At 67.3% G+C, this 55,675-nt stretch carries 50 protein-coding genes, 1 tRNA gene and 1 rRNA gene; 36 read left to right on the forward strand and 16 right to left on the reverse strand.

Features of this window, described 5'->3' with window-relative positions:
• On the forward strand, positions 1-127 hold a 127-nt coding region (locus BKG60_RS17835), incomplete at its 5' end, for an integrase core domain-containing protein (RefSeq protein WP_165617847.1).
• 106 nt (positions 128-233) lie between these two features.
• The gene (locus BKG60_RS17840) at positions 234-968 is read left to right on the forward strand and encodes a FadR/GntR family transcriptional regulator (protein WP_070187140.1); all 735 of its coding nucleotides are present in this window, start codon (positions 234-236) and stop codon (positions 966-968) included.
• A 2-nt stretch (positions 969-970) separates the two neighbouring features.
• Here BKG60_RS17840 and BKG60_RS17845 read toward each other — a convergent pair whose 3' ends face one another.
• Positions 971-1,516: a hypothetical protein gene (locus tag BKG60_RS17845; RefSeq protein WP_070946733.1), complete on the reverse strand. Its 546-nt coding sequence runs from the start codon at positions 1,514-1,516 to the stop codon at positions 971-973.
• Between the two features lie 11 nt (positions 1,517-1,527).
• Positions 1,528-2,034: a ribonuclease FAU-1 family protein gene (locus BKG60_RS17850; protein WP_207549616.1), complete on the reverse strand. Its 507-nt coding sequence runs from the start codon at positions 2,032-2,034 to the stop codon at positions 1,528-1,530.
• 67 nt (positions 2,035-2,101) lie between these two features.
• Between BKG60_RS17850 and uvrB the strand changes: the two genes are divergently transcribed.
• The 5 genes from uvrB (at position 2,102) to BKG60_RS17875 (ending at position 7,597) form a co-directional block, all read left to right on the forward strand.
• A complete protein-coding gene (uvrB, locus tag BKG60_RS17855) occupies positions 2,102-4,264 on the forward strand; it encodes an excinuclease ABC subunit UvrB (RefSeq protein WP_075909801.1) in 2,163 nt (720 codons plus the stop codon).
• A 46-nt stretch (positions 4,265-4,310) separates the two neighbouring features.
• Positions 4,311-5,702 carry an MFS transporter gene (locus BKG60_RS17860; protein ID WP_070946735.1) on the forward strand — a complete coding sequence of 464 codons (1,392 nt, stop codon included), beginning with the start codon at positions 4,311-4,313 and terminating at the stop codon, positions 5,700-5,702.
• Between the two features lie 89 nt (positions 5,703-5,791).
• On the forward strand, positions 5,792-6,559 hold the full coding sequence (locus tag BKG60_RS17865) for a DUF899 domain-containing protein (protein WP_070946736.1): 768 nt from the start codon (positions 5,792-5,794) through the stop codon (positions 6,557-6,559).
• Between the two features lie 61 nt (positions 6,560-6,620).
• A tRNA-Cys gene (locus BKG60_RS17870) sits at positions 6,621-6,691 on the forward strand.
• A 57-nt stretch (positions 6,692-6,748) separates the two neighbouring features.
• On the forward strand, positions 6,749-7,597 hold the full coding sequence (locus BKG60_RS17875; protein ID WP_070946737.1) for an acyl-CoA thioesterase: 849 nt from the start codon (positions 6,749-6,751) through the stop codon (positions 7,595-7,597).
• Between the two features lies 1 nt (position 7,598).
• On the opposite strand, the gene BKG60_RS17880 is transcribed toward BKG60_RS17875, so the two are convergent.
• Positions 7,599-9,137, reverse strand: a complete 1,539-nt coding sequence (locus BKG60_RS17880) for a glycosyltransferase family 39 protein (protein WP_070946738.1) — start codon at positions 9,135-9,137, stop codon at positions 7,599-7,601.
• A 347-nt stretch (positions 9,138-9,484) separates the two neighbouring features.
• On the opposite strand from BKG60_RS17880, the gene BKG60_RS17885 reads away from it, so the two are divergent.
• Positions 9,485-9,928: a universal stress protein gene (locus tag BKG60_RS17885; RefSeq protein WP_065458495.1), complete on the forward strand. Its 444-nt coding sequence runs from the start codon at positions 9,485-9,487 to the stop codon at positions 9,926-9,928.
• A gap of 19 nt (positions 9,929-9,947) precedes the next feature.
• Here the strand turns inward: BKG60_RS17885 and BKG60_RS17890 are convergent, their stop codons facing one another.
• Complete coding sequence (locus tag BKG60_RS17890; RefSeq protein ID WP_120764959.1) at positions 9,948-10,631, reverse strand: MBL fold metallo-hydrolase; 684 nt, start codon at positions 10,629-10,631, stop codon at positions 9,948-9,950.
• Positions 10,632-10,704: 73 nt separating this feature from the next.
• Here BKG60_RS17890 and uvrA point away from each other — a divergent pair, with 73 nt between their 5' ends.
• A complete protein-coding gene (uvrA, locus tag BKG60_RS17895; protein WP_070946740.1) occupies positions 10,705-13,599 on the forward strand; it encodes an excinuclease ABC subunit UvrA in 2,895 nt (964 codons plus the stop codon).
• Between the two features lie 2 nt (positions 13,600-13,601).
• Here uvrA and BKG60_RS17900 read toward each other — a convergent pair whose 3' ends face one another.
• Both BKG60_RS17900 and BKG60_RS17905 read right to left on the reverse strand, forming a co-directional pair.
• On the reverse strand, positions 13,602-14,762 hold the full coding sequence (locus tag BKG60_RS17900; RefSeq protein ID WP_070946741.1) for a winged helix DNA-binding domain-containing protein: 1,161 nt from the start codon (positions 14,760-14,762) through the stop codon (positions 13,602-13,604).
• 3 nt (positions 14,763-14,765) lie between these two features.
• Complete coding sequence (locus BKG60_RS17905; RefSeq protein ID WP_070187173.1) at positions 14,766-15,038, reverse strand: hypothetical protein; 273 nt, start codon at positions 15,036-15,038, stop codon at positions 14,766-14,768.
• Positions 15,039-15,216: 178 nt separating this feature from the next.
• Here BKG60_RS17905 and BKG60_RS17910 point away from each other — a divergent pair, with 178 nt between their 5' ends.
• The 3 genes from BKG60_RS17910 to BKG60_RS17920 all read left to right on the forward strand — a co-directional run bounded on the left by BKG60_RS17910 (position 15,217) and on the right by BKG60_RS17920 (position 18,733).
• Positions 15,217-15,720, forward strand: a complete 504-nt coding sequence (locus BKG60_RS17910; RefSeq protein ID WP_070187174.1) for a lipoprotein LpqH — start codon at positions 15,217-15,219, stop codon at positions 15,718-15,720.
• A 71-nt stretch (positions 15,721-15,791) separates the two neighbouring features.
• On the forward strand, positions 15,792-17,540 hold the full coding sequence (locus BKG60_RS17915) for a tetratricopeptide repeat protein (RefSeq protein WP_070187161.1): 1,749 nt from the start codon (positions 15,792-15,794) through the stop codon (positions 17,538-17,540).
• The gene (locus BKG60_RS17920; RefSeq protein ID WP_070187162.1) at positions 17,522-18,733 is read left to right on the forward strand and encodes a CHAT domain-containing protein; all 1,212 of its coding nucleotides are present in this window, start codon (positions 17,522-17,524) and stop codon (positions 18,731-18,733) included. The genes BKG60_RS17915 and BKG60_RS17920 overlap by 19 nt, the downstream gene beginning before the upstream one ends.
• A gap of 1 nt (position 18,734) precedes the next feature.
• On the opposite strand, the gene BKG60_RS17925 is transcribed toward BKG60_RS17920, so the two are convergent.
• Complete coding sequence (locus BKG60_RS17925; protein WP_070187163.1) at positions 18,735-19,178, reverse strand: hypothetical protein; 444 nt, start codon at positions 19,176-19,178, stop codon at positions 18,735-18,737.
• Positions 19,179-19,246: 68 nt separating this feature from the next.
• Here BKG60_RS17925 and BKG60_RS17930 point away from each other — a divergent pair, with 68 nt between their 5' ends.
• Positions 19,247-20,581 (forward strand): hypothetical protein, encoded by a 1,335-nt coding sequence (locus BKG60_RS17930; protein ID WP_207549617.1) that lies wholly within the window; start codon positions 19,247-19,249, stop codon positions 20,579-20,581.
• Positions 20,578-21,669 carry a hypothetical protein gene (locus BKG60_RS17935; RefSeq protein WP_070946742.1) on the forward strand — a complete coding sequence of 364 codons (1,092 nt, stop codon included), beginning with the start codon at positions 20,578-20,580 and terminating at the stop codon, positions 21,667-21,669. Before BKG60_RS17930 ends, BKG60_RS17935 begins: the two co-directional genes overlap by 4 nt.
• Positions 21,670-21,672: 3 nt before the next feature.
• On the opposite strand, the gene BKG60_RS17940 is transcribed toward BKG60_RS17935, so the two are convergent.
• From BKG60_RS17940 to BKG60_RS17950, 3 genes are all read right to left on the reverse strand, one after another.
• The gene (locus tag BKG60_RS17940; RefSeq protein ID WP_070946756.1) at positions 21,673-23,007 is read right to left on the reverse strand and encodes an alpha/beta hydrolase-fold protein; all 1,335 of its coding nucleotides are present in this window, start codon (positions 23,005-23,007) and stop codon (positions 21,673-21,675) included.
• 74 nt (positions 23,008-23,081) lie between these two features.
• Entirely contained in the window at positions 23,082-26,405 is a 3,324-nt protein-coding gene (gene lysX, locus BKG60_RS17945; protein WP_070946743.1) for a bifunctional lysylphosphatidylglycerol synthetase/lysine--tRNA ligase LysX, read from the reverse strand.
• 67 nt (positions 26,406-26,472) lie between these two features.
• Positions 26,473-26,859, reverse strand: a complete 387-nt coding sequence (locus tag BKG60_RS17950; RefSeq protein WP_070187166.1) for a DUF1844 domain-containing protein — start codon at positions 26,857-26,859, stop codon at positions 26,473-26,475.
• Between the two features lie 263 nt (positions 26,860-27,122).
• On the opposite strand from BKG60_RS17950, the gene infC reads away from it, so the two are divergent.
• From infC to BKG60_RS17975, 5 genes are all read left to right on the forward strand, one after another.
• Positions 27,123-27,722: a translation initiation factor IF-3 gene (gene infC, locus BKG60_RS17955; RefSeq protein WP_165617849.1), complete on the forward strand. Its 600-nt coding sequence runs from the start codon at positions 27,123-27,125 to the stop codon at positions 27,720-27,722.
• Between the two features lie 23 nt (positions 27,723-27,745).
• Positions 27,746-27,940: a 50S ribosomal protein L35 gene (rpmI, locus tag BKG60_RS17960; protein WP_070187168.1), complete on the forward strand. Its 195-nt coding sequence runs from the start codon at positions 27,746-27,748 to the stop codon at positions 27,938-27,940.
• A 40-nt stretch (positions 27,941-27,980) separates the two neighbouring features.
• Positions 27,981-28,370 carry a 50S ribosomal protein L20 gene (gene rplT / locus BKG60_RS17965; protein WP_070187169.1) on the forward strand — a complete coding sequence of 130 codons (390 nt, stop codon included), beginning with the start codon at positions 27,981-27,983 and terminating at the stop codon, positions 28,368-28,370.
• Positions 28,371-28,393: 23 nt separating this feature from the next.
• On the forward strand, positions 28,394-29,140 hold the full coding sequence (locus BKG60_RS17970) for a TrmH family RNA methyltransferase (protein WP_070946744.1): 747 nt from the start codon (positions 28,394-28,396) through the stop codon (positions 29,138-29,140).
• 121 nt (positions 29,141-29,261) lie between these two features.
• On the forward strand, positions 29,262-29,711 hold the full coding sequence (locus BKG60_RS17975) for a hemerythrin domain-containing protein (protein WP_083339406.1): 450 nt from the start codon (positions 29,262-29,264) through the stop codon (positions 29,709-29,711).
• On the opposite strand, the gene BKG60_RS17980 is transcribed toward BKG60_RS17975, so the two are convergent.
• Together BKG60_RS17980 and BKG60_RS17985 are read right to left on the reverse strand one after the other, a co-directional pair.
• Positions 29,708-30,958, reverse strand: coding sequence for an acyl-CoA dehydrogenase family protein (locus BKG60_RS17980; RefSeq protein WP_070946746.1), 1,251 nt, complete (start codon positions 30,956-30,958; stop codon positions 29,708-29,710). The two genes, BKG60_RS17975 and BKG60_RS17980, sit on opposite strands and share 4 nt — an antisense overlap.
• Before the next feature lie 27 nt (positions 30,959-30,985).
• A complete protein-coding gene (locus BKG60_RS17985) occupies positions 30,986-32,008 on the reverse strand; it encodes an oxygenase MpaB family protein (RefSeq protein WP_070185654.1) in 1,023 nt (340 codons plus the stop codon).
• Between the two features lie 228 nt (positions 32,009-32,236).
• On the opposite strand from BKG60_RS17985, the gene BKG60_RS17990 reads away from it, so the two are divergent.
• The 11 genes from BKG60_RS17990 to argH all read left to right on the forward strand — a co-directional run bounded on the left by BKG60_RS17990 (position 32,237) and on the right by argH (position 45,218).
• Positions 32,237-33,124, forward strand: coding sequence for an adenylate/guanylate cyclase domain-containing protein (locus BKG60_RS17990; RefSeq protein ID WP_070185655.1), 888 nt, complete (start codon positions 32,237-32,239; stop codon positions 33,122-33,124).
• A gap of 49 nt (positions 33,125-33,173) precedes the next feature.
• The gene (gene pheS, locus BKG60_RS17995; protein WP_070185656.1) at positions 33,174-34,217 is read left to right on the forward strand and encodes a phenylalanine--tRNA ligase subunit alpha; all 1,044 of its coding nucleotides are present in this window, start codon (positions 33,174-33,176) and stop codon (positions 34,215-34,217) included.
• Entirely contained in the window at positions 34,217-36,706 is a 2,490-nt protein-coding gene (gene pheT / locus BKG60_RS18000; protein WP_070946747.1) for a phenylalanine--tRNA ligase subunit beta, read from the forward strand. Before pheS ends, pheT begins: the two co-directional genes overlap by 1 nt.
• A gap of 132 nt (positions 36,707-36,838) precedes the next feature.
• Positions 36,839-37,873 carry an N-acetyl-gamma-glutamyl-phosphate reductase gene (gene argC, locus BKG60_RS18005; RefSeq protein WP_070185659.1) on the forward strand — a complete coding sequence of 345 codons (1,035 nt, stop codon included), beginning with the start codon at positions 36,839-36,841 and terminating at the stop codon, positions 37,871-37,873.
• Positions 37,870-39,096: a bifunctional glutamate N-acetyltransferase/amino-acid acetyltransferase ArgJ gene (gene argJ / locus BKG60_RS18010; RefSeq protein ID WP_070946748.1), complete on the forward strand. Its 1,227-nt coding sequence runs from the start codon at positions 37,870-37,872 to the stop codon at positions 39,094-39,096. The genes argC and argJ overlap by 4 nt, the downstream gene beginning before the upstream one ends.
• Complete coding sequence (gene argB, locus BKG60_RS18015; RefSeq protein ID WP_070946749.1) at positions 39,093-39,971, forward strand: acetylglutamate kinase; 879 nt, start codon at positions 39,093-39,095, stop codon at positions 39,969-39,971. Before argJ ends, argB begins: the two co-directional genes overlap by 4 nt.
• A gap of 26 nt (positions 39,972-39,997) precedes the next feature.
• Entirely contained in the window at positions 39,998-41,143 is a 1,146-nt protein-coding gene (locus tag BKG60_RS18020; protein WP_239253201.1) for an acetylornithine transaminase, read from the forward strand.
• Positions 41,140-42,075: an ornithine carbamoyltransferase gene (gene argF, locus BKG60_RS18025; protein WP_070946750.1), complete on the forward strand. Its 936-nt coding sequence runs from the start codon at positions 41,140-41,142 to the stop codon at positions 42,073-42,075. The genes BKG60_RS18020 and argF overlap by 4 nt, the downstream gene beginning before the upstream one ends.
• A gap of 1 nt (position 42,076) precedes the next feature.
• Positions 42,077-42,553, forward strand: a complete 477-nt coding sequence (locus BKG60_RS18030) for an arginine repressor (protein ID WP_070185664.1) — start codon at positions 42,077-42,079, stop codon at positions 42,551-42,553.
• 23 nt (positions 42,554-42,576) lie between these two features.
• Positions 42,577-43,776 carry an argininosuccinate synthase gene (locus tag BKG60_RS18035; RefSeq protein ID WP_070185665.1) on the forward strand — a complete coding sequence of 400 codons (1,200 nt, stop codon included), beginning with the start codon at positions 42,577-42,579 and terminating at the stop codon, positions 43,774-43,776.
• A 5-nt stretch (positions 43,777-43,781) separates the two neighbouring features.
• Complete coding sequence (argH, locus tag BKG60_RS18040; protein ID WP_070946751.1) at positions 43,782-45,218, forward strand: argininosuccinate lyase; 1,437 nt, start codon at positions 43,782-43,784, stop codon at positions 45,216-45,218.
• A 2-nt stretch (positions 45,219-45,220) separates the two neighbouring features.
• Here argH and BKG60_RS18045 read toward each other — a convergent pair whose 3' ends face one another.
• Entirely contained in the window at positions 45,221-47,011 is a 1,791-nt protein-coding gene (locus BKG60_RS18045) for an ABC-F family ATP-binding cassette domain-containing protein (protein WP_070946752.1), read from the reverse strand.
• A gap of 151 nt (positions 47,012-47,162) precedes the next feature.
• Here BKG60_RS18045 and BKG60_RS18050 point away from each other — a divergent pair, with 151 nt between their 5' ends.
• The 3 genes from BKG60_RS18050 (at position 47,163) to BKG60_RS18060 (ending at position 50,975) form a co-directional block, all read left to right on the forward strand.
• A complete protein-coding gene (locus BKG60_RS18050) occupies positions 47,163-50,159 on the forward strand; it encodes an acyl-CoA synthetase (RefSeq protein ID WP_070946757.1) in 2,997 nt (998 codons plus the stop codon).
• 75 nt (positions 50,160-50,234) lie between these two features.
• Positions 50,235-50,747 (forward strand): hypothetical protein, encoded by a 513-nt coding sequence (locus tag BKG60_RS18055; protein WP_070185668.1) that lies wholly within the window; start codon positions 50,235-50,237, stop codon positions 50,745-50,747.
• Between the two features lie 9 nt (positions 50,748-50,756).
• Positions 50,757-50,975 (forward strand): Trm112 family protein, encoded by a 219-nt coding sequence (locus tag BKG60_RS18060; protein ID WP_070185675.1) that lies wholly within the window; start codon positions 50,757-50,759, stop codon positions 50,973-50,975.
• Here the strand turns inward: BKG60_RS18060 and BKG60_RS18065 are convergent.
• From BKG60_RS18065 to BKG60_RS18075, 3 genes are read right to left on the reverse strand one after another with little or no spacing between them, the layout of a single operon-like run.
• A complete protein-coding gene (locus tag BKG60_RS18065) occupies positions 50,958-51,584 on the reverse strand; it encodes a TetR/AcrR family transcriptional regulator (RefSeq protein ID WP_070185669.1) in 627 nt (208 codons plus the stop codon). The two genes, BKG60_RS18060 and BKG60_RS18065, sit on opposite strands and share 18 nt — an antisense overlap.
• Before the next feature lie 6 nt (positions 51,585-51,590).
• On the reverse strand, positions 51,591-52,418 hold the full coding sequence (locus BKG60_RS18070) for an ABC transporter permease (RefSeq protein ID WP_075909803.1): 828 nt from the start codon (positions 52,416-52,418) through the stop codon (positions 51,591-51,593).
• Positions 52,343-53,128, reverse strand: coding sequence for an ABC transporter ATP-binding protein (locus BKG60_RS18075; RefSeq protein WP_070946753.1), 786 nt, complete (start codon positions 53,126-53,128; stop codon positions 52,343-52,345). Before BKG60_RS18075 ends, BKG60_RS18070 begins: the two co-directional genes overlap by 76 nt.
• Before the next feature lie 81 nt (positions 53,129-53,209).
• On the opposite strand from BKG60_RS18075, the gene BKG60_RS18080 reads away from it, so the two are divergent.
• The 3 genes from BKG60_RS18080 to BKG60_RS18090 all read left to right on the forward strand — a co-directional run.
• A complete protein-coding gene (locus tag BKG60_RS18080) occupies positions 53,210-53,821 on the forward strand; it encodes a DNA-3-methyladenine glycosylase (protein WP_070946758.1) in 612 nt (203 codons plus the stop codon).
• Between the two features lie 27 nt (positions 53,822-53,848).
• Positions 53,849-55,135 (forward strand): tyrosine--tRNA ligase, encoded by a 1,287-nt coding sequence (gene tyrS / locus BKG60_RS18085; RefSeq protein ID WP_165617848.1) that lies wholly within the window; start codon positions 53,849-53,851, stop codon positions 55,133-55,135.
• A gap of 419 nt (positions 55,136-55,554) precedes the next feature.
• A 16S ribosomal RNA gene (locus BKG60_RS18090) occupies positions 55,555-55,675 on the forward strand; the annotation flags it as partial.

Raw genomic sequence — 55,675 nt, forward strand, 5'->3', positions numbered from 1 at the left:
GGCCCGTGCAGCGACCTACCCGGACTGGCTGCATCACTACAATCACCACCGACCCCACACCGGCATCGGCGGCAAGACACCCATCGAACGCCTACGCGTTCACAACCTGTGTGGGAATTACACCTAGGCCGCTGGCCTGCACCAGGTTTCGCGCACAACCACCGGACGGCCAGATGTCTGGACCGCGGGGGTCGGCCGTGCGGTAGCGTTTGGGGCGTCCGAAGGGGGGACGCGTGTCAACAGCCAAGCCGACACTGGTACCGGTCCGCCAGATCGCGGCGCATGAGCTGGTGGTCGACCAAATGCGGCGGGCACTTGAACTCGGTCAGTTCCGGCCCGGTGACCGGCTGCCCACCGAACGCGAATTGTCCGACATGCTCGACGTTTCCCGGACCACGGTGCGCGCTGCCGTGGGAGTTCTGGAAGGCGAGGGGCTGATCACGGTGCGACGCGGCCGTGGCGGTGGATTCACCGTGCAGGCGCCTCAGTACGACCCGGCCGAGATGCGCCGCGAGTTGCGCCGCAACAAACGGGCGATCCGCGATGCCTTCGACTACCGCGTCATCGTCGAAACCGGAGCTACCCGGCTGGCCGCGGAGCGACGCCGTGCCGGCGATGTGACCGAACTGCGCAGGCTGCTCAGAGGCATGGACGCGGCGCTGCAGGTCGGGATGGATGAGCCCTCGGCTCGGCATACCACGGATTTCCAGACCCTGGACTCGGCGTTTCACCTGGGCATCGCCCAGGCCGCGCAGAACGACCGGTTACTGGAGGCAGTGGCTGACGCCCGACGGCGGATGTGGTTACCGGTGGGCGCGATCTTCGGACATCTGGAGCCCAACGCCAATGACTATCACGAGGCGATCCTCGAAGCGATCGAGAGTCGTGATCCCGAGTTGGCCGCCGCGCAGATGGCTGCGCACATCGACGACACCCGGCACACGGTCGAGTCCTGGATGAAGCGCTGACGCTAGGTTGCCGGAGGCTCGGGTTCCGCGGGCGCCGCGGGATCGGCGACCGACGGAACGGCGTCGGTGATGGTGCCCGGCACCGGATTGTTCAGCGTCGCCCCGCAGGGCAGGCTTCCGTAGTTCGGATCATCCTTGGGCCGGGTCAGCCGAGGACCGACGAAGGTGTCGGCCTGGGCGACGATCTGGTCGTCCACGAGGATCTCGCAGTGCAGGTTGGCCGAGTACGGCCAGTCGATGCGAACCGTCATCCCGGCCGCCTCGGGATTCGACACCACGCCGGTGGCTTCGAACACCCGTCCGGGCAGCATGGAGGGGTCGGCGGTGTTGATGTTGTCGTCGTCGATCTTGTAGGCGATCGTTGCATTGCGTGATACGCCGTCGATCCTCGCGCGGTAGGTGACGTTGTGTAGTTTCTGGTCGGGTAACGGCTCGACCTGAGGCGGCGCCTCCGGGTCAGCCTGTGCCGTGGCGGGTAGCAACAGTGCGCCGGTGAGCAATCCTGCCAGCGCGGGGAGGGCTCCCCAGGCGTACTTAGCTGAGCTCATGAATCCTGACCTTACGCGTCACGCCACGTGAGGGCCATTCCGTTGTCGGACATCCACTGGTCCAGCCGATAGCCGCAGCCGGCCAGACCCTCGATCGCGCCGGCGGCGGTCTGCACCGCCTGCTCGCCGACCTCTGGGCTCAGCAGACCGTGCCGCACCGCGGTCAGCAGTTCGTCGACATCGCACAACTCGACGCCGCGACCGGTGCGGATCACCAGGTCCAGGTAGTGATCTTCGGAATGCCAGGTGGTCGGGCCCGCGCTGTAGCGGCCGATGTCGAGGTAGAAGTCCTGATCACGCTCGTGGCCGGGGTTGAAATGGAACACACTGGCCCGCAGCCCGAGCGAAGGCAGGAGCCAGGATTCCAGGTAGTGGAACTGGGCCCGGCCCGGCGTCGGCCGGGCCATGTAGAGGCCCCAGGGCTCGACGGTATAGACGTCGACCGCCCGCACGATGCCTTTGGGATCGGTGTTCGTGCGGGCGAGCAGGTCGAATGTCTCGTGTTTGGGCGGGTGGATGGGCCAAGCCTACGCGTGCAGCGAACGCGGGCGGAAGTTGTCGGTATGCAGTTCTACGCTGGTGAGCATGGCCTTCGCGACCGAACACCCCGTGCTGGCGCATTCGGAGTACCGGGCTGTCGATGAGATCGTCCGTACCGGTGCCCGGTTCGAGGTGGTCAGTGAGTATGACCCTGCCGGTGACCAGCCGGCCGCCATCGACGAACTGGAGCGCCGGATCAAAGCCGGCGAGCGCGACGTCGTGCTGTTGGGTGCCACCGGTACCGGCAAGTCGGCCACCACGGCGTGGCTGATCGAGCGGTTGCAGCGGCCCACCCTGGTCATGGCGCCGAACAAGACCCTGGCCGCACAGCTTGCCAACGAGTTGCGGGAGATGTTGCCGCACAACGCCGTCGAGTATTTCGTCTCGTACTACGACTATTACCAGCCCGAGGCGTACATCGCCCAGACTGACACCTACATCGAGAAGGACAGCTCGATCAACGACGATGTCGAGCGGTTGCGGCACTCGGCGACCTCGAGCCTGCTGTCGCGGCGTGACGTGGTCGTGGTGGCCTCGGTGTCGTGCATCTACGGTCTGGGCACGCCGCAGTCCTATCTCGATCGCTCGGTGGAGCTGGCCGTCGGCCAGGAGGTGCCGCGCGACGGCCTGCTGCGGTTGTTGGTGGATGTCCAGTACAACCGCAACGACATGGCGTTCACCCGGGGCACGTTCCGGGTGCGCGGTGACACCGTCGAGATCATCCCGTCCTACGAGGAGCTCGCGGTGCGGATCGAGTTCTTCGGCGACGAGATCGAGGCGTTGTACTACCTGCACCCGCTGACCGGTGACATCGTGCGGCAGGTCGACTCGCTGCGGATCTTCCCGGCCACCCACTATGTGGCAGGCCCGGAGCGGATGGCGCACGCCATTTCGACCATCGAGCAGGAACTCGAAGCGCGGCTGACCGAGCTGGAGGGGCAGGGCAAGCTGCTGGAGGCTCAGCGGCTGAGGATGCGCACCAACTACGACGTCGAGATGATGAAGCAGGTCGGGTTCTGCTCGGGCATCGAGAACTACTCGCGCCACATCGACGGCCGGCCTGCGGGTTCGGCACCGGCGACACTGCTGGACTACTTCCCCGAGGACTTCCTGCTCGTCATCGACGAGTCCCACGTCACGGTGCCGCAGATCGGCGGCATGTACGAGGGGGACATGTCCCGCAAGCGCAATCTGGTGGATTTCGGCTTCCGGCTGCCCTCGGCCGTGGACAACCGGCCGCTGACGTGGGAGGAATTCGCCGACCGCATCGGGCAGACGGTGTACCTCTCGGCCACCCCGGGGGCCTACGAGATCAGCCAGGCCGGTGGCGAGTTCGTCGAGCAGGTCATCCGCCCGACCGGTCTGATCGACCCGAAGGTGGTGGTGAAGCCGACGAAGGGTCAGATCGACGATCTGATCGGCGAGATCCGCTCCCGCACCGAGCGCGACGAGCGAGTCCTGGTCACCACGCTGACCAAGAAGATGGCCGAGGATCTCACCGACTACCTGCTGGAACTCGGCATCAAGGTCCGGTACCTGCACTCCGAGGTCGATACGTTGCGCCGCGTCGAGCTTCTGCGACAGCTGCGCCTCGGCGAGTACGACGTGCTGGTCGGTATCAACCTGCTGCGGGAGGGGCTGGACCTTCCCGAGGTGTCGCTGGTCGCGATTCTCGACGCCGACAAGGAGGGCTTCCTGCGCTCCACCCGCAGCCTCATCCAGACCATCGGTCGCGCGGCCCGCAACGTGTCCGGCGAAGTACACATGTACGCCGACAAGATCACCGACTCGATGCGGGAGGCAATCGACGAGACCGAGCGTCGCCGGGCCAAGCAGATCGCCTTCAACGAGGCCAACGGGATCGATCCCAAGCCGCTGCGGAAGAAGATCGCCGACATTCTCGACCAGGTGTACCGCGAGGCCGACGACTCGGAGTCGGTCGAGGTGGGTGGCTCGGGACGCAACGCCTCCCGCGGCCGGCGGGCCCAGGGCGAGCCGGGCCGGGCGGTCAGCGCCGGGGTCCGGGCCCCCGGTACAGACCCCACGAACATGCCGCGCGCCGAATTGGCCGATCTCATCAAGGATCTGACCGAGCAGATGATGACGGCCGCCCGCGATCTGCAGTTCGAATTGGCGGCCCGGATCCGCGACGAGATCCAGGACCTCAAGAAGGAGTTGCGGGGGATGGACGCGGCCGGTCTGAAGTAAGCCGGTCGTTGACCTCAACAGCGGTTCAGCTTCTAGCGTCGTCGGTGTGACCGACACCGTGACGCCCGATACCGGGACCTGGCGGCAATTGTTGGGTGCCCGGTATCTGGGTGCGTCCACTGTCCTGGCCGGTGGCGTGCTGCTGTATGCCACCAACGAATTCCTCACCATCAGCCTGTTGCCTGACGCGGTGTCCGACATCGGCGGCCGGCGGTTCTACGCCTGGGTGACGACGGTGTACCTGGTTGCCTCGGTGATCGCGGCCACCACAGTCCATGCGTTGCTGATGCGGTTGGGGCCGCGGCGGGCGTATCTGTTGGGGCTCACGGTATTCGGTGCCGGAAGCCTGGGTTGTGCGCTTGCCCCGAGCATGGAGGTGCTGCTCGCCGGCCGGACCGTGCAGGGTTTCGCCGGGGGGATACTCGCCGGCCTGGGATACGCCGTGATCAACACCGCGTTGCCGAATGCGTTGTGGACCAAGGCTTCTGCGCTGGTATCGGCGATGTGGGGGGTCGGCACGGTGATCGGCCCGGCCTCGGGCGGCCTGTTCGCACAGTTCGGGCACTGGCGGTGGGCCTTTGGCGTGCTGGTGGTACTGACGGGTGCGATGGCCGCGCTGGTTCCGGTCGCGCTGCCGGCTCGCGGGAGGGCATCGGCACCGGCCCCCGGCATTCCGGTGCGGTCGCTGGCCGTGCTCGGCGCGGCGGCCATGGCGGTCAGTGTGGCCGGTATCCCGCGCGACTGGCGGGCCACGGCCGCCCTCCTCGTCCTCGGGGTGGCGCTGGTGGTCGCGTTCCTGATCCTCGACCGCCGCGCCGGCGCATCGGTGTTGCCGCCCAGCACATTCGGACCCGGGCCCCTCAAATGGATCTACCTGAGTTTGGGCGTGCTGATGGCCGCCACCATGGTCGACATGTACGTGCCGCTGTTCGGCCAACGGCTGGCACACCTGCCACCGGTGATGGCCGGGTTCTTCGCGGCCGTGTTGTCGGTCGGCTGGACCGCGGGGGAGATCGTCAGCGCATCCCTGCGGAACCGGCGCGTGGTCGTGCGCACGGTCGCGTGCGCGCCGATTGTCATGGCGGCCGGGCTCGCGGCCGGTGCGGTGCTGATTCGGGACGGGATAGCGCCGTGGCTGGTGGTGCTGTGGGGGCTCGCGCTCGCGGTCACCGGGGCCGGTATCGGTATCGCCTGGCCGCATTTGTCCGCATGGGCGATGCGAAGCGTGGACGATCCAGTCGAGGGGCCGGCCGCCGCGGCGGCGATCAACACCGTGCAACTGATCTGCGGCGCGTTCGGAGCGGGTTTGGCCGGCGTCGTGGTCAACCTTCGCGACACCGGGGATGCGGGTGCGGCACGCTGGCTGTTCGGGGTTTTCGCGGTGCTCGCAGTGCTCGGAGCCTTCGCCTCGTTCCGGTCCGGCCGGCGGGCCGGGTAGCCCGGTCACCTGTGCGCACGATTGCGCACGATGAGTTTCGCCGACGGCGTGAGTCTCACCCGTATAAGACCACTACGAGGAGTGATTCGATGCCCCTGACACTGAATGCCTACCCAGATGTCGTCGATCGGGACGAGTGGCTGGAGGCGCGCAAGAAACTGCTGGCCGCCGAACGTGAGGTGACGCACCTGCGCGACGAGGTCAACGCCCAACGACGGCGGCTACCCATGGTGAGAGTGGAGAAGGACTACACGTTCGAAGGGCCCGATGGTGAAGTGCGACTCGCCGACCTGTTCGAGGGCCGTAGCCAGCTCTACATCCATCACTTCATGTGGATCGACGCGATCGATCGGGGTTGCCCCAGCTGCACCGCCGCAGCCGACCTGACCTTCACCGCGCAGGACCGAGAGTTGTTGCACTGCAAGGACGTCACGTTCGCCTGCGTGTCCCGGGCGCCGTACGCCAGCATCGCCGCGTACCGGGACGAGCACGGTTGGACGTTCCCGTGGTACTCGTCGCGCGACAGCGACTTCACCTACGACTATCACGTGACGCTCGACCCGGCCCGCGCGCCGATCGAATACAACTACAAGTCCGCCGATGAACTGCGTGCCGACGGGTTCAGCGACGACGATCTACGAGGAGACTGGCCAGGGGCAAGCGTCTTCCTGCGCCGCCGTGACGAGGTTTTCCACACCTACTCGACCTTCGCGCGCGGGCTCGACCACTCCGCAGTCGGGTATCCGTTCCTCGATCTCACCCCGTACGGACGTCAGGAGCCGTGGGAGAACTCGCCGGCCGGCTGGCCCCAGGGCGGGGCAGCGGCCGGCAGGCCGGTGGGGGACGACGAGGGCTAGCGATCGTCGCGATCGAAACCATGGGCGGGCACCTGCGCGGCTGGCACAGTAGCCAGTCGATGCGGGTGTGGCTGAGTGGTTAGGCACCGGCCTGCAAAGCCGTTTACACGGGTTCGAATCCCGTCACTCGCTCGATGGTGAGCCCCCGCCCGGTTGCGGGCGGGGGCCACGGATAATGCTGCGGTGCCCATGTTGCCCCTCGCCGAAGTCCTGTCCACGCTCGAACTGACGGAGTCGGGTGACGGCACGTTCGTCGCCGAACAGCGGGACAACGCCAGCCATCACATCGTGGGTGGCCATATCGCCGCGCAGGCCCTGATGGCCGCCAGCCGCACCGTTCCGGGCCGGCTGCCGCACAGCCTGCACGTCTACCTGCTGCGGGCCGGTGACGCCCGGTACCCGGTGCAGATGGAGGTGACCAACCTGCGCGACGGCGGGTCGCTGTCCACCCGCCGGGTGATCGGGCGCCAGGGCGGTGAAGTGTTGCTGGAAGCCCTCGTCTCATTCAGCGTCGCGATGGAGGCCGCGGATTATCAGCAACCCCGCCCCGAGGTGCCTGACCCCGAAACGCTGCCGCCGGTCGAGGAACAGCTGCAGGCGTTCGCCGACGAGGCCCACGGGTACTGGGTGCGCCCGCAGTGGATCGAGCGGCGTTACATCGATCCGCCGCCACGGCTGGCGATCGATCTGCCCGAACCGCCGGCGCGTACCCGGATGTGGTGGCGCCCTGCCGAACCTGTCACCGACGATCCCGTCGTCAACAGCGCTCTGCTGACGTACTTTTCCGGAACCTCGTCGCTGGACTCCACGGTGTCGATGCGGCGAACCACCCAGGTCACTGTGTTCTCCGCGTTGATCGACCTCGCGGTCTGGTTCCACCGGCCCGCGGATCTGACGGATTGGGTGTTGTCCGACCAGGTTTCACCCAGCGGTATCAACGGTCGCGGACTGGCCAACGCCACCGTCTACAACCGGGCCGGACAGCTTGTGTGCTCGACGACTCAGGAGATGTACTTCGGCCGGGCGCGGCGCGACTGATTCACCGATTCGACTTCACCACCTGGGCGAAGTTGAACTGCCAGCGTTCGACGATACGGAAGCCCATGCTCTCGGGCACCTGGTAGGCCGGCGCACGGTCGAGTCGCGGCCCTGGCGGAAGCCCTGAACCGCTCTGCCGGCTGGGCACCTTGGCGTCGCGTTCGGAGACGGTCCACAACACGGTGCACTTCCGTATCTCGTCGGCGACACCCCAGATCCCCAGGTGTGCATCCCACAACCGATTCCGCTGCCAGGCCGGCCTGCCCCGGCCGGGGTCGATGAGGTGCGCGTACGCGGCGGGACGGGCGGCGGTGATGGGGCGGATCGGGCCCGGCTTCCATGACGTGGTGTTGTCGAAGACGATGCAGTCACCGGGGGACGAGTGCGCCGTGATGACGTCTGCGACCTGGCTGAAGTCCATGCCCTCTTTGGCGTACGGGCCGCGCTGCCCTGTGATGTAGTTCGGTGTCGCGGCCAGGGCGAGCACCGCCAGGGCCGCGGTGATCCGTTCCCGGCTCCGGGCCAGGGCCACCACACACACGGCGAGCAGCAGCGCCATCGCCGGCGTGGTGAAGCAGAGGTAGCGCGGGTAGTAAAGCGGTTGGGCGACAGCTGAATACACCACCAGCACTGCGGTGGGGCCCAGAACCCATACCCCGGCTATGGCCACGAGGCGCCGGGTGCTGTCATCGGTGGGCCGTAACCGGCGAACCAGCAACGGAGCACTCAGTGCCGCGCCTGCCAGTACCGCGAAGGCCACGCTGTGGTCGAAGTACTGCTCCAGCAGGATTTCCACGACCGTGTGCAGACCCGGCGGCGAGATCCAGCCGACCTGAAAGCTCTGCGAACGACACCACAAGACGAACGGAACCACGATCAACACGGCAGCCGCGGTGGCTGCGGCCCATCTGGTTCGAGTACTCCGGCGGTCGCTGAGCAGCGCCACGGCAACGGCGTGCGGAACCACCATCAGTACCACGAAGACGTTCAGCACCGTCGAAAACATCAGCAGCGCACCGTATGCGGCCCACTGCGCGGCGCGGCCGCGCCGGATCGCCACCACGAGCAGAACCGTCAGCCACACCGCCGCCAGCGTCGACCACGCATAGGAACGGGCTTCGATGCCGGCCCAGGTGATCCTGGGTAGCATGGCGAAAATAATTGCGGCACAGACCGATAGCGTCCGGTTGCCGAACTGTCGGCCGAGTATCGCGACTCCACCGGCGGCGCCACCGACTGCCAGGCAGCTGGAGAAGCGGGACCAGAACTCGGTTGCCGGTAACACAGCGAACCAGCCGTGCATGCCGAAGTAGTAAAGCCCGTGTACGGCGTCGATATGACCGATCAGGTCCCACAGCTGAGGAACCGTGCGGGTCGCCGCCGATATGGTGGCCGCCTCGTCGAACCACAGCGACGGCCGGGCCGCCCCCAAGGCACACAGCACCATGGCGAATGCGGCCACCGCCAAGGCGTCGAATCGGGTTTCTCGATCGACCCGGCGGTCCGTGCCATCGGCACGGTCATTCAGCGATAGATCCACGTCAGCGACCGTGTCACCCCCCTCAACCGAGGCAAAGGTTAGCCTGGGGCGCTCGACTCGCTCTCTCCGACAGTGTGATTGCCGACCGTGGCAGATAGATGAGCTGGATCACTACCGGTGGCGAATCGTCCTGACGGCAACCCTGATTCGGTGGACGTCGACTACGTCACGCTCGGCACCGATTTTGCGGTGCCGAGGGTTAATATCAGTGCCGAATCGCCGTTTCGGGACGCCAGTATCGGGTCCAGTTGTCGGTTGTCCGTGTGGGTGTGGTGATTTGCGCCCCTGGCCAGCGGCGACGGGTTACTGTCTCGGGTGGCGTTGCAACTGACAGTGGGAGGGTATTGATGAGCGCGTATCGAACCGTGGTGGTCGGCACGGACGGATCTGATTCGTCGTTGCGTGCAGTCGACCGCGCCGGTCAGATTGCCGCCGGCTCGAATGCCAAACTGATCGTGGCAACCGCGTACTTCCCCCAGAGCGAAGACCAGCGTGCCGCCGATGTGCTCAAGGACGAGGGCTACAAGATGGCAGGCAATGCGCCGATCTACGCCATCCTGCGTGAGGCGACCGACCGGGCCAAGGCCGCCGGGGCCACCGACATCGAGGAGCGGCCGGTTGTCGGCGCCCCGGTCGATGCGCTGGTCGAGCTGGCAGAGGACGTCTCGGCAGACCTGCTGGTGGTCGGCAACGTCGGCCTGAGCACGATCGCCGGCCGGCTGCTGGGCTCGGTGCCCGCGAACGTGGCACGCCGGTCCAAGACCGACGTGCTCATCGTCCATACCAGCTGAACCCGTACGGGCTGACCGACTACCAACCGCGCTCGCGCCACTCCCCGAGGTGGGGACGTTCGGCGCCGAGCGTGGTGTCGTCTCCATGCCCGGGGTACACAACCGTGCGGTCGTCGTAGACATCGAACACCTTGGTGCTCACATCGCCCAGGAGTCGCTCGAAGTCACCGGGTTGCCAGGTCTTGCCGACCCCGCCGGGAAACAGACAGTCACCGGTGAACAGGTGTGTGACGCCGTCGGGTGACTTGAGCGCCAGCGCTACGGAACCCTCGGTGTGACCCTGCAGGTGGATCACGTCGAACGTCAGGTCGCCGACCGTGATGGTGTCGCCGTCGGCCAGGATCCGGTCGGGCGTCACCGGCAAAGGATCGGCGTCCAGGGCGTGCGCGGCCGTCGGAGCCCCGGTGGCCTCCGCCACAGTTTTCAGTGCCTGCCAGTGGTCGAAATGCTGGTGGCTGGTGACGATCAGCGACAGTTTGGGTGTCTGCTGTCTGATGACGTCCAGGAGGACTTCGGCGTCGTTGGCGGCGTCGATGAGCAGCGTTTCACCGGTGGAATTGCAGGTCACCAGGTAGGCGTTGTTGTCCATGGGGCCGACCGAGATCTTGATGACCGAGGCGTTGGGCAGGGTTCGGCGGGCAGCAGTGCCCGGCTCCTGGTGCCCGGTGTAGGTGTCGGTAACCGCGATGTTGGGGCTGGTCATAGCGCCACCGTAGCGGGCTTGTCGGTGGCCGCACATAGCATGGGCGTGAAGTCTGTCGTCGGAAAGGAAACGCGTGGCTGACCGCCTGATCGTGAAGGGTGCGCGCGAGCACAATCTGCGAGGAGTCGACCTCGATCTGCCCCGTGATGCGCTGATTGTGTTCACCGGCCTGTCCGGGTCCGGCAAATCCTCGCTGGCCTTCGACACCATCTTCGCCGAGGGGCAGCGCCGCTATGTCGAGTCGCTGTCGGCATACGCGCGCCAATTCCTGGGGCAGATGGACAAGCCCGATGTCGACTTCATCGAGGGCCTGTCGCCCGCGGTGTCGATCGACCAGAAATCGACCAACCGCAACCCGCGGTCGACCGTCGGCACCATCACCGAGGTCTACGACTATCTGCGTCTGCTGTACGCCCGCGCAGGCACCCCGCACTGCCCGGTGTGTGGTGAACGCATCGCCCGGCAGACCCCGCAGCAGATCGTGGACCAGGTGCTGGCCATGGACGAGGGGCTGCGTTTCCAGGTGCTGGCCCCGGTGGTCCGCACCCGCAAGGGCGAGTTCGTCGACTTGTTCGAGAAGCTCAACACCCAGGGCTACAGCCGGGTGCGGGTGGACGGCGTGGTGCATCCGCTGACCGATCCGCCCAAGCTCAAGAAGCAGGAAAAACACGACATCGAGGTGGTTGTCGACCGGCTGACGGTCAAGGCCAGTTCCAAGCAGCGGCTCACCGACTCGATCGAGACCGCGCTGAACCTGGCCGACGGCATCGTGGTGCTGGAGTTCGTGGACCGCGAGGACGACCATCCGCACCGCGAGCAACGCTTTTCCGAGAAGCTGGCCTGCCCCAACGGCCACCCGCTGGCCGTGGATGATCTTGAACCCCGGTCGTTCTCGTTCAACTCGCCGTATGGCGCCTGTCCGGAGTGCACCGGTCTGGGCATCCGCAAAGAGGTCGACCCCGAACTGGTGGTGCCGGACCCGGAACTGACCCTGGCCGGCGGGGCGATCGCGCCGTGGGCCGTGGGGCAGAGCGCCGAGTACTTCACCCGGATGCTGTCCGGGCTGGGCGATGCACTGGGCTTCGACATCGATACCCCGTGGAAGAAGCTGCCCGCCAAGGCGCGCAAGGCGATCCTGGAAGGCTCTGATCACCAGGTCCACGTCCGGTACAAGAACCGATACGGGCGCACCCGCTCCTACTACGCCGACTTCGAGGGCGTGATGGCGTTCCTGCAGCGCCGCATGGAGCAGACCGACTCGGAGCAGATGAAAGAGCGCTACGAGGGTTTCATGCGCGACATCCCGTGCCCCGAATGCAACGGCACGCGGCTCAAGCCCGAGATCCTCGCGGTGACGATGTCCGCGGGGGAGTTCGGCGCGAAGTCCATCGCCGAGGTCGCCGAGCTGTCGATTGCCGACTGCGCGGAGTTCTTGAATGCGCTGACCCTGGGGATGCGCGAGCAGGCGATCGCCGGGCAGGTGCTCAAGGAGATCCAGTCGCGGTTGGGGTTCCTGCTCGATGTCGGGCTCGACTATCTGTCTCTGTCCCGGGCGGCCGCCACCCTGTCCGGCGGCGAGGCACAACGCATCCGGCTGGCCACCCAGATCGGCTCCGGGCTGGTCGGCGTGCTCTACGTGCTCGACGAACCGTCCATCGGTCTGCACCAGCGCGACAACCGCAGGCTGATCGACACCCTCGTGCGCCTGCGCGACCTGGGCAACACGTTGATCGTCGTCGAACACGACCTGGACACCATCGCTCACGCCGACTGGGTCGTCGACATCGGCCCGGCCGCCGGTGAGCACGGCGGCCGCATCGTGCACAGCGGCACGTACCAGGATCTGCTGACCAACCCCGAATCCATCACCGGCGCTTACCTTTCCGGCAAGGAGAGCATCGAGGTCCCGGCCATCCGGCGGCCCACCGACAAGCGCCGCCAGGTCACCGTGGTCGGCGCACGGGAGAACAATCTCAAGGAGATCGACGTCGCCTTTCCGCTCGGCGTGCTCACCTCAGTCACCGGTGTGTCCGGCTCTGGCAAATCGACTCTGGTCAACGACATCCTGGCCTCGGTGATGGCCAACAAGCTCAACGGCGCCCGTCAGGTGCCAGGCAGGCACACCCGGGTCAACGGGCTCGACCAGCTGGACAAGCTGGTGCGCGTCGACCAGTCACCCATCGGCCGCACGCCACGGTCGAACCCGGCCACCTACACCGGGGTGTTCGACAAGATCCGGTCGTTGTTCGCCGCCACCACCGAGGCCAAGGTCCGGGGCTATCAGCCCGGCCGGTTCTCCTTCAACGTCAAGGGCGGTCGGTGTGAGGCCTGCTCGGGTGACGGCACCATCAAGATCGAGATGAACTTCCTGCCCGACGTGTATGTGCCCTGTGAGGTGTGCCAGGGCGCCCGGTACAACCGGGAAACCCTTGAGGTGCACTACAAGGGCAAGACCATCGCCGAGGTGCTGGATATGTCCATCGAGGAGGCCGCCGAGTTCTTCGAGCCGATCAGCTCGATCCACCGGTACCTCAAGACCCTGGTGGATGTCGGCCTGGGCTACGTGCGCCTCGGTCAGCCGGCACCGACTCTGTCCGGCGGCGAGGCCCAGCGCGTGAAGCTGGCCGCCGAGCTGCAGAAGCGATCCACCGGGCGCACCGTCTATATCCTCGACGAGCCCACCACCGGTCTGCACTTCGAGGACATCCGCAAGCTGCTCAAGGTGATCAACGGCCTTGTCGACAAGGGCAATACGGTGATCGTCATCGAACACAACCTCGACGTGATCAAGACCTCGGACTGGATCGTGGACATGGGTCCCGAAGGGGGAGCCGGCGGCGGCACCGTTGTCGCACAGGGCACTCCCGAGAATGTGGCGGCCAACCCGGACAGCTATACCGGGCAGTTCCTGGCCGAGCTGGTGGAGGCGCCTGCACCGAAACCCAAGCGGCGCAAGGTCAGCGCCTAGGCTCAGCGCTTGGACAGCGGCGAGGGGAACCTCGGGTTGGCGCGGCCGCCGGCCAGCCAGCCGGTGAGGGCGTCCGCGCGCTGCTGCAGCGCGCGGGTGCCGTGGCGACCGATCTCTTCGAGCAGATGCAGCTGGACGCGGCCGTCGGCGTCCTGACCCCAGCCGCCCACGATTCGGCCGTTCCACCAGGCCGTCGGCCCGCCGTTGCCGTTGGTGTCGAACACCTGGGGACGATGGTCGCCGAGATACCAGTCGCGGTCGAACCACCCCATCGTGGTGACGTCCAGGCCGGGCAGGAGCGCCGCCCATGGTTCAGGTTCCGGCTCGATTTCAAGATCGTCGGCCAGCGCGTAGCCGGCCGTGCCGTGCAGATCGACCTCGACCGCACCGATGTCGCGCAATGCCTGACGTGCCCAGGTCAAGGTGTTGCCGAACCACCATTTGATGTCGGTGACCGTGGCCGGGCCGAACGTGCGCAACCAGGTGCGCACCAGCTCGGCGCGGGCATGGTCCGGTTCGGCCGTCGGCACCGGCGCCCCCAGCCAGTCGGAGGTGACCGTCCACCGCGGTCGTGAGTTGGTCCAGCCGCTGTCGTTGGGGCCGCGGATGATCTCGCCGCGCACCCCGAGCACTGTCAAAACCCTTGGGGTCAGCGGAGTCTGACCGCCCCAGGTCTTTCCGGGCGCCGGGTCGTAATTGCCGGCGAGTTCGGGCAGCGCGGTGCGCAGCTGCGCCGCAGGCGTTGGACCGTGCTCGCGCAGGTGCGCCAGCACCGCCCGGCATGCGGTCGCCAGCCACTGGGCTCCGTCCCCGGCCACACCGGCTTTCTCCACATCGCCGATGAGTTTGCGCTGCTCGGCGCCGGCCACCCGGTCACTTGCCCCGGCCTGCACCAGCGGAAGGTCTTGCGCGCGCACGATCCACAACGTGCGACGCATCGCGAGGTGTTTGAGCAGGGTGCGCCGCGCGTACAGCTCGCTGTCCAGATCGTCGACGGTGAAGCCCGGCAGGCGCGCCCACAGGGACAAGTAGGGAGTCGAGGGATCAGTGGCGTGCAGGCCCACGACGGCGCCCGTGGCGTCGGCGACAGAGGTCGCCGGTTGGCTCAGGAAGTGACGACGGGCCAGCCGAGCGCGACGCTCGGCCACGGTGAAAGAGCGCATGGATCAGGTGTCGTCCTTGTGCATGGACTCCCGGATCTGCTGCAAGCGCTCGGCAGCCGCCTGCTGGCGCTTCTCGTACTCCTCCTCGATGGATCGACCCTCGGGTGTCTCGGCGGCCAGTTCGGACGCGCCGAGCGCGGTGCCGTACCGGGTCTCGATCTTCTCCCGGACCGCGTCGAATGTCGGCACCCCGGCCGCGGTGTAGCCGGCGTCAGGCGTTTCGACCGGCCCGGGCGAGCCGGTGGCCGAAGCCGGGGGGACGATCTCGCCCTCCATAGCAGCGGGCTCCTGGGCTTCCTCGGGTTGATCCGGCTGCTCTGGGTCCTTCGTCACCAGGCCCACGTTACCTGCGGGAACCGACATTTCTTGGGATCGGTAGCGGTTGGGTCCGCCTTGACTTGGGGCACGACGGAGCCATCGGGGCAACGCGGAACGAAGGGAAGACGCAATGACCATCAATCGAGTTATCGCGGGTGCCATGGGACTGCTCGCAACCGGCGCGGTGGTGGTGGGCTGCTCGAACGACACCTCCGCTGACAAGCCGGCGGACAAGCCCGCCGCGTCGGCGGCCGATACCGCCGATGCCAGGGTCAGCTCGGGCAGCAACGCCCAGGTCAAAGTCGACGGATCCGATCTGGCCGGGCTGGACCTGAACTCGGTCACCTGCGTCAAGCAGGGCGGCAAGATCAACGTCGGCAGCGCCGCGATCGGAGGTCAGCAGGGCCTCGGCGTGGTGATGACCGACGAGGCCACCCCGAAGGTCGAGTCTCTCGGCCTGGTCTACGACGGCAGCGCTCTGGCGGTCAGCGAAGCGATGGGCGTCAAGGTCGGTTCGGCCGAGGTCAAGGTCGACGGGGACACCTACACCATCACCGGTGAAGCATCGGGCGCCGACATGAAGAACCCGATGGCCGGGATGATCAACAAGCCGTTCACCATCACGGTGTCCTGCAGCTGATCTCCCGACATGGCGGGCGTGCCTGGCAGACCCATTGCCGGGCACGCCCGCCCCTTTTATATGGTGCGAAGGTGACCATCGCCGGCGATCTCGACCGCGCTCGTCACCTGGCGCTGGCCGCCGACGAAGAGGCCGCCCATGATCTGCTGGTCTCGTTGCTACCGCGGATCGAGCAGGCCGACCGCGACGACTATGCGTTTGAGGTGTTCGCCCAGCTCGGGGAGATCTTCCTGGTTCGCACCGCGTACGACGGTGTGGTGGAGAGCATTTCCCGGACGCGTGACACCCTGGCGATCTATGCTGCGATCCGCTCGGGACAGCGGCCCGACCTCGCCGCGGAGACCACGATGCCCGACGCCGAGATCGATCACATGATCTGTCGCTACACCAGGCGAGTGGAGTTCCTCGAAGCCGGGTTGGCCGCCGCCCGTGGCGATCATGACGGCGCCGCAGCGCATCTGAAGGCCCTGATCGAAACCTCGGGCGAATTCGACGATCTGGCCGCCGAACATCGTAACCTGATCTGCCGCACCAGAATTCTGATCGCGACCGCCCTGTGCGACGACGATCTGTACGCCGCATCGGTACCGGTGTGGGCCGAGGCGCTCGACGACCTGCAGAATACGGGGCCCGGCGCTGACGCCGAGACCGATCACCTGTTCGTCACCGGGGCGCTCGGCTACGGCCGGTTCTGCGTCGAGTCCGGCCGCCTCGACGAGGCCGAACCGTGGCTCCGCCGGGCCGGTGCCCGCGCCGAGGCGCGGGGCTGGAAACTTGCCACTGCCCGCGCCCAACTGGAGCGCGCCGCGGCATCCTGGTCGGGCGCGCAGTACGCCGAGACCCAGGATTTGGTGACCGAAGCCTATCCGGTGATCGCCGAGCATGCCCGGGCCCACGACGTGTCGCGAAGCTGGCTGTATTTCGGTTTGATTCGGTTGGGGCTCGGCAGACTGCGCGAGGCCGATGAATGCTGGGCGCACGCCGAGCGGCATTGGCGTGAGATAGAGCGACCCCTGCATGTTCACCGGATCCTTTTGCAGCGCAGTTGGATAGCTCTCTTTCGCGGCATGTTCGACGAGGCGATCGCGATGGTGGAAGAGGCCAGGGCGCTGCTGGATGCCTCGCCGCGGCACAGTTGGCTGCAGTACGCCCGCCTGGATGCCCACCTCGGCAACATCTGGCGCGCTGACGCACTTGCGGGGATGGGCTTCGACGGCCTGGGCAAACCGGGCCAGAGCTGGGAGCAGGTCGAGGCGCGGCATGCGGCCGGGACCGGTTGGTACAACTGCCGACCGGGGAGCCGCAAATACCGCCGTGGCATGGTGAAGATGCAACGGGCGGTGGATCTGAAGGTGCCCGCAGCTCTGGCCGTGGATTCGGTGCGCTACACGATCCCCGACGCCGGAGCCCGGGCCCGGTGGGCGGCTACGGTTTCCGCGCCGCTGTTGGCGGGTGCGTTTGCGGTGGCGTGGGAATCGGACAACACTGAGTTGCTCTGCGAACTCGTCGAATATCACAGTGCACGAGGAACTTTCAGCACTGATCCCATCGATGACCCCGGCTCCTTGGCGGCCGCCGACTGGGCGGAGACGGCCACAGCCGCGATGCCGATCGAAGCGGAACTCGCGCCACAACTGGCCGTCGCCGCTGCGGCCGGGCCGGTGGAGGGTCACGGCGGGCTGACCCGGCTCGGACCGCTGCCGCCGCTGCGGATGGACCCAACCGCCGGACCGATCATGAGCCGTTATCGCGAAATGGCACTTCAGCGGTACGGCCGCGACGTCACTGCGCCCGGCGGGGAATGGACGACCTGGCCGTGACCGAGACCCTGGTAATGCGATTCGCCGACGTCGGCATCGCCACCTACGCGAGCCTGCGGGTGGTCGGTGCGCCGGAGCGTTCGGTCACCTGGGTGCTGGAGGAACCGCACCTGGACGCGATCGCGTCCGCGCTCGCTCCGTCGCTGCCGGACCCCGTCGGCACCGAGTCGCCTGCGCAGGCGATCGAAAGGGCCATGACAACAGGAGGATTCGCCTCCACGAAGGCCGAGCTGGAGCTTGCCCGACTGCTGGGTTCACATCTGATCGGAATCGACGGCTGGCAGCTGCTGGCCGACTGCGTGGCGGCACCGCGACCGGTGCTGTTCATCACGCCGAGCCCCCGCCTGGGCCGGGTCCCGTGGGGACAACTGGCCATGCAGGGCCGAGACGGGTTCCGGGTGATGGAGCTGGCCGACGTGTTGATGGCGGTGCCGCCCAACATCGTTCACGCGCCACGCCGCCACAGTTCATGGCAGGACCGGGCCGATCGGCCTTCGGTGTTGCTGCTCGATCCACGTATCCCGGGACAGCGGCCCGATTCGGCCCTGGGTTCAGTGCTGGGCCGACCTTCGGCGGAGACGACGCTGTCGCGTCATTTCGGTGGTCTGGTCGCCGAAGGCGCTGTGCTTCCCACCGTCACCGAGCCCGTCGAACTGTTCCGGCGCACCGAAACCGACCGGCGCTGGCTGGCCGACGCGTGTGCGCAGGACCCGAGCCGCCTCGTTTACGTCGGGCATGCCAGCGCCGCCGACGGTGATGCCGGGTACGCCGACCGGGCTGCACTGCACCTCGCCGAGGAACGACCGCTGACCGCGGGGGAGATGATCGCGGCGCAGCTTCCGATCCCACCGCGGGTGGCGCTGCTGGCCTGCGCGTCCGGCGGTGACTACCGGTTCGACGAGGCCGCCGGTCTGGTGGCCGCGATGATTCTCGGTGGTGCGCAACTGGTCACCGCGACCTTGTGGTCACTACCGACGACCGCGGGCTTCCGGCAGTTCGGCGGTGCCCCCGCAGCCGATCCCATGGCCGACACCATCGTCGGGGTCGATCTCGCCCACCGGGAAGACGAGGCGGGCCTGGCGGTGAATCGCTGGCAGCGCGCCACGATGCGCCGCTGGCGCGACGGTGACACCACGGCCAGCCCGCTGTACTGGGCCGCGATGGCCACGTTCACCGTCGATGGCGCCCGCTGAATCAGCCCGGGGCCACACACACCGCGACGGTGCTCTCGTCACCCGGCCGGTAATAGGTGTCGATCACATTGCCCGGTGACACTTTCGCCAGTGCCGTGGCAGGGATCATCGCGCGCTGGCACACCGGGAACTGACCTCCGCCATACCGGCTGACCATCAGATCGAGTTCGACCTCGCGGTAGTCCTCGCGGATCGCCCCGGTGGCCCGCACCCCGGTGACGATCCCACGCGAGCGGGTTCCGGTACGGATCAGCGCAACCTGCGCTCCGGTCAGCAATCCCTTGCGGACCAGCATGTGATCGAACTCGGCCACCAGCTCGCGCAGCGTGACCAGCCGCTCGTCGGCCTCGTCGTTCGGGCGGGCACACCGCGCGCGACGCGCCGCGGCGAGTGCGGCGCCGGTGCCCAGCAGGCACAGGACGGTGAGGAGTGCGGCGTCGGTCATGACGCCAAGGGTCCGGCCGGGGGAGTGCTACCGAACCCAACTTCGGCTCTATCCTGGTGCCGGTGAGCATCGGGTCCGATACGGCGGGGACGCAGACCGGCCCAGCTTCGGGCACGAACTCGGCGCAGCCGCGCCGCGCCGCGATCGACCGAGCCTGGCGCGCGCTCGGCCCGGGAGTCGAGGTGTTCAGCGGCGCCGACGGCGGCCCGCTGCGGCGGACCGTCAAACGCATCATCGACCCCCTGGTCCTCAGATTGCGCAGCAACACGCAATTCTCGGCGCCGGTGCTGGCTCCCGAGGTGGCGGCCGAACTGCACGAGCAGATGGTGCGCAGCGGGCCACATCTGCGTGCCGCCGCGGCTTGGTTCGCCGAGCTCAAACAGCAGCGCCGGCGGCTGCGTATCACCACCGGCAATGCCCAGGAGCTGTACTTCCCGGCTTGTTTCGAACTGGCGGTGACCCGGGGCGCCCCGGCCTCCGACCGTGCGCAGGTGGCGACCGAGGTGCTGGCCGAGCTGCACGAGGGCCGGGATCGTACGGCGATCGAGGCGCTCAACACCTATGTGGCCGAGCCGCAGGTCGTCGACCGGTTGCATCGCCAGCTCGAACGCAGCTGGGACGACGTCGTCGCCTCCGACGCCATCACCGGTCCGTTCTTTGCCGGGCTCGCCACCGTGCTCGGCCCGGCCGACAGTCATCGGGGTGAGGCGGCTCGGCAGCGAGTCTGGTCGGCGTTGGTGGCCGATGCCACGCCCTACAACCTGGGTGCCGGGGCCCGCTGTGCCGAGGCAGAACTACCGTGGTCGATCGTCGACATCGGACTGAGTTCATCCTTGCCGCAACGGCTTCCGTCGATCGTCGAGCCGGGGGCGGGGGACCGCCCGTTGGACCGCAGCGTGGTAGACCGGGTGCGGGCGACCTTGCGCCGCGCCCTGGACCGCGACGAGTTGCCCGATCTCCCGCTGCTGTGCGCCGAGGAGGTGGACCGGGCCTGCGCGCCGTGGGGTCTGCTCGCCGAGGACAGGCAGGCCGCGCTTCTCGCCGGCATCGAGGTGGCCACCGACCTGCGCCCCCTCGATGGTCCGGCGCAGGCGCGGCACCAGCTGTCGGCCCGTATCCAGGCCCGGCTGGCCAAGGAGGCGTACGTGCTGCGGGCTCGGCGCTACCTGGCGGCCGGTACGGCGGTCCACCCGCGGCAGCGGCAGGTCATCGACGAACTCGCCGCCTTCGACCGCCCCTACCTGAGCCGGCTGTGGGCGCGTCTGCACGGCCGCGACGTGTGGCAGGAGTCCTGCGCAGATGTCGACGACCTTCGGTCCCTGCTCGAAGGGGTGGCCCGGTCGGTCAGTCTCGACCATCGGCAGCAGATCAAGGCGATGCTGGAAGTGCAGGTGGCAGAGTGAGATTGGGCGCTGACGCCGGCTTGTGGAGTACCGGCAGGCTTGACGACGCTGTGCCGCTGGTCGCGGTCCTCGAGGTCAGCGGTGCGGTGCTGTCGTGGGCCGTGGATGGAGGAGCCGGCGAACCACCTTCCATCACGTTCACCGACCCCGAGCGCGCGGATTGGCTGTGGCGCGTGCTCGGAGAGTCCGGCCACGTCGCAGTCCTGGATATGGTGCGCCACCGGGAGCCGGGGCAATCGTTCGATCTGCCCGGCGTGCAGATCCTGCCTGGCCCGGTGGACGCATTGCGGCGTTTGGCAATCGGGCACTGGTTGCGGCGGTGGTGGCCGGCCAGCGATCGCGACGGTATCGCGGCACTCGAACGTCCCGTCCTCGACGCCGAGCTCGCGCTGCTGACGGTGGCCGCCGAGGACTTCTTCACCGACGAAACCCCGGATTCCGACGTGGCGGGACTGCTCGAGCCGCACACGTCCACACTGAATTTCCTGACCGGACAAGGTGACCCGAGGATTGACGAGCTGGCCGGGAAATGTCGTGAGCTGGCCGGCGACGTCGGGCTGGATTGGTCTGACACCGTCACGGCGGCCAATTCGCGTGAGGACTACGCGCTGGCGGCAGGAGCCGGCGACGGGCCGGGACGGAGGGGCGTGATCGCGCGAGGGCTGGCGACCGTGGTCTGGTCGGTGGTGCCGCCCGGGGTGTTCGATGCCGCCGAGGACACCATCGAGTGGTCGGTGACCGCAGCTGGTGAGGGGGCCGACGCGACAGTGCAGGTAGCGGTCACGGGCCCGGACTCGGCGGCGGGCATCGGCGTGCAGCTCCGTGGTAGCGGCTGCGACGGGTCCGGTGTTCTCGACGCCGCCGGTCGTGCCGTACTGGCGCTGCGCGGCCAAGATGGTCTGCGGCTCAGCGAAACCCAGGCCTGGAACCTGGACTGGTCGCACACATCGGTCCGGGTCGGGGTTGCCGGCGTCGACGAATCACCGTCCGACCGCGAGCGCGTGCGGGCGTTCGCACGCTCCCGGCTGGCTCGGCCGGGTTCCGATGCCTTCCTGGCCGAGTTGCGCGCGGCCGAATCGGATTACTGACGCCTATTTGGCGGCGGTCTGGATGAACGCCGGTGAGGTCGAAGACTGCGGCAGCCCGATCGCGGGCACCTGAGGGGTGCCGAGGGCACCGGCAAGCCAGGGCAGGGCAGCGGTGAACGCGTGGCTGGCGAACGGCCAGTCGTGCGTGCCCTGCTGAGTCACCACCGCGCAGGCGATGCCGTGCTTGGAGCCGAGCGCGCACAGGGCGTTGGCCGCCCTGGACTGATCGTTGGCACGGCCCGCGGGCCTGCCCGCCGTGGATGCGTCGTTGACGTCGAACCAACCGGCCATCTGCTGGTACTGGCCGTGCCGGTTGATCGCCGTGCTCGGGTCGAACGTGTCCCAGGCCGCGACGTTCCCGCCGAACAGTCGGTCGATGGTCTGAGCCTTGGTGCCCGAATTCGGGCCGATGTCGCCTGCGATGTCGACGAACGCACTGAACAACTCGGGGTGCATGACGGCCAGGTCCACCGCGCAGGTGCCGCCCATCGACCAGCCGACGATACCCCAGCCGGCCGCGCCCGGATTGACCCCGTAGTGGTTGTTCATGTATGGCACAACGTCTTTGGTGAGATGGTCGGCAGAGTTACCGCGCTTGCCGTTGACACATTCGGTGTCGTTGTTGAAGGTGCCGCCCGGGTCGGCGAACACCAGCACCGGCGCGTACCCATGGTGGGCGGCGGCGAACTCGTCCATCGTCTTGATCACGTTGCCGGCCCGCATCCAGTCGGCGGGGGTGTTGAACTCGCCGCCGATCATCATCACCGTCGGCAACTGCGGTGGGGGATTGGCGGCGAACCAGGCCGGCGGAAGATACACGTATTCACCGCGGTGCCGGAAACCCGATGCGGTGTTGGGGATCTCGACCGGGATCACGCTGCCCTTCGCCGGAATCGTGCCTTGACGTTGCATCGCGGCCACTGTGACCTGATCGGTCTGATCGGGCAGCGGGCCGGCCGTCAGCTGGTTCCAGGCGGTCTGCACCCAGGGGAAGTAGCCCACCCAGAGGTTCAGCGCCAGGGCCGTGCACAGCAGGCTCATCGGCACCGCCATGACCGCGGTACCGCGTCGCCACCACCGGCTCCCGCGCCACCCGGCGAGCAGTACCACCACCGCCACGCCCGTCAGCGCGATCCACACCCACAGCGACCGAGGCGCAGGGTTGCCCGCCAGCCCCTCGGACTCGATGTACCAGCGGGTGCCGGCAACCAGGACTCCGCCCACCGCGGCCGCCAGCGGCAGCCAGATGAGCGCCCACCGACGAGTACGCCAGCCGACAGCGGCGATCAGCACCCCGGCGGTGATGACTTGGATGCTGGTCGGCACCCAGCCGTGCATCAAGGACAGGTGGTGGGTGAACGTCACGTCAGTATCGTCGCCGCCCAATCTTGGGATCGGCTGTGAGCCACCTGTTAACGGGGTTTGGCGAGGGGGAACGGCAATGTGTCGCGAATGCTGCGACCGGTGATCAGCATGACCACACGGTCCACTCCCATGCCGAGACCGCCCGTCGGCGGCATGGCGTACTCCATGGCCTGCAGGAAATCCTCGTCCAGTTCCATGGCCTCGGGGTCGCCGCCGGCGGCCAGCAACGACTGTTCCTGTAGCCGGCGCCGCTGTTCGACCGGGTCGGTGAGTTCGCTGTATGCGGTACCCAGCTCGACGCCCCAGGCCACCAGATCCCAGCGTTCGGCAACCCCGGCAATGCTGCGGTGCGGGCGGGTCAGCGGCGAAACCGAGGTCGGGAAATCCTTGTAGAACGTAGGGGCTTCGGTGCGGTCCTCGACGAGGTGCTCGTACATTTCCAGCACCACGGCCCCGGCATCCCAATGGGTCAGGTAGGGAATGTGCGCGGCGTCGCACAGCCGGCGCAGCGTGGCCAGGTCCGTCTCGACCGTGACGTGCTCGCCGAGGGCCTCCGACACCGCGTCGTGCACGGTCTTGACGGCCCACTGCCCTGAGATGTCGACCGGCACCAGGGTCCCGTCGGCGCGCGGCCGTTGGAAGACCTGGGCTCCGTTGGCGGCCTGGGCGGCATTCTGGATCAGCTCGCGGCAGCCGTCGATCCAGACGTTGTAATCGGCATGGGCCTGGTAGGCCTCCAACAGCGTGAACTCCGGGTTGTGGCTGAAGTCCACGCCTTCGTTGCGGAATGCGCGGCCCAGTTCGAACACCCGCTCCACACCGCCGACACACAACCGCTTGAGGTAGAGCTCGGGAGCGATCCGCAGGTACAGGTCCAGATCGTAGGCGTTGATGTGGGTCAGGAACGGTCGAGCGTTGGCGCCGCCGTGGATCTGTTGCAGGATCGGCGTTTCCACCTCGAGAAAACCCTTGGCGTACAGCGTTTCCCGGATGGCGTGTAGCGCGCCGCTGCGGGCCCGGATCAGGTCTCGAGCCTCGGTGTTGACGGCCAGGTCCACGTAGCGGGCCCGTACCCGGGCCTCCTGGTCGGTCAGGCCTTTCCATTTGTCGGGCAGCGGGCGCAGGCATTTGCCGATCAATCGCCAACTGTCGGCCAACAGGGACTGGGTGCCGTTGCGGCTGTGCCCCATCGAACCGGTGACCTCGATCAGATCGCCGAGGTCGATGGTCGCGGTGAAGTCGGCGGTGCGTGCCTTTGTCAGTCGGGCGTTGTCGAGCAGCAGCTGGATTTCGCCCGACCAGTCGCGAAGTTGGGCGAACAGCACCCCGCCGTAATCCCGGATCCGCAGGACCCGCCCGGCCACGCTCACGGTGTCACCGTCGGCGGATCCCAGTGCGGCCGCGACGGTATGGCTGGGTGCCTCACCCACGGGATAGGCGTCCACGCCGTCGGCCTGCAACTGGCGCAGCTTGGCCATCCGTACCCGGACCTGCTCGGGCAGCCGTTGTTGATCGTCGTCGGTCAGATCGTCGCGCAGCTCGTTGCGGTCAGGCGCGCTGCCGTCGGGGTGCAGCCGCCCCGAGTCCACCAGATCGGCCGGGGCCGCGACGTGTTCGCCGGTGTGCTGCTTGTTTCGCCGCGAGAACGGCAGCACCAGGAACCCTTCGGCGATGACCGAGGCCACTCCGACCCGCGGGATCAGGCGGGCATCCTCGTAGCAGGCGTACCGGGGGACCCACTCGGGCTGGTATTTCATGTTCGATCGGTACAGCGTCTCCAGCTGCCACCATCGGGAGAAGAACACCAGCATGGCCCGCCAGAGCCGGGCCACCGGGCCCGCGCCCAGCTGGGCACCCTGTTGAAACGCCGACCGGAACATCGCGAAGTTCAGTGAAATGCGGCTCACCCCAATGCCTTCGGACTGCATGCACAGTTCGCTGACCATCAGCTCGATGGTGCCGTTGGGGGATTGGGGGGAGCGGCGCATGACGTCGAGAGACACACCATTGGTGCCCCACGGCACCAATGACAGCAAAGCGACCACTTCGGGTTCGGACGTGCCCGGGCGCTGCTGTACCGCCTCGACGAGCAGGCAGTCCCCATCGGCGGGGTCGCCGAGCCTGCCCAGCGCCATCGAGAAGCCTCTCTCGGTCTCGGTGTCCCGCCAGGCGTCGGCACGTTTGATCACGTCGTCCATCTCGGCCGGCTCCAGCTCGCGGTGGCGCCGGATGCGCACCGAGGTCCCGGCCCGCCGGGCCCGGGTGACTGCTTGACGGACGGCGCGCATGTCGGGCCCGGACAGCCGGAAATGATCCGGATACAGGATGGCCTCATCGCCGAGTTGCAGCGCATTGAGTCCGGCGGCCCGAAACGCCTCGGCCGCCGCCGAACTGGCGCCCATGACACCCGGCGCCCAGCCGTAGGTCTGGCACAGCTGCAGCCAGGCCGCGATCGCCTGGGGCCAGGCCTTGGGATCGCCGACGGGGTCGCCACCGGCCAGGCACACACCCACCTCCACGCGGTAGGCGATCGCGGCGCGCCCGTTCGGGGCGAACACCACCGACTTGTCGCGCCGGGTGGCGAAATACCCCAGTGAATCGTTCTTGCCGTAGACATCCAGGAGCCCGCGGATCGCCGACTCGTCCTGACCGGTCAGCGCATTGGACGCGCGCTGCGACTGGAAAAGCACGATCGCGGCCACCATCAGCGCCAACGCGCCGAACAAGCCGAAGATCGCGTTGAGGAATGGATGGGAATAGCCCTCGAAGACTTCGGTCGGGACGGTGGCGAATCCGCTGACCCGGTTGACGGCGTACAGCAGCCGCCATTCCGGGTCCAGGGTGCCGGGGAACAGCTCGAGCAGTGCCCATGCGGCGAGGATGCCGAGCGCCATGCCCGCGATCAGGACGACAGCGGATTTGAGCAGCGCGCCGCGGCGCACCTTGGCCCAGAACTGGTTGCGGGCCAGCACCAGACACACGATCGACACCACATGGAACACCAGGCCGATGACCTCGCCGATGTCCTCGGCCAGCGGGTCGCCACCGGTGACGAGATCGCCGACGTTCCAGCCGATGGCGCCCACCATGTAGAGCACCAGGATCCACCAGGCGATGCGTTTACGGGCGGCCAGCGCCGCGGCCAGCAGGGCCAGTACGAACGCCCACGAGAAGCTGGTGTCGGGAAAGTTGAAGATGTAGTCGTTGACGAACTCGCGCGGCACCTGGATCAGCCAGCGCACGGTGTCGGAAATGCTGGCGATCAGCGACAGCGTGGCGATGACTCCGACGGTCCAGCCGGCTGCTGCGGGAACCCAGGAATACCTGGAGGTGGGCTGGGCCCCGGTGCGGCCGCGGCTCATGACGGTCATACGCCCGGAGAATAGGCGGTCAAACCGTCAATTTGGCCGAACCCGCGCACAGACACCACCCAGGTGATTACCAGACCGGGCCGGTGTACTTCTCGCCCGGACCTTTGCCCGGCTCGTCGGGGTGCGCACTGGCTTCCCGGAAGGCCAGTTGCAGGCTCTTGAGCCCGTCGCGTACCGGACCCGCGTGCGGTCCCAGGTATTCGGCCGATGCCGTCACGAGCCCGGCCAGCGCGGTGATGAGCCGGCGGGCTTCGTCAAGATCCCGGTGCGGGCTATCGTCGGGGTCTTCGGACGACAGCCCGATCTTCTCGGCCGCGGCGCTCATCAACATGACCGCCGCCCGGGTGATCACTTCGACCGCCGGGATGTCGGCCAGTTCTCGAACGGCGGAGCCGTCGGGATCGGCTGGGACCTGCGGCGTCGCATCGTCGGGCGTTTCGGTCGGATCGGTCATGCCTGCTAGACTGTCATGCGCGACCGTCCCGGCTCATGTCAGGGACAGCAAGTGGAGTCCCACTCCCACCGTTGGCCACAAGGTACAACGGTCCGGTCGCCGGTGTCCTCGGGCACCGGTTCTGCGCTCCAGAATTGGCGGTGCAGACGGCGTGAGCCGTGATCGGTCGGCATTGGGCCCTGCTTTGAGCAGGGCTTTTCTGTTCCTCGGGGCAGAGTTGTCAGGTGGGCGGGTCTCCTCAGCAGACCAAACTAGGAGGCCCCATCAGCACTGAGACCCGCGTCAACGAGCGCATTCGTGTACCAGAAGTCCGCCTGATCGGACCAGGTGGCGAGCAGGTAGGCATTGTGCGCATCGAAGACGCCCTCCGCGTCGCCGCGGATGCCGATCTCGACCTTGTCGAAGTAGCTCCCAACGCCAGACCTCCGGTCTGCAAGATCATGGACTACGGCAAGTTCAAGTACGAGACGGCACTCAAGGAGCGCGAGTCTCGCAAGAACCAGCAGCAGACCGTCGTCAAGGAACAGAAGCTGCGTCCCAAGATCGACGATCACGACTACGAGACGAAGAAGGGCCATGTGGTCCGCTTCCTCGAAGCCGGGTCCAAGGTCAAGGTGACCATCATGTTCCGCGGTCGTGAGCAGTCCCGGCCCGAACTCGGGTACCGGTTGTTGCAGCGGTTGGGCGCAGACGTTGCCGAGTACGGCTTCGTCGAGACGTCAGCCAAGCAGGACGGCCGAAACATGACGATGGTGCTGGCACCGCACCGCGGCGCGAAGACTCGCGCCAAGGCGGCGGAGCAGGCCGAGCGCCCCGGCGGGCAGCAGGCCGCATCAGAAGAACCAGACGTTACGCAGAACTAGTTTCAACACAGAACTGAGGATTCATGCCCAAGGCGAAGACCCACAGCGGTGCCTCCAAGCGGTTCCGCCGCACCGGTACCGGAAAGATCGTGCGGCAGAAGGCGAACCGTCGCCACTTGCTGGAGCACAAGCCCAGCAAGCGCACCCGCCGGCTTGACGGCCGCACCGTGGTTGCAGCCAACGACACCAAGCGTGTCAACAAGTTGCTCAACGGCTAGATCTGCCGCTCCCCGTACCGAACGAGAATAGGAACATCCCATGGCACGCGTGAAGCGCGCACTCAACGCCCAGAAGAAGCGGCGTACCGTACTCAAGGCCTCGAAGGGTTACCGCGGCCAGCGGTCCCGCCTGTACCGCAAGGCCAAGGAACAGCAGCTGCATTCGCTGACCTACGCCTACCGGGACCGCCGTGCCCGCAAGGGTGAGTTCCGCAAGCTGTGGATCTCGCGTATCAACGCCGCGGCCCGCGCCAACGACATCACCTACAACCGTCTGATCCAGGGCCTCAAGGCCGCTGGTGTCGAGGTTGACCGCAAGAACCTGGCCGAGATCGCCGTGAGCGACGCCGCCGCGTTCACCGCGCTGGTCGAGGTCGCCAAGGCTGCTCTGCCGGCTGATGTGAACGCTCCTTCCGGAGAAGCCGCCTGACGCTCACCGAGCGTTCTGCCCGGGTGGCCGCTGCGGTCAAACTGCAGCGCCACATCGGGCGCCGCCGCGCCGCACGCTTCCTTGCCGAGGGTCCCAACCTCGTCGAGGCCGCGTTGCGGCGCGGTCTTGTTTCCGAGGTGTTCGCGACCGAGGCCGCACTGGACCGCTTCGGCGGCATCCTGGCCGACGCTCCGGTGCAGTTGGTCACCGAGCGTGCGGCGAAAGCGTTGTCGGACACCGTGACTCCGGTCGGTTTGGTGGCGGTCTGTCGCCTGCCGGACGTATTGCTCGATGAGGTCCTGTCCGCCGCGCCCCGGCTGGTCGCGGTGGCCGTACAGATCTCGGAACCGGGCAACGCCGGCACGCTGATCCGCGCCGCCGACGCGATGGGCGCCGATGCGGTGGTGCTGGCCGGCAACAGCGTCGACCCCTACAACAGCAAGTGCCTGCGAGCGTCGGCGGGCAGCATCTTCTCGCTGCCGGTGATCAGCGAGCCCGACGAGGCCGCCACTGTGGCACGTTTGCAGGCCGCCGGCCTGCAAGTGCTGGCCACCACGATCGACGGCGAGGTCAGCCTCGACGAAGTCGATTTGACCGGGCCCACCGCCTGGCTGTTCGGCCCCGAAGCACACGGCCTGCCAACCGAATTGGCTGCCGCGGCCGACCACCGGGTGCACATTCCGATGCCCGGTCAGTCCGAGAGCCTCAACATCTCATCTGCGGCGTCGATCTGCCTGTATCAGAGCGCCCGCGCCCACCGCGGTGGCTAGCCTGTCGCCTGCGTAGCACTGTGGCGATTTTCGGCCCGGTTTTCCGCCGCAGCGCTTCACACGTGGAGTCACGCGGCCGGTCTAAGGTCGAGCCATGTGCCAGTACTGCGGATGCCGGGACATGCCTCTGCTGCGGGATTACATCGCCGAGCATGAGCGGGCCGTAGACCACGGCCGCGAAGCGGTGCGCGCCATGGACCGCGGCGAGCTCGACGAGGCCGGTCAGCGCCTGGCGGCGATGTTCGAGGAACTGCGTTCCCACTGGCAGGGTGAGGAGAACGGGCTGTTCGCGGTGATGCACCGCGACCAGCTCTACGCCGAGCACATCGACCCGTTGGTGGCCGAACACCGAGAGCTGGCCGCCTTCCTCGAGGTGGTCGACCTGAGCGATCCCGGCGATCGGCAACGGGTGCGCGACGAGATCGAGGAACTCTACGTGCACATCGCCAAGGAAGAGGACGGGCTCTTCCCGGCCTCGCTCACCGCACTCGACGGCGCCGACTGGGATGCCGCGATGACCGGGTGGCATGAGGCGCACCCGGGTCGCGACATGATCCAGGGGGAGCGCTAGCTGAGCAATCCCCGTGCCACGTGGGTGATCTGGACTTCGTTGCTGCCGGCGTAGATCATCAGCGACTTGGCATCGCGGGCCAACTGCTCCACCCGGTACTCGGTCATGTAACCGTTGCCGCCGAACAGCTGCACGGCCTCCATCGCCACGTCGGTGGCGGCCTGCGAGCAGTACCACTTGATCGCCGAGGCCTCGGCCAGCGAGATGGGCGCACCCTGCTCGGCGGACTCGATGACGCGGAACAGCATGTTGCGCACGTTCATCCGGGCCACCTCCATGTTGGCCAGCTTGAGCTGGATCAGCTGGAACTGGCTGATCTCCTGGCCCCACAGCGTGCGGTTCTTGGCGTAGTCGACGCTCAGGCGCAGGCACTCCTCGATCACGCCGAGTGCCATCGCGGCCACGCCGATGCGCTCCGCCGAGAAGTTCGACCGCGCGCTGGCCCGACCTTCGTCGGCCCCGTCGTCGGACCCTTCGGTCTCGCCCAGCAGCCGGTCGCGGCCCAGACGCACGTTGTTGAAGAACAGCTCGCCGGTGCGCGATGAGTGAATGCCCATCTTGCGGAACGGCTTCGACTGTACGAAGCCCTCCATGCCGCGGTCGAGGACGAAGGTCAGCACCTTCCGGTTGCGCGGATCTGAAGCGGAATCACCCGCCGTGTTCTCAGCGAGCTTCGCGTAGACCACCACCACGTCAGCGTCGGGTCCGTTGGTGATGAAGGTCTTCTGGCCGTTGAGGATGTAGTCGTCGCCATCCCGGGTGACATAGGACTTCATGCCGCCGAAGGCGTCCGAGCCGGAATCGGGTTCGGTGATCGCCCAGGCACCGACCTTCTCGTAGGTCACCAGGCCGGGCAGCCAGCGTTCCTGCTGGGCCAGGGTGCCGCGGCTCTGGATGGTCGAGACCGTCAGGCCCAGGCTGACGCCCAAACCGGTGACCAGACCCATCGACACCCGGCACAGTTCGCTGATCAGCACGAACCCCATACCCGGCGATCCGCTGCCGCCGAACATCCCGCCTCGGGCGCCCGAAGGCTTGGTGTCGCCGCTGCGCAGCTTCTCCAGCCGCTTGTCCAGCGACTCCTTGGCCATGGTGTCGATACCGAACGTGGCGAACAGCTTGCGCACGATCGGGTACGGCTCCATGTCGCCGCTCTCGAGTTCGTCGAGATGGGGGCGGATCTCCTTGTCCACGAACTCGCGAACTGCGTCCCGGACAGCGATGTCTACATCAGACCAATCAAGCATCTCGACAGCTTAGACACGTGTCAAAACTCAGGCGGCGGGGCGGCGGGCCGGCCGCCGCAACGCCGGCAGCGAGAACGTCGTGTGCACCAGCGCCCCGGCCCGGTCCAGCAGGGTCTTGTGGCGCGGCAAGTAGTGCATCGGCAGCCCCCGCCGGTCGCGGGGCGGGGCCATGAAGCTGGGCGCTTCCACGAGCGGCCCGTCGGCCGGTAGCTTCCCGGCCGCGCGGCGGTACGCCGACAATGCGCGTGGGTGCAGCCTGATCTCGTCGGGCACGGCGATGAATGCCAGTTCGACCGCCTTGCCGAAGATTCGCAGTAGCACCTCGTCACCGGGCGTCCATCGCATGCCGGCCTTTTCCCGGACGGCCGGGTCGAAAACGCCTGCCGCGATCCAGCGCTGTGCTCCGACAAGGGGTTTGAACAGCTGGTCCCAGACTGCCGTCGGCATCAGCACGAACCACGGCTTGGGGATCCGGATGGTGAAGATGTCGAGGGTGGCCCGGTTGATCTCGAGCTCGTCGCGGCACTTGGCGTCCCAGTACTCCTGAAATTCTTCCCAGCTGTTGGGGACCGGCCGCATGCTCATGCCGTACATGCGATACCACTGCACATGTTCGTCGAACAGTTGTTGTTTTTCGGCCTCGGTGAGGCCGCCACAGAAGTACTCGGCGGTCTTGATGATCAACATGAAGAACGTGGCGTGTGCCCAGTAGAACGTCTCCGGGTTGAGCGCGTGGTAGCGGCGCCCCTGGCCGTCGGTGCCTTTGATCGTGGTGTGGAAACCCTTGATCTGTGCGCCGGTGTCTGCCGCCCGTTCGCCGTCGTAGACCACCCCCATGATCGGGTACACCGACCGGGCCACCCGCTGGAGGGGTTCACGGAGCAGGATCGAATGCTCCTCGACGCCGGCGCCGAGTTCCGGATACATGTTCTGGATCGCGCCGATCCACACACCCAGCATTCCGGTGCGGAGGTCACCGAAGTATTTCCAGGTCAGAGAATCGGGCCCGAGCGGGTCGTGCTCGGCGGTGAAGGTGGTTCGTGTGGCCATTGCGTCCTCGTTGACTCGTCATGACATGAATCACAGCTGGAACCAACGATAGTAGTGACAACGCATGTTGTCTACGATCCCGCGGCGCGTCGGCGCGCACTGTTACGCGGGGGCTACCGTCGCGCCACAGCGCTGTGACCAGCCAGGTTCACTGCCTGCGCGGGAGTGTGGGCAAACCCGCTCCTGGCGTGATTGCCGCCCGGTCGGCGGGCCACTTACTCTTGCGCTGTGGATGGCGAGCCGTTCGATGACCCGTCCGGCCGAGTCGGGGATGTCGAGCAGGCGCCGCAACAGCGCCCAGTGCCGGCACCCGGGTTGCCGGGCCCTCTGGGATGGCTGCAGAGCGCCAACCGCAGCCCGGCCGTCGTCGATCTGGTCCGTCGGGTACGTCGGTCACTTCCCGGGGATCCGGACTTCGGTGACCGGCTTTCAGTGTCGGGCGAGGGCGGTCCGCGGGCGGCGGCGCGCGTGGCCGACCGGCTCCTGGATCGCGACGCCGCCTCGCGTGAGGTGAGTCTGGGTGCGTTGCAGGTGTGGCAGGCGTTGACCGAGCGTGTCTCGGGAAGTCCGGCCAATCCCGAGGTGACACTCGCGTTCACCGATCTCGTCGGGTTCTCGTCGTGGTCGCTGCGCTCCGGCGACGACGCCACATTGCGCTTGCTGCGCCACGTGGCACAAGTGATCGAGCCCCCGGTGCTGGAAGCCGGCGGTCACATCGTCAAACGCATGGGCGACGGCATGATGGCGGTGTTCTCCGACCCCGGTACCGCCCTGGCGGCGATGCTGGTGGCGCTGGAAGGGGTGAAGGGTATCGACATGGACGGCTACGCACCGCGTATGCGGGTCGGTATCCACACCGGACGTCCGCAGCGCATCGGGTCGGACTGGCTCGGCGTAGATGTCAACATCGCGGCCCGGGTGATGGAGCGGGCCAACAGCGGCGGCCTGGTGGTGTCGCACACCACGCTGGAGGGCATCACCGAAGACGAACTGGCCGAGCTCGGGGTCAGTGTCAAACGTCAACGCCGGCAGATGTTCTCGACCAAGCCGGAAGGCGTGCCCGACGATCTGGTGATGTACCGGGTGAAGACATCCGGCCAGTTGCCGACGTCGTGAGGGCAAAGGGCATTCGAGGTGTGACGCGCCGATCGCCTATGATCGCCGGGTGGCTGAGCAGCCCAGTGATCTCTCAGAAGAAGCCCTGACCAAAGCCGTCAGCGCGGCCCGGCATGCCTTTGAGCTGGCCGGTGATCTCGATGCGCTTGCGCGCGCCAAGACCGAACATCTCGGCGATCGTGCCGCCATCGCCCTGGCGCGCCAGGCGTTGGCGACCCTGCCGAAGACCGACCGTGCCGATGCAGGCAAACGCGTCAACGTCGCGCGCGGCGAGGCCCAGCGTGCGTATGACGAGCGGCTGGGCGCCCTTCGTGCCGAGCGCGACGCCGCGGTGCTGGTCGCCGAACGCATCGACGTGACGCTGCCCTCGACGCGGCAGCCCGTCGGCGCCCGGCACCCGATCACCATCCTGGCCGAGAACGTCGCCGACACCTTCGTGGCGATGGGGTGGGAACTGGCCGAGGGGCCCGAGGTCGAGACCGAGCAGTTCAACTTCGACGCGCTGAACTTTCCGCCCGACCATCCGGCCCGTAGCGAGCAGGACACCTTCCAGGTCGCACCCGACGGGTCGCGACAGGTGCTGCGTACCCACACTTCGCCGGTGCAGATCCGGGCGCTGCTGGAGCGCGAGCTGCCGGTCTACATCGTCTCGATCGGGCGGACCTTCCGCACCGACGAACTCGACTCCACGCACACCCCGGTGTTCCACCAGGTGGAGGGCCTGGCGGTGGACAAAGGCCTGACCATGGCGCATCTGCGCGGCACGCTGGATGCGTTCGCGCGGGCCCAGTTCGGTCCGGAGGGGCGCACCCGGTTCCGTCCGCACTTCTTCCCGTTCACCGAGCCGTCGGCCGAGGTGGACATCTGGTTTCCCGGCAAGAAGGGCGGCGCCGGCTGGGTCGAATGGGGCGGCTGCGGCATGGTCAACCCGAATGTGTTGCGCGCCTGCGGAATCGACCCCGACATCTACTCCGGCTTTGCCTTCGGTATGGGATTGGAGCGAACTCTGCAGTTCCGCAACGGAATTCCTGACATGCGCGACATGGTCGAGGGCGATGTCCGGTTCTCGCTGCCCTTCGGGGTCGGTGCCTGATGCGGATTCCCTTCAGCTGGTTGCGGGAAGCGGTCCGCGCCGGAGCCCCGGACTGGGACGTGTCGGTCGAGGAACTCGAGCAGACGTTCATCCGGATCGGACACGAGGTCGAGGAGATCATCCCGGTCGGTCCGGTGAGCGGCCCGCTGACCATCGGCCGCGTTGCCGAGATCGAGGAACTCACCGAGTTCAAAAAGCCCATCCGGGCCTGCAAGGTCGACGTCGGTGAACCAGAGTTGCGCGACATTGTCTGCGGAGCCACGAATTTCGCAGTAGGCGACCTCGTTGTCGTGGCGCTGCCGGGCACCGTGCTGCCGGGTGACTTCACCATCGCCACCCGTAAGACCTACGGCCGGGTCTCCGACGGCATGATCTGCTCGGCGTCGGAGATGAACCTGGGCGTCGAAGGTGCCGGCATCCTGGTCCTGCCGGAAGGCACTGCCGAACCGGGCACCCCGGCTGCCGATGTGCTGGGCCTGGACGACGTGGTGTTCCACCTGGCGATCACGCCGGACCGCGGCTACTGCCTGTCGGTCCGTGGCCTGGCGCGCGAAATCGCGTGCGCGCATGACCTGAACTTTGTCGATCTGGCCGACGTCGCACCGCTCCCTGCCGAGGGTGAAGCCTGGCCGCTGACAGTCGAGCCCGGAACCGGCGTGCAGCGCTTCGGGTTACGGCCCGTCACCGGCATCGATCCGGCCGCCGTTTCACCGTGGTGGCTGCAGCGCAGGCTGATGCTGAGCGGCATCCGTGCCATCTCGCCGGCCGTCGACGTGACCAACTACGTCATGCTCGAAATCGGCCACCCGATGCATGCCCACGACAGCAGCCTCATCACCGGTGGTTTCGGGGTGCGGTTCGCCCGCGACGGTGAGAAGGTCGTCACGCTCGACGATGTCGAGCGCACGCTGAACTCGGCCGACGTGCTGATCGTCGACGACGTCGCGACAGCCGCCATCGGCGGTGTGATGGGCGCGGGCACCACCGAGGTGCGCGGTACCACCACCGACGTGCTGCTGGAAGCCGCGGTGTGGGATCCGGCCGCGGTGTCACGCACCCAGCGTCGCCTGCATCTGGCCAGTGAGGCCGGCCGTCGCTACGAGCGGTCGGTGGATCCGGCCATCTCGGTTGCGGCACTTGACCGTTGCGCGTCCCTTCTGGCCGAGATCGCCGGCGGAACCGTCGAACCGAAACTCACCGACTGGCGCGCGGACGGACGCACCGACTGGTCTCATCCGGCCATCGAGATTCCGGCCGACCTGCCGGACCGCACCGCGGGAGTCGAATACGCCGTGGGCACCACGGCTCGTCGGCTCACTCAGATCGGTGCCGTCGTCGCTGAAGCCAACGGTGGCGCTTCTCTGACCGTCACCCCGCCGAGCTGGCGGCCGGACCTGCGTCAGCGTGCCGACCTCGTCGAAGAGGTGCTGCGTCTGGAGGGGCTGGAGTCCATTCCGTCGGTGCTGCCGACCGCGCCGGCCGGGCGCGGGCTGACCGCGGTGCAGAAGCGACGCCGAGCCATCGGAAAGTCGCTGGCACTGACCGGATTCGTCGAGGTCCTGCCCACTCCGTTCCTGCCTGCGGGCGTTTTCGACGCGTGGGGTCTGGCCGCCGAGGATCCGCGCCGCAACGCCACCAAGGTGCTCAATCCGCTCGAGGCCGACCGGCCGCAGCTGGCCACCACGTTGCTGCCGGGACTGCTGGAAGCCCTGGGCCGCAACGTATCCCGCGGCGCCGCTGATGTCGCCTTGTTCGCGATCCAGCAGGTGGTGCATCCCACGGACGAGACCCGGGCCGTCGAGCGGATCCCGAACGATCGCAGGCCCACCGACGATGAGATCGCCGGGCTGGACGCTTCGCTGCCGCGTCAGCCCCAGCATGTGGCCGCGGTGCTTGCCGGGCTGCGGGAACCGGCCGGCCCGTGGGGCCAGGGACGTGCGGTGGAGGCCGCCGACGCGTTCGAGGCGGTGCGGGTGATCGGCCGGGCAGCCGGGGTGGAGTTCACTTTGCGTGCCGCCCAGGAGCTTCCGTGGCATCCGGGTCGCTGTGCCGAGGTGCTCGTCGGCGACACCACCGTCGGCTATGCCGGCCAGCTGCACCCCGCAGTCATCGAACGGACGGGCCTGCCGAAGGGCGCCTGTGCCGTGGAACTCGACCTCGATGCGGTGCCGATCGTCGAGACGCTGCCGGCGCCGAGGGTGTCACCTTTCCCGGCGGTGTTCCAGGACATCAGCGTCGTGGTCGGTGACGAGGTCGCCGCGGCCGCCGTCGTGGACGCCGTCCGCGACGGGGCCGGTGAACTGCTGGAGGACGTCCGGCTGTTCGACGTCTACACCGGTCCGCAGATCGGGGAGGGCCGCAAATCGCTCACCCTGGCGCTGCGGTTCCGGGCTGCCGACCGCACCCTGACCGAGGACGAGGCCAGCGCCGCCCGCGACGCCGCCGTGGCGGTGGCCGGCGAGCGCGTCGGCGCCGTCCTGCGCGGCTGAGTTTCTCCGCGAGCAGACAGAGAATCGCATTACTGAGCACTCCTTGATGCGATTCTGTGTCTGCTCGGCAGGGAAAACGGTCGCCGAATTAATGAGTTTGCATCTGCATGCATAACAATGCAGAATTGCCGGATGACTTCGATAGCGGTGGCCGGCGCCAGCGGCTACGCCGGCGGAGAGATCCTGCGATTGCTGCTCGGGCATCCGGCCTACGCTGACGGCCGGCTGACCATCGGGGCGTTGACCGCGGCCTCCAGTGCCGGCACCACCATGGCCGAACATCACCCGCACCTGCTGCCACTGGCCGCTCGCGTTCTGGAACCCACCGATGCGGCGGTGCTGGCCGGCCATGACGTGGTGTTCCTGGGCTTGCCGCACGGTCATTCCGCGGAACTGGCCGAACAGCTGGGTCCCGACACCCTGATCATCGATTGTGGTGCCGACTTCCGGCTGACCGACGCCGCAGACTGGGAGAAGTTCTACGGTTCGGCACACGCCGGCAGCTGGCCCTACGGGCTGCCCGAACTGCCAGGCGGCCGGGACCGGCTCAAGGGCGCCAAGCGGGTCGCCGTCCCGGGCTGCTATCCGACCGCAGCCCTGCTGGCACTGCTGCCCGCGGTTGCTTCCGACCTCGTCGAGCCGGCTGTCACGGTGGTGGCGGTCAGCGGCACTTCCGGCGCAGGCAAGTCTGCCAAGGTGGACCTGCTGGGCGCGGAGGTGATCGGTTCGGCCCGCGCCTACAACATCGCCGGCAAGCACCGGCACACCCCGGAGATCGCGCAGGGGCTGCGGTCGGTGACCGACAAGGATGTCACCGTCTCGTTCACCCCCGTGTTGATCCCGACGGCTCGCGGCATCCTGGCCACCTGCACCGCACACACCGAGGCATCGGCGGCCGAGGTGCGGGCGGCCTACGAAAAGGCTTACGACACCGAGCCGTTCATTCACCTACTGCCCGAAGGGCAACTGCCCAAGACCGGTTCGGTGATCGGTAGCAATGCCGCGCAGCTTGCGGTCGCGGTGGACGAACAGGCGAAGACACTGGTGGCGATCGCCGCCATAGACAACCTCACCAAGGGCACCGGGGGAGCCGCGGTGCAGTCGATGAACCTGGCGCTGGGCTGGCCTGAAACCGAAGGACTTTCGATCGTGGGAGTGGCACCGTGACCGAAGCGGCACAGACCGCCAAGCTGGTCCGCACACAGGGCGTCACCGCCCCGGCCGGCTTCCGGGCCGCCGGAATCGCGGCCGGTATCAAGGAATCCGGCGCCCCAGACCTGGCCCTGGTGTTCAACGAGGGGCCGGATTACGCCGCCGCGGGCGTGTTCACCCGCAACAAGATCAAGGCCGCGCCCGTGCAGTGGTCGCAGCAGGTGCTGACCACGGGCCGGCTGCGCGCGGTGGTCCTGAACTCGGGCGGCGCCAATGCGTGTACCGGCCCGCTGGGCTTTCAGGACACGCATGCCACCGCCGAGGCCGTGGCCGGCGCGCTGAGCGACTGGGGCACCGAGACCGGTGCCATCGAGGTCGCGGTGTGCTCGACGGGCCTGATCGGTGACCGGCTGCCGATGGACAAGGTGCTGGCCGGGGTCACCGAGATCGTGCACGAGATCGCCGGCGGTCTGACCGGCGGCGACGACGCCGCGCGGGCCATCATGACCACCGACACCGTGCCGAAACAGGTTGCGCTGCACCATTCGGTGGAGTCCGGGGAGAACTGGACCCTGGGCGGGATGGCCAAGGGCGCGGGCATGCTGGCGCCGTCGCTGGCCACCATGCTGGTGGTGCTGACCACCGACGCCGTCGCTGACGCGGCCGCCCTGGATATCGCGCTCAAGCGGGCCGCGAAGCTGACCTTCGACCGCCTCGACGTCGACGGCAGTTGCTCGACCAACGACACCGTGCTGCTGCTCGCGTCCGGCGCCAGCGAGATCGCCCCGAGCCAGGACGATCTCAACGAGGCCGTGCTGCGGGTCTGCGACGACTTGTGTGCCCAGCTGCAGGCCGATGCCGAAGGCGTCACCAAGCGGGTGGTCATCACCGTCGCCGGCGCCGAGACCGAGGACGACGCGCTGATCGCCGCGCGGGTGATCGCCCGCGACAGCCTGGTCAAAACCGCTCTGTTCGGCTCCGACCCGAACTGGGGCCGGGTGCTGGCCGCCGTCGGCATCGCGCCGGTGAAGCTCGACCCGGAGCGGATCAGCGTGTCGTTCAACGGGTCTCCGGTCTGCATCGACGGCGCCGGTGCGCCGGGAGCACGCGACGTCGACCTGTCGGGTGAAGACATCGTCGTCGTCGTGAACTTGGGCGTGGGTCCGCACGAGGTATCGATCAGGACCACCGACCTGTCGCACGCCTACGTCGAAGAGAACTCGGCGTACAGCTCATGAGCCAAGCGATCGAGCGCGGCGTCAAGGCCCAGGTGCTCGCCTCGGCTCTGCCGTGGCTCAAGCAGCTGCACGGCAAGATCGTCGTCGTCAAGTACGGCGGCAACGCCATGACCGATGACACCCTCAAGGCCGCATTCGCCGCCGACATGGTGTTCCTGCGCAACTGCGGTATCCATCCCGTGGTGGTGCACGGTGGCGGTCCGCAGATCAGCGCGATGCTCAAGAAGCTCGGCATCGCAGGCGATTTCAAGGGTGGATTCCGGGTGACCACCCCGGAGGTCCTCGATGTGGCGCGCATGGTGCTGTTCGGTCAGGTGGGCCGCGAACTGGTCAATCTGATCAACGCCCACGGCCCGTACGCGGTCGGCCTCACCGGCGAGGACGCGCACCTGTTCACCGCGGTGCGACGCAGCGTCACCGTGGACGGGGTGGCCACCGACATCGGGCTGGTCGGCGACGTCGAGCAGGTCAACGCCGACTCATTGCTGGATCTCATTGCCGCGGGCCGTATACCGGTGGTCTCGACCATCGGACCCGATGTCGACGGCGTGGTGCACAACATCAATGCCGACACCGCCGCCGCGGCCCTGGCCGAATCCCTGGGTGCCGAGAAGCTGATCATGCTCACCGATGTGGAGGGCCTCTACACCGATTGGCCTGACCGCTCGTCGCTGGTCACCGAGATCGACACCGCGGCCCTGACCCAACTGCTCCCGTCACTCGAATCGGGCATGGTGCCCAAGATCGAGGCCTGCCTGCGGGCAGTGGAAGGCGGCGTGCCGAGCGCCCACGTGATCGACGGTCGCGTCGAACACTGCGTGCTCGTCGAACTTTTCACCGATGAGGGAACCGGAACCAAGGTGGTAAAACCGTGAGCCTGCAGGACCGCTGGGAAGCGGTGATGATGAACAACTACGGCACCCCGCCGTTGGCGCTGGCCAGCGGTGACGGCGTCGTGGTCACCGATACCGATGGCAAATCCTATCTGGACCTGCTCGGCGGTATCGCGGTCAACCTGCTCGGCCACCGCCACCCCGCGGTCATCGAAGCCGTCACCACGCAGCTCGACACACTGGGTCACACCTCCAATCTGTATGCCACCGAACCGGGCATCGCGCTGGCCGAGGCGCTGGTCGGGCATCTGGGGGCTCAGGCACGGGTGTTCTTCTGCAACTCGGGCACCGAGGCCAACGAGGTGGCCTTCAAGATCACCCGGCTCACCGGCAAGACGAACATCGTTGCCGCCCAAGGCGCTTTCCACGGCCGCACGATGGGGTCGCTGGCGCTGACCGGTCAGCCCGCCAAGCAGGCACCGTTCGAACCCTTGCCGGGCAACGTCACCCACGTGCCGTACGGCGATGTGGATGCCCTTGCCGCGGCAGTAGACGACACCACTGCGGCAGTGTTCCTGGAACCGATCATGGGGGAGGGCGGCGTCGTCGTCCCGCCTGCCGGATACCTGGCAGCTGCGCGCGACATCACCACCAAGAACGGCGCGCTGCTCGTCCTCGACGAGGTACAGACCGGCGTCGGGCGTACCGGCGCGTTCTACGCACATCAGCACGACGGCATCACCCCCGACGTGGTCACCTTGGCCAAGGGCCTGGGCGGCGGGCTGCCGATCGGTGCCTGCCTGGCCATCGGCGCGGCCGGTGACCTGCTCACCCCGGGTCTGCACGGCAGCACCTTCGGCGGCAACCCGGTATGCACCGCGGCCGCGCTGGGTGTGCTCAAAGCACTGGCCGACGGTGATCTGATCGCGCGGGCCGGCGTCCTCGGCAAGACCCTGAGCCACGGCATCGAAGAGCTCGGTCATCCGCTCGTCGGCCACGTGCGCGGCAAGGGCTTGCTGCAAGGCGTGGTGCTGACCGCCCCCAGTGCCAAGGCCGTCGAGGCAGCGGCCCGTGACGCCGGCTTCCTGGTCAACGCGGCGGCCGCCGACGTGGTCCGGCTGGCGCCGCCACTGATCATCACCGAGGGCCAGATCGAGACGTTCCTGTCCGCTCTGCCCGCCGTTCTCGACACCGCTGTGGAGGCTTCTGCATGACCATCCGGCATTTCCTGCGTGACGACGACCTGTCGCCCGATGAGCAGGCCGAGGTGCTCGCCTTGGCCGCCGAACTGAAGAAGGCACCGTTCTCCCGGCGCCCGCTGGAAGGCCCGCGCGGCGTCGCGGTGATCTTCGAGAAGAACTCGACCCGCACCCGGTTCTCGTTCGAGATGGGCATCGCCCAGCTCGGCGGCCACGCCGTGGTGGTCGACGGCCGCAGCACCCAGCTGGGGCGTGAGGAGACCCTCGAAGACACCGGTGCGGTGCTGTCCCGCTACGTCGATGCCATTGTGTGGCGGACCTTCGCCCAGGAGCGGCTCACTGCCATGGCGTCCGGTTCGAGCGTGCCGATCGTGAACGCGTTGTCCGACGAGTTCCATCCCTGCCAGGTGCTGGCCGATCTGCAGACGCTGGCCGAGCGCCGCGGAGGGGCCGAGGGCCTTAAAGGGTTGAGGATGACGTACCTGGGCGACGGTGCCAACAACATGGCGCACTCGCTGATGCTGGGCGGGGTCACCGCGGGAATCCACGTCACCATCGCCGCGCCTGCCGGTTTCGAACCGGACCCGCACTTCGTCGACGCCGCCAAACGCCGCGCCGCCGAGACCGGCGCGACCGTCACCCTCACCGATGACGCGCAGGCCGGCGCCGACGGGGCCGACGTGCTGGTCACCGACACCTGGACCTCGATGGGCCAGGAGAACGACGGGCTGGACCGGGTGCGACCGTTCCGGCCGTTCCAGGTCAACGCCGAACTGCTCAACCGGGCTGACCCGGAAGCCGTTGTGCTGCACTGCCTTCCGGCGCATCGCGGCCATGAGATCACCGACGAGGTGATCGACGGGCCCCAAAGTGCGGTGTTCGACGAGGCCGAGAACCGGCTCCACGCCCAGAAGGCCATGCTGGTGTGGCTGCTGGAGCGAGCCTGAGGTGAGCGCACCCACCCGCGCCGGCCGTCAGGCCCGCATCATCGCCCTGCTGTCGTCGCGGCAGGTGAGCAGCCAGACCGAGCTGGCCGCGCTGCTGGGCCAGGAGGGCATCGAGGTCACCCAGGCCACGCTGTCGCGGGACCTGGAGGAACTCGGCGCGGTGAAACTGCGCGGTGTTGAAGGTGGAGCCGGGGCGTACGTCATCCCCGAGGACGGGAGCCCGGTGCGGGGGGTGTCCGGTGGCACCGAACGTCTGACCCGCTTGTTGGGGGAGTTGCTGGTCTCGACCGACGCCAGCGCTAACCTTGCCGTGCTGCGCACCCCGCCCGGGGCGGCGCATTACCTGGCCAGCGCGCTCGATCGCGCCGCCCTGCCGTATGTGGTCGGCACCGTCGCCGGTGACGACACCATCCTGGTGGTGGCGCGCGACCCGATGACCGGGGCCGAACTTGTCAAAACCATCGAGAACTTGAAGTAGAGCCAAAAACAAGGAGATTGCTCATGTCCGAACGCGTCATCCTGGCGTACTCCGGAGGTCTGGACACCTCGGTCGCGATCAGCTGGATCGGCAAGGAGACCGGCAAAGAGGTCGTCGCCGTCGCCATCGATCTCGGCCAGGGCGGCGAGGACATGGACGTCGTACGCCAGCGCGCCCTGGACTGCGGTGCGGTCGAGGCGGTCGTGGTCGACGCCCGTGACGAGTTCGCCGACGAGTACTGCCTGCCGACCATCAAGGCGAATGCGCTCTACATGGACCGCTACCCGCTGGTGTCGGCCATCAGCCGGCCCCTGATCGTCAAGCATCTGGTCGACGCCGCGCGCAGCCACGGCGGCACCGTCGTCGCGCACGGCTGCACCGGCAAGGGCAATGACCAGGTGCGGTTCGAGGTCGGGTTCGCCTCCCTGGCGCCCGAACTGGACGTCATCGCGCCGGTTCGCGACTACGCCTGGACCCGCGAGAAGGCCATCGCGTTCGCCGAGGAGAACGCCATCCCGATCAACGTCACCAAGCGTTCGCCGTTCTCGATCGACCAGAACGTGTGGGGCCGCGCGGTGGAGACCGGGTTCCTCGAGGACCTGTGGAACGCCCCGACCAAGGACGTCTACGACTACACCCAGGATCCGACGGTCAACTTCAACGCTCCTGACGAGCTGATCATCAGCTTCGACAAGGGCCGCCCGGTGGCCATCGACGGTCGCCCGCTCAGCGTGCTGGAGATCATCCAGGAGCTCAACACCCGGGCCGGCGCCCAGGGCGTGGGCCGGCTCGATGTGGTCGAGGACCGGCTGGTCGGCATCAAGAGCCGGGAGATCTACGAGGCGCCGGGCGCGATGGTGCTGATCACGGCGCACACCGAGCTCGAGCACGTGACGCTGGAGCGCGAGCTGGGCCGGTACAAGCGCGGCGTGGACCAGAAGTGGGGCGAGCTGGCCTACGACGGCCTGTGGTTCAGCCCGCTGAAGCGCTCACTGGAGGCGTTCGTCGAGCACACCCAGCAGCACGTTTCCGGCGATATCCGGCTGGTCCTGCACGCCGGGGCGATCATCGTCAACGGCCGTCGTTCCGGTGAGTCGTTGTACGACTTCAACCTCGCCACCTACGACGAGGGCGACAGCTTCGACCAGAGCGCGGCCAAGGGATTCGTGCAGCTGCACGGCCTGAGCTCCAAGATCTCGGCCAAGCGCGACCTGGGCCTGTAAGTGACATGAGCACCAACGACGGAACGACCAACGAGGGCTCGCTGTGGGGCGGCCGGTTCGCCGACGGCCCCTCGGCCGCCCTTGCCGCCCTGAGCAAGTCGACGCACTTCGACTGGGTGCTGGCGCCCTATGACATCACCGCGTCCAAGGCTCACGCCCGGGTGTTGCACCGGGCCGGGCTGCTCACCGATGAACAGCGGGACGGGCTCCTGGCCGGTCTGGACAGTCTGGATTCCGACGTCGCCGACGGCAGTTTCGAGCCGCTGGTCACCGACGAGGACGTGCACGGTGCGCTGGAACGCGGCCTGATCGACCGGGTCGGACCCGACCTGGGCGGCAGGTTGCGCGCCGGTCGCTCCCGCAACGACCAGGTGGCCACGTTGTTCCGGATGTGGCTGCGCGACGCCGTCCGCCGGGTGGCCGACGGCGTGCTGGAAGTGGTCAACGCGCTGGCCACGCAGGCCGCTGCGCATCCGACGGCGATCATGCCCGGCAAGACCCACCTGCAGGCCGCCCAGCCGATCCTGCTCGCGCACCACCTGCTGGCACACGCCCATCCGCTGCTGCGCAACGTCGACCGGCTCGCCGATTTCGACGATCGCACCGCGGTCTCGCCCTACGGTTCGGGAGCGCTGGCCGGCTCATCGCTCGGCCTGGATCCCGACGCGATCGCCGAGGACCTCGGATTCGCCTCGGCGGCAGACAATTCCGTCGATGCCACCGCGGCCCGGGATTTCGCCGCCGAAGCGGCGTTCGTCTTCGCTCAGATCGGGGTGGACCTGTCTCGGCTCGCCGAAGACATCATCCTTTGGAGCACCACCGAATTCGGTTATGTCACGCTGCACGACTCCTGGTCGACCGGCAGCTCGATCATGCCTCAGAAGAAGAACCCGGACATCGCCGAGCTGGCCCGCGGTAAATCGGGACGGTTGATCGGCAACCTCACCGGTCTGCTGGCCACGCTCAAGGCACAGCCACTGGCCTACAACCGGGACCTGCAGGAAGACAAGGAACCGGTCTTCGACTCGGTGGTGCAGTTGGAGCTGCTGCTGCCGGCGATGGCCGGTCTGGTCGCCACGCTGACCTTCGACGAGGCCCGGATGGCCGCGCTGGCACCCGCCGGTTACACACTTGCCACCGATATTGCCGAATGGCTGGTTCGCCAAGGCGTTCCGTTCCGCGTCGCCCATGAGGCCGCCGGTGCCGCGGTGCAGGCTGCCGAGGGTCGCGGCGTGGGACTCGACGAGCTCACCGACGACGAGTTCGCCGCGATCAACCCCGCGCTGACCGCGCAGGTGCGCGAGGTGCTGACGGTCGAGGGTTCGGTGGACGCGCGCAGCGCACGTGGGGGTACCGCGCCGGTGCAGGTCGCCAAGCAACTCGGCGTGGTGCGCGAGACCGCCGACCGGTTGCGCCACCGGCTGCGGCGAGTCCTCGGATAGACCTATTCGACGTGTTCGGACAGCTCCATCCAGCGGGCTTCGAACTCGGCGACCTGCGATTCCAGCTCGCGCAGTTCGCCGGTGAGCTTCCCCAGACCCACATGGTCGGACTGGTCGTGGGCGGCGAGTTCGTCGTGCTTGGTGGAGATCCGGTCGGCCAGCTTGGCCAGCGACCGGTCGATCGAGGCCATCTCCTTTTCGACGTTGCGCAGTTCGGCGCCGGACAATCCTTGCGCGGGAGGGGCTTCGGTGCGTGACACCGGTCCACTCGGCGCGCCGGTGGCCCGCTGCTCGGACAGCTTCAGATATTCGTCGACCCCGCCGGGCAGATGACGCAGCCGGCCGTCCAGGATGGCGTACTGCTGATCGGTGACGCGCTCAAGCAGATACCGATCGTGCGACACCACGATCAGTGTGCCCGGCCAGGAATCGAGCAGATCCTCGGTGGCGGTCAGCATGTCGGTGTCCACATCGTTGGTGGGCTCGTCGAGCACCAGCACGTTCGGCTCCGAGAGCACCACCAGCATGAGCTGCAGCCGGCGGCGTTGGCCACCGGACAGTTCGCCGACGCGGGTCGACAGTTGGTCGCGCGCGAAGCCGAGCCGCTCCAGCAGTTGGGCCGGGGTCAGGTCCTTACCGTCGATCTGATAGCTGGTCTGCAGCCGCCCGACCACTTCGCGGACCATGTCCCCGGCGACCGCATCGAGCTCGCTGGATTGCTGGTCGAGGATTGAAAGGCGCACGGTCTTACCGCGTTTGACCCGGCCGGAGGTCGGCGTCACGGTCCCCGCGATCAGGCCGAGCAGGGTGGATTTGCCGGCACCGTTCGCACCGACGATGCCGGTGCGCTCGCCCGGTCCGATGCGCCATTCGATATCGCGCAACACTTCTCGCTCAGAGCCCGGGTAGGCCACCGACACGTCGAGCAGGTCGATCACGTCCTTGCCCAGCCGCGCGGTCGCCAGCCGGGACAACTCCACGGTGTTGCGCAGCGGCGGTACATCGGAGATCAGGGCATTGGCCGCGTCGATCCGGAACTTGGGTTTGGAGGTGCGGGCCGGTGCGCCCCGACGCAACCAGGCCAGCTCCTTGCGCATCAGGTTCTGCCGCTTGGCTTCGATCGAGGCGGCCTGCCGGTCGCGTTCCACGCGCTGCAGCACGTACGCCGCGTAGCCGCCCTCGAACGGCTCCACGATGCGGTCGTGCACCTCCCAGGTGGTGGTGGCGACCTCGTCGAGGAACCAGCGGTCGTGGGTGATCAGCAACAGTCCACCGGCGCCACGTGCCCACCGCTGCTTGATATGTCCCGCCAGCCACGTGATGCCCTGGATGTCGAGATGGTTGGTCGGCTCGTCGAGCGCGATCACGTCCCAGTTGTCGATCAGCAGCGCGGCCAGTTGCACGCGTCGGCGCTGGCCGCCCGACAACGTCGACACGGGAGCGTCGAACGGGATGTCGGCAACCAGACCGCCGATCACGTCACGGATCCGGGCGTCGCCCGCCCATTCGTGTTCGGGGCGGTCTCCGACCAGCGACCAGCCGACGGTGTGGTCGGGGTCGAGAGTGTCGGTCTGGTCCAGCGACCCCACTCGCAGGCCGCTGCGCCGGGTCACGCGGCCGCCGTGCGGGGCGATGCGCCCGGTGAGCATGCCCAGCAGGGTGGACTTTCCGTCGCCGTTGCGGCCGACGATGCCGATCCGGTCGCCTTCGCTGACGCCGACGGTGACCGCGTCGAACACCACCCCGGTGGGGTACTCCAGATGCAGGGTTTCGCCCCCGAGCAGGTGTGCCATCGCCGCCGACCCTATCGTTCGGCGGCCCCGGGACCGGCACCGCATCGAGCCACACTCGGCCTGTCGACGATCGAGTCGGTGATCGGTTGCTGTTGTGCCATGATGACCTCGTCAATCGGGGGTCGGGGTGATTTGCGATGTGGGGAGCAAGCTGGTGGATTTCTCGGCAGTGACCAAACCGGTCGAGCGGTTGCTGGCGACCGCGCAGAACGGTCTGGAGGTGCTGCGCTACGGGGGCCTGGAGACCGGTTCGGTCCCATCGCCCTTCCAGATCATCCAGAGCGTGCCGATGTACCGGCTGCGGCGGTATTTCCCACCCGACGCCCGCCCGGGTGCCCAGAATCCGCGCCCGCCGGTGCTGATGGTGCATCCGATGATGATGTCGGCCGACATGTGGGACGTGACGCGCGACGACGGGGCGGTCGGCATCCTGCACGCCGCGGGCATCGACCCGTGGGTCATCGACTTCGGCTCGCCCGACAAGGTCGAGGGCGGAATGCAACGAAACCTGGCCGACCACGTGGTGGCGTTGTCGGAGGCCATCGACATCGTCAAAGAGGTCACCGGGCGCGACGTGCATCTGGCCGGCTACTCGCAGGGCGGGATGTTCGCCTACCAGGCCGCGGCCTACCGGCGGTCCAAGGATCTGGCGAGCATCATCGCCTTCGGCTCACCGGTGGACACCCTGGCCGCACTGCCGATGAACCTTCCGGCCGGGGTCGCTGCGGGCGCCGCGGACTTCATGGCCGACCACGTCTTCAGCCGCATCGACATCCCGGGCTGGTTGGCGCGCACCGGATTCCAGATGCTCGACCCGATCAAGACGGCCCAGTCACGCTTCGAGTTTCTGCGTCAGCTCCACGACCGGGAGGCCTTGCTGCCACGCGAACAACAGCGCCGCTTCCTGTCATCGGAGGGGTGGATCGCCTGGTCCGGGCCGGCGATCTCCGAACTGCTCAAGCAGTTCATCGCGCACAACCGCATGATCACCGGCGGCTTCTCCATCCACGGTGACCTCGTCACGCTGTCCGACATCAATTGCCCGATTCTGGCCGTGATCGGTGAGGTCGATGACATCGGCCAACCGGCTGCCGTGCGCGGCATCAAGCGTGCCTCGCCGGACGCTGACGTCTACGAATATCTGATCAGGGCAGGACATTTCGGTCTGGTGGTGGGATCGAAGGCCTCCACCCAGACCTGGCCGACGGTGGCGCAATGGGTGAAATGGCTTGGCGGAGAACAGATGCCCGAAGGTGTCGTTCCGATGGGATCGCAGCCGGCAGATCACCCCGAAGGCGGCGTGTCGTTCTCGACCCGTGTCACCCACGGAGCCACCGCAGCCACCGAGATGGCCTTCGGGGTGGCCCGCTCGGCCGCCGATGCGCTGGTGACGGCGAACAAGAACGCCCGGACCCTGGTCATCGAGACGGCTCGCACCTTGCCGCGCCTGGCCCGGTTGGGACAGGTCAACGATCACACCCGGATCTCGCTCGGCCGGATCATGAGCGAGCAGGCGCGCAGCGCGCCCAACGGTGAGGCGTTGCTTTTCGACGGTCGCGTGCACACCTACGAGGCGGTGGACCGCCGCATCAACAATGTGGTGCACGGTCTGATCGACGTCGGGGTTCGCCAGGGTGCCCGGGTCGGTGTCCTGATGGACACCCGGCCCAGCGCGCTGGTCGCGATCGCGGCGCTGTCCCGGTTGGGTGCGGTGGCCGTGCTGCTGCCCGAAGCCGATCTGGCCGAGGCGGCCCGCCTCGGCGGGGTGGCCGAGATCATCGCCGATCCCAGCCACCTCGAGGTGGCCCGCAAGCTCGACACGCGGGTGCTGGTCCTCGGTGGTGGCGAGAGCCGTGATCTGCACCTGGACAAATACGATGCCGACGGCGCGTCGGTTGTCGACATGGAGAAGATCAACCCCGACGTCGTCGAGCTGCCGGGCTGGTATCGGCCCAACCCGGGCTTGGCCCGCGACCTGGCGTTCGTGGCGTTCAGCGAGGTCGGCGGTGAGCTGGTGGCCCGTCAGATCACGAACTTCCGGTGGGCGCTGTCGGCGTTCGGCACCGCATCGGCCGCCAATCTCGGCCGCGGTGACACGGTCTACTGCCTGACCCCGCTGCATCACCAGTCAGGCCTGCTGGTCAGCCTGGGTGGCGCGGTGGTCGGCGGCTCGCGCATCGCGTTGTCCCGTGGACTGCAACCCGACCGGTTCCTTCAGGAGATCCGGCAGTACGGCGTCACGGTCGTGTCCTACACCTGGGCCATGCTGCGCGAGGTCATCGACGATCCGTCGTTCTCGCTGACCGGCAGTCATCCGGTCCGGTTGTTCATCGGCTCCGGTATGCCGGCCGGGTTGTGGAAGCGCGTGGTCGATGTGTTCGAACCGGCCCAGGTGGTGGAGTTCTTCGCCACCACCGACGGACAGGCCGTGCTGGCCAATGTCTCGGGCGCCAAGATCGGCAGCAAGGGGCGTCCGCTGCCGGGCAGCGGCACCGTCGAACTTGCTGCCTACGACGCCGATGACGATCTGATCCTGGAGGACGAGCAAGGCTTTGTCCGCAAGGCCGAGGCCAACGAGGTCGGTGTGCTCCTGGCTCACCCGCGTGGCCCGGTGGATCCGACCGCCGTGGTCAAACGGGGTGTGTTCGCGCCTGCCGATACCTGGGTGTCCACCGAATTCCTGTTCCGTCGTGACGAGGACGGTGACTACTGGCTGGTGGACAACCGTGGTGCGGTGATCCGCACCGCGCGTGGGCCGGTGTTCGCGACGAGCGTCAACGACGCGGTCGGGCGCCTCGACGCGGTCGACATGTCGGTGACGTACGGCGTTGAGGAATCGGGCCGTCAGTTGGCGGTGACGGCCCTGGCCCTGCGGCCCGGCGGTAGCGTCCCGACGGCCGATCTCACCCACGCCCTGGACGATCTGGCCGCGGGTTGTCCGCCGGACGTGGTGCACGTGGTGGCCGACATGGAGCTCGGAGCCTCATACCGCCCGGTGATCGGTCCGCTGCGGGCCGCGGGCATCCCGAAACCGGGTCGGCGTAACTGCTGGTACTTCGATGCCGATACAGGTACGTACAAGAAATTGACTGCGGCCAGCCGGGCCGAACTCATCGCGGGTGCCGACGACGAGCCGGAGACCGACTAGGCCGGTTTGTCGGCGGCGTGCCGGGGCGGCACCGCGCTGTTACGCTCCGGCAGACGGCGAACGACTGGAGGATCGATGGCTTCGGGATCGGGTGTGCACAGCTGGCGTCGGGTGGTCAGCGTCGCGGTGACGGGTGGTGCGCTGGTCGTGGGGCTGGGTGCGCCGACGGCCGCGGCGGATCCCGCCGAGCCCACACCTCAGGCGGATGCGCCGGCGCCGCAGATGACGGCCGACGAAGCATTGTCCATCGTCGCCAAGGACTATGACACCGGTGAGGGTGGTGGACAGATCTCGACGCTGATCCACGACATCCTGAAGCTGCGTCAGCAGGGCTACAAGCCGTCGAACGCCAACCGCGAGGCCATCACCGAAGCGCTCGACAAGCGCCCCAACCAGGTGCCGCTGATCAAAGCGCTCAAGAGCACCCTGGCCTACCAGCGCAAGCTGCAGGCCCAGTCGAACGCGCAGATTTCGCGAGGCGGTGTCAATCCCGGTGTCGGGCAGTTCCCGGGTGGCATCGCGCCGATTCCGGGTGGCGCGGGGGCCCAGCCCGGACCTAGTGGCGGCATCCAGATCCCGCTGGGCTAGCTTCACGTGGTGGTCGACGACAAGCTTCTGAGCATCCTGGTCTGCCCGCAGGATCGCGGGCCACTGCTGCTCGCGGGAACGGACTGGCTCTACAACCCACGGTTGCGGCGCGCCTACCGGATCGAGGACGGTATCCCGGTGCTCTTGGTCGACGAGGCAGTGGCCATCGATGACGACACCGAGCATCAGCGCCTGCTGGAACTGGCCGGGTCAGGGGAGTCCGGGTAGGTCGCCGGTCAAGTAGCGCTGCAGGGTCGGTGCGATGGTTTCGACGATCTGCTCCACCGGCAGCGTCGCGAAAGGCTCCAGCTCCAGGATGTAGCGCGCCATCGCGACCCCGACCAGTTGCGAGGCGACGAACTGGATGCGCACGCGGGAGCTACCGGGCGGGTCGTCGACGCGTGGCCCGATTTCTCCGATGATCACCTCCTGCAGGAACGACCGCACGAGCGATACGTCGTTGCCTGCCAGGATGGAACGCAAGGTCGCCACGAACCCTTTGCCGATCTCGGAATCCCACAGCGGCAACAAGATTGACGGCAGCGTGTGGCCGATTTGTTCGACCGGAACCTCGTTGAGCCGTCCGATGACGGTCATGGGATCGATCGGAATGTGAATCGCGGCGGCGAACAGCTGGGTTTTCGTGCCGAAGTAGTGATGCACCAGGGCGGCGTCAACCCCGGCGTCGGCCGCGATGGCGCGAATCGATGTCTTGTCGATTCCGTTGCGGGCGAACAATTCCCGTGCACTGGCCAAGATGCGCTCACGTCGGTCCGACGGCCCCGAGGGACGGCCCCGGCGTTTGCGTTCCTGGCCGGAATCGATGTCGGTGCTCATGGTTTCCTAAGGTGTTCGGCGACGCAGGGTGGCCGCAGCCAGACACAATGCCACGATGGCGAACCCTACGACGATCGCGATGTCGCGGGCGGCGATCGCGGTCAGCTCAGGATGGGCGCCAACCTGCTGCAGTGCTTCGAGCGCATAGCTGGCGGGAAGCACGTTGCTGATCCACTGCAGCCAGTCCGGCAGCGCGGCGCGCGGCACGATGATGCCGCACAACAGCAGCTGCGGGGCGATCACCACGGGCATGAACTGCACTGCCTGGAACTCGGTGCGGGCGAACGCGCTGCACAGCAGGCCCAGACCCACGCCCAGCACGGCGTTGATGATCGCGATGAGGAAAACCAGGGCGGGGCTGCCGGCGGTGTCGAATCCGAGGAGCCAGAACGAGACGATGCAGGCCAGGGTGGCTTGGGCGGCGGCAGCGATCGAGAAGGCGGTGCCGTAGGCGGCCAGCAGGTCGAAGCGGCGAAGCGGCGTGGTCAGGATGCGCTCAAGGGTTCCCGACACGCGTTCGCGCTGCATGGTGATCGAGGTGATCAGGAACATCACGATCAGGGGGAAGACGCCGAGCATGATCAGGCAGGCGTTGTTGAACGGCGACGGATGTCCCGGTGCCTGCGGCGCGTTCTGGAACATGAAGTACATCAGGGTGATGATCAGGCTGGGCACCACCAGGATCATTGCCACGCTGCGGTGGTCGGCGGCCAGTTGCCGCAGGATCCGGCCGGTGGTGGCCAGGTATGCCGCCGGGCTCAGCCGGCTGGGTTGGTCGCGGCTGGGTCGCTGCGCCGGATGACGGTGAGAAACGCTTCCTCCAGAGACGTGCATGAGGTGTCCTTCCGTAGCCGGTCGGGAGTGGTGTGGGCGAGCAGTTGACCTTCACGCATGAGCAGCAGGTCGCCGCAGTGATCGGCCTCGTCCATGACATGGCTGGAGACCAGCAGCATGGTGCCGCGCCGCGACAGATCGTTGAACTGTTCCCACAGGTCCACCCGCAGCACCGGGTCCAGGCCGACGGTGGGTTCGTCCAGCACCAGCAGTTCGGGTTCGGCCACCAGCGCGCAGGCGAGAGAGGCCCGGGTCCGTTGGCCACCGGAAAGATTGCCGCAGTATGCGGTGCGGTGATCCTCGAGGCCGACCGAGCGGATGGCGGCGGCCGCCGAGGCCGCTGACGTTCCGTACAGCGCGGCGAAGTACCGCACATTGTCGATCACCCGCAGGTCGTCGTAGATGGTCGGATCCTGCGTGACGTATCCGACGCGATGGCGCAGCGGCGCCGAACCGGCCGGATGCCCGAGCACCGTGACGGTGCCGGCCGCGACGATCTGTGTCCCGACGATGCTGCGCATGAGGGTGGATTTGCCGCAGCCCGACGGGCCGAGAAGGCCGGTGATGGTGCCGCCGGCGATCTGGACGGTGAGGTCGCGGATCGCGGGCCGGCCACCCCGGCTGACCTGCAGTCCGGCGATGTCGATGGCCGGGGGAGCACCCCCGGTAGGGGAATCCACGGAGAATTCATCAACCGATGAAGTCATCATGTGATGAATAATGCGCCCGGGATCTGGCCGGTGTCAACGGTGGTTTTTGCGAAGTGCAGAATCGCTCGGGTGGGCTTGCAGATGGGCGCCGAGCTGTTGACTGGTGACCCCTTGCTCGCGGCCGGTCGTCTGTTGGGGGCCGAGCTGATCGGTCGCGGAGCCAGCGCCGTCATCGTGGAGGTCGAGGCTTACGGCGGCCCACCCGACGGACCTTGGCCCGATGCCGCATCGCATTCGTACCGGGGCGCCGGCGGTCGCAATCTCGTGATGTTCGGACCGCCCGGGCATCTGTACACCTACCGCAGCCATGGCATTCATGTCTGCGCGAACGTGGTCTGTGGATTCGACGGCGTCGCCGGTGCGGTGCTGCTGCGAGCCGCTGCGGTGTATGCGGGTGCCGACGTCGCAAGCCGTCGCCGTGGACCGGCCATCCTGCCGGCCGCGCTGGCGCGAGGCCCGGGGAACCTGTGCTCTGCCCTGGGAATCACCATGGACGACAACGGAATTGACCTTTTCGATGCCGACAGTCCGGTGCAGTTGGCGCTAACTGATCCGGTTACCGCGGTCGCCGGACCCCGGGTCGGCGTGAGCAAGGCTGCCGACCGTAGGTGGCGGTTGTGGCTGGCGGACAGGGCAGAGGTATCGGCGTATCGGCGCAGTCCACGTGCCCCGGCGCCCGGCTCCAGTGACTGATGTCGGCCATGCGGCATGATCGTCGTCATGAGCATGGGAATCCTCGATGAGCTGGACTGGCGTGGGCTGATCGCGCAGTCGACCGACCGCGACGCGCTGGCGAATGACCTGGCCAAGGGACCCATGACCGTCTACTCGGGTTTCGACCCGACGGCGCCCAGCCTGCACGCGGGGCACTTGGTCCCGCTGCTCACGCTGCGGCGGTTCCAGCGTGCCGGCCACCGGCCGATCGTGCTCGCCGGCGGCGCCACCGGGATGATCGGCGACCCTCGCGATACCGGCGAACGCACGCTGAACACCGCTGACACGGTCGCGGACTGGGCCGGCCGAATCCGCGGGCAGCTCGAACGGTTCGTCGAATTCGACGAAACCCCGACCGGCGCCATCGTGGAGAACAACCTGAACTGGACCGGCCAGCTCTCGGCCATCGAGTTCCTGCGTGACCTGGGCAAATACTTCTCGGTGAACGTGATGCTGGACCGGGAGACCGTCCGGCGCCGGCTGGAGGGCGAAGGCATCTCCTACACCGAATTCAGCTACATGCTGCTTCAGGCCAACGACTTCGTAGAACTGCATCAGCGGCATGGCTGCGCGTTGCAGATCGGTGGTTCCGATCAGTGGGGCAACATCGTGGCCGGGGCGCGCCTGGTGCGTCAGAAGCTGGGCGCCACCGTGCATGCCATGACAACTCCGCTGGTCACCGACTCCGAGGGCAAGAAGTTCGGCAAGTCGACCGGCGGCGGCAACCTCTGGCTCGACCCCGAGATGACCAGCCCGTACGCCTGGTACCAGTACTTCGTGAACACCGCCGATGCCGATGTCGTCGGGTACCTGCGGTGGTTCACCTTCCTGACCACGGATGAGATCGCCGATCTCGAGGACGCCACCCAGAATCGTGCCCATGAGCGCGCCGCGCAGAAGCGGCTGGCCAGGGAACTCACCACGTTGGTACACGGCGAAGGCGCGACGACGGCAGTCGAGCTGGCCAGCCAGGCGTTGTTCGGCCGAGCCGAGTTGACCGACCTCGACGAACCCACCCTGGGCGCCGCGTTGCGTGAAGCCAGTAGTGGACAGGTCGCCGAGCTGAAGCCGGGAGGCCCGGATTCGATCGTCGATCTGTTGGTCGGCACGGGGTTGGCGGCCAGCAAGGGCGCCGCTCGCCGCAACGTTGCCGAGGGCGGCGTCTACGTGAACAACAAGCGGATTGAAAGCGACGAGTGGATACCACAGCATTCCGATTTTCTGCATGAGCGCTGGCTCGTGTTGCGACGTGGCAAGCGGCACATTGCAGGGGTCGAGCGCGTGGGCGCCTAGGCCGATCGTCGACCCGGCTCTGACCTGGGGAAACATCGGAGCCACCAGGCGATTTGACTCGCTGTTAGCGCTCACGTAACTTATTCCAGGTCAGAGCGACACGGACAAGCGCCGGAGAGCGAAGACAAAATCCGAGAGAGACACCCATTACGGTGGGTCTTCTCACTGCCCGCAGCAAGTTGAGCGGCTTTTAGCCGCGGGATTTCTGCGCGGTAAACTCGGGCGTGTTGTTTGAGAACTCAATAGTGTGTTTGGTGGTTTTTGTTTGTTGTTTTTTGCCATTCATCTTGGGGGACTCCCCGTCTTCCGTTCTTGGTGGGTGGTTTTGTTTTTTTGATGCCAGTTTGTTTGGTGTCTTTTGTTTGTGATCGGATTTTTCTGAATCTGAATTCTGCCTGGTTTTGGGACTGGGAAGTTTTTGTTTGGAGAGTTTGATCCTGGCTCAGGACGAACGCTGGCGGCGTGCTTAACACATGCAAGTCGAACGGAAAGGCCCTTCGGGGTACTCGAGTGGCGAACGGGTGAGTAACACGTGGGTGA

The sequence above is a fragment of the Mycobacterium syngnathidarum genome (genome assembly GCF_001942625.1).
GTDB lineage: Bacteria > Actinomycetota > Actinomycetes > Mycobacteriales > Mycobacteriaceae > Mycobacterium > Mycobacterium syngnathidarum.

Excerpts from the sequence above, each read along its gene's own strand:
- BKG60_RS18065 (WP_070185669.1), bottom strand. The coding sequence starts at position 51,584 with ATGAGCACCGACATCGATTCCGGCCAGGAACGCAAACGCCGGGGCCGT.
- argH (WP_070946751.1), top strand. The coding sequence starts at position 43,782 with ATGAGCACCAACGACGGAACGACCAACGAGGGCTCGCTGTGGGGCGGC.
- BKG60_RS17975 (WP_083339406.1), top strand. The coding sequence starts at position 29,262 with ATGCCTCTGCTGCGGGATTACATCGCCGAGCATGAGCGGGCCGTAGAC.
- tyrS (WP_165617848.1), top strand. The coding sequence starts at position 53,849 with ATGAGCATGGGAATCCTCGATGAGCTGGACTGGCGTGGGCTGATCGCG.
- BKG60_RS17875 (WP_070946737.1), top strand. The coding sequence starts at position 6,749 with ATGTTGCCCCTCGCCGAAGTCCTGTCCACGCTCGAACTGACGGAGTCG.
- BKG60_RS18075 (WP_070946753.1), bottom strand. The coding sequence starts at position 53,128 with ATGATGACTTCATCGGTTGATGAATTCTCCGTGGATTCCCCTACCGGG.
- rpmI (WP_070187168.1), top strand. The coding sequence starts at position 27,746 with ATGCCCAAGGCGAAGACCCACAGCGGTGCCTCCAAGCGGTTCCGCCGC.
- BKG60_RS18070 (WP_075909803.1), bottom strand. The coding sequence starts at position 52,418 with ATGCACGTCTCTGGAGGAAGCGTTTCTCACCGTCATCCGGCGCAGCGA.
- lysX (WP_070946743.1), bottom strand. The coding sequence starts at position 26,405 with ATGACCGTCATGAGCCGCGGCCGCACCGGGGCCCAGCCCACCTCCAGG.
- BKG60_RS17920 (WP_070187162.1), top strand. The coding sequence starts at position 17,522 with ATGGACGACCTGGCCGTGACCGAGACCCTGGTAATGCGATTCGCCGAC.
- BKG60_RS18055 (WP_070185668.1), top strand. The coding sequence starts at position 50,235 with ATGGCTTCGGGATCGGGTGTGCACAGCTGGCGTCGGGTGGTCAGCGTC.
- pheT (WP_070946747.1), top strand. The coding sequence starts at position 34,217 with ATGCGGATTCCCTTCAGCTGGTTGCGGGAAGCGGTCCGCGCCGGAGCC.
- BKG60_RS17905 (WP_070187173.1), bottom strand. The coding sequence starts at position 15,038 with ATGGAGGGCGAGATCGTCCCCCCGGCTTCGGCCACCGGCTCGCCCGGG.
- argC (WP_070185659.1), top strand. The coding sequence starts at position 36,839 with ATGACTTCGATAGCGGTGGCCGGCGCCAGCGGCTACGCCGGCGGAGAG.
- BKG60_RS18020 (WP_239253201.1), top strand. The coding sequence starts at position 39,998 with ATGATGAACAACTACGGCACCCCGCCGTTGGCGCTGGCCAGCGGTGAC.
- uvrB (WP_075909801.1), top strand. The coding sequence starts at position 2,102 with ATGGCCTTCGCGACCGAACACCCCGTGCTGGCGCATTCGGAGTACCGG.
- BKG60_RS17950 (WP_070187166.1), bottom strand. The coding sequence starts at position 26,859 with ATGACCGATCCGACCGAAACGCCCGACGATGCGACGCCGCAGGTCCCA.
- BKG60_RS17940 (WP_070946756.1), bottom strand. The coding sequence starts at position 23,007 with ATGCACGGCTGGGTGCCGACCAGCATCCAAGTCATCACCGCCGGGGTG.
- argF (WP_070946750.1), top strand. The coding sequence starts at position 41,140 with ATGACCATCCGGCATTTCCTGCGTGACGACGACCTGTCGCCCGATGAG.
- BKG60_RS17900 (WP_070946741.1), bottom strand. The coding sequence starts at position 14,762 with ATGCGCTCTTTCACCGTGGCCGAGCGTCGCGCTCGGCTGGCCCGTCGT.
- BKG60_RS18035 (WP_070185665.1), top strand. The coding sequence starts at position 42,577 with ATGTCCGAACGCGTCATCCTGGCGTACTCCGGAGGTCTGGACACCTCG.
- rplT (WP_070187169.1), top strand. The coding sequence starts at position 27,981 with ATGGCACGCGTGAAGCGCGCACTCAACGCCCAGAAGAAGCGGCGTACC.
- BKG60_RS17890 (WP_120764959.1), bottom strand. The coding sequence starts at position 10,631 with ATGACCAGCCCCAACATCGCGGTTACCGACACCTACACCGGGCACCAG.
- BKG60_RS17845 (WP_070946733.1), bottom strand. The coding sequence starts at position 1,516 with ATGAGCTCAGCTAAGTACGCCTGGGGAGCCCTCCCCGCGCTGGCAGGA.
- BKG60_RS18080 (WP_070946758.1), top strand. The coding sequence starts at position 53,210 with ATGGGCGCCGAGCTGTTGACTGGTGACCCCTTGCTCGCGGCCGGTCGT.
- BKG60_RS17925 (WP_070187163.1), bottom strand. The coding sequence starts at position 19,178 with ATGACCGACGCCGCACTCCTCACCGTCCTGTGCCTGCTGGGCACCGGC.
- BKG60_RS17980 (WP_070946746.1), bottom strand. The coding sequence starts at position 30,958 with ATGCTTGATTGGTCTGATGTAGACATCGCTGTCCGGGACGCAGTTCGC.
- BKG60_RS18045 (WP_070946752.1), bottom strand. The coding sequence starts at position 47,011 with ATGGCACACCTGCTCGGGGGCGAAACCCTGCATCTGGAGTACCCCACC.
- argB (WP_070946749.1), top strand. The coding sequence starts at position 39,093 with ATGAGCCAAGCGATCGAGCGCGGCGTCAAGGCCCAGGTGCTCGCCTCG.
- BKG60_RS17885 (WP_065458495.1), top strand. The coding sequence starts at position 9,485 with ATGAGCGCGTATCGAACCGTGGTGGTCGGCACGGACGGATCTGATTCG.
- BKG60_RS17865 (WP_070946736.1), top strand. The coding sequence starts at position 5,792 with ATGCCCCTGACACTGAATGCCTACCCAGATGTCGTCGATCGGGACGAG.
- BKG60_RS17985 (WP_070185654.1), bottom strand. The coding sequence starts at position 32,008 with ATGGCCACACGAACCACCTTCACCGCCGAGCACGACCCGCTCGGGCCC.